The following is a 41,296-nucleotide window of genomic DNA, read 5'->3' as shown; positions in this document are numbered from 1 at the left end:
ACGTGAAGATGGTCGTGACCCTGATCAACCCGGTCGCGATGGACGAAGGTCTGCGCTTCGCGATTCGTGAAGGTGGCCGTACCGTCGGCGCCGGCGTGGTTGCCAAGATCATCAAGTAAGTGCCTGCGATCCGGCGACGCCTCGTCGCCGGATCAGCACGTAAGCAACGCAAAGGGTCGGCGCAAGCCGGCCTTTTTGTTTAGCGGAAATGTGCGCGTGCAATGCAATTCGCAGGGTAGAGCGCTTGCGCCAGTAAAAACAGCTCGCTATAATGCGCGGCTCGGTGTCCCTGGGTAGGGCGCAGAGTTACAGCGAAAAGAACGGCAGGACGCCGCTCGTGTTCGCCAGACCGGGAAGGTCGCGTTGCATGGAGCACTCAACAACTCACGTGTTGTTGACGGTGCTCTGGTTGCGCACTATACTTTTCCGTCTGGGCAGACCGGTTTACCGGCCTGCCTCAGTTTTTGGGCGGAGGAAATGCCCTCGCTGGCAGGACGCACGGCGATTTCATCTACGCAGGAATATCGGGGCAGGTATCCCAGAGGCCTTGCCCGTCGCTCTTTTAACGAAGGAAGCTTCCGTCATGTCGGAACAAAAGATCCGGATTCGGTTGAAGGCGTTCGATCATCGATTGATCGACCGTTCGGCCAGCGAGATCGTCGAAACGGCTAAGCGGACCGGCGCGCAAGTGCGTGGCCCGATCCCGTTGCCGACCAAGATCGAACGTTACACCATCCTCGTATCCCCGCATGCCGACAAGGATGCGCGTGACCAATACGAAACCCGCACGCACAAGCGTGTGCTCGATATCGTCGACCCGAACGACAAGACCGTGGACGCGCTGATGAAGCTCGAGCTCGCGGCTGGCGTCGACGTCCAGATCAAGCTGACCTGAGGACTACGACCATGACGAAGAAATATTCGTTGGGCTTCGTAGGCCGCAAGGCTGGTATGAGCCGCGTCTTTACTGAAGACGGCCGCTCGGTACCGGTCACGCTGATCGAAGCAACTCCAAACCGCATCGCGCAGATCAAGACCGTCGAAGCTGACGGCTACAGCGCAGTGCAGATTACCGTTGGTGCCCGTCGCGCCGCACTGGTCAACAAGCCGGCTGCTGGTCACTTCGCCAAGGCGAAGGTGGAAGCGGGTCGCGGCCTGTGGGAATTCCGCGTTGAAGATGCGCAGCTCGGCGATTTCGCCGTTGGCGGCGAAATCAAGGCGGACATCTTCGAGGTCGGCCAGAAGGTCGACGTCCAGGGCGTCACCAAGGGTAAGGGTTTCCAGGGCACCATCAAGCGCTACAACTTCCGTATGGGCGATGCAACTCACGGTAACTCGCTGTCGCATCGCGCGCCGGGTTCGTTGGGTCAGCGCCAGACCCCGGGTCGTGTTTTCCCGGGTAAGAAGATGTCGGGCCACATGGGCGCCGTGCAGCAAAGCACGCAGAACCTGGAAGTGGTCAAGGTCGACGTCGAGCGTGGTCTGATTGCTATCCGCGGCGCCGTGCCTGGCGCAGCTGGTGGCGACGTGATCGTCCGTCCGGCGAGCAAGGCATAAGGAGAGATGACGATGGAACTCGTTATCACGGGTAGTAACAACAAGGTCTCGGTCTCCGATGCCGTGTTCGGTCGCGAATTCAGCGAAGATCTGGTTCACCAGGTCGTCGTCGCTTATCGCAATGCCGGTCGCGCTGGTACCAAGGCTCAGAAGACGCGTTCGGAAGTTGCGGGCACGACCAAGAAGTCGAAGAAGCAGAAGGGCGGCGGTGCGCGTCATGGCGCGCTGACGGCTCCGATCTTCGTCGGTGGCGGCGTGACCTTTGCGGCCAAGCCGCGCAGCTTCGAACAGAAAGTCAACCGCAAGATGTACCGTGCGGCCATCTGCGCGATCTTCTCTGAGCTTAACCGCCAGGGTCGCTTGATGATCGTCGAAGCGTTCGACGTCGAAGCAACCAAGACCCAGGGTTTGATCGAGAAGCTGAAGGGACTGGATGTGGGCAAGCGCCCGCTGATCGTCACCGAAGAAGCCTCCGAGCACCTGTACCTGTCCGCTCGCAATCTGCCGTATGTGCAGGTGCGTGATGTGCAGGGTCTGGATCCGGTCGCTCTGGTCGGGGCCGATACGGTCGTGATCACCGCCGATGCGGTCAAGAAGATCGAGGAGTGGCTGGCATGAGCAGCAACGAAAAAATCTTCAGCGTGCTGCGTGCTCCGCGAGTCTCTGAAAAGACCGCGCGCCTGCAGGAAATCTCCAACCAGTATGTCTTCGAAGTTTCGAACGAAGCCACCAAAGCCGATGTAAAGGCCGCGGTTGAGCAGCTGTTCGACGTCAAGGTCAAAGCTGTCAACGTGGTCAACGTCAAGGGCAAGAGCAAGTCCTTCCGTAACCGTGCTGGTAGCCGCGGCAATTGGCGCAAGGCGTACGTCCGCCTGGTTGATGGTCAGTCCATCGACGTAACGGCTAAGGCCTGAGGTCCATCCCATGCCATTGATGAAGTTCAAACCCACCTCTCCCGGCCGTCGTTCCGCCGTGCGTGTGGTTACTCCCGATCTGCACAAGGGCGCACCGCACGCGGCGCTGCTCGATTCGCAGAGCAAGTCCGGTGGTCGTAACCACCATGGCCGCATCACCGTGCGTCACGTCGGTGGTGGTCATAAGCAGCACTACCGCATCATCGACTTCAAGCGCAACAAGGAAGGCATTCCGGCGCGTGTGGAGCGGATCGAATACGATCCGAACCGTACCGCTCATATCGCCCTGCTGTGCTATGTCGACGGCGAGCGTCGCTACATCATTGCCCCCAAGGGCTTGAAGGCTGGCGATCAGGTCATTGCCGGCGCCAACGCACCGATCAAGACCGGTAACACGCTGCCGCTGCGCAATATCCCGGTCGGTACGACGGTTCACGGTATCGAGCTGAAGCCGGGTAAGGGCGCTCAGATCGCACGTGCTGCCGGTGCTGCCGTCCAGCTGGTCGCTCGCGAAGGCATCTATGCCACGCTGCGTCTGCGCTCGGGTGAAATGCGCAAGGTGCCGGTCGAGTGCCGCGCCACCATCGGTGAAGTCGGTAACGACGAGCACAACCTCGAGAAGCTGGGCAAGGCTGGCGCCAAGCGCTGGCGCGGTGTTCGTCCGACCGTTCGCGGTGCGGCCATGAACCCGGTTGACCATCCGCACGGTGGTGGTGAAGCGAAGGCTGGTCAGGGTAATCCGCATCCGGTCACCCCGTGGGGTGTTCCGACCAAGGGTTACAAGACGCGCAAGAACAAGCGCACCCAGCAATTCATCGTCCGCGATCGTAGGGGCTAATCGACCATGGCACGTTCACTTAAGAAAGGCCCGTTCGTCGATCACCACCTTGTAAAGAAGGTGGAGTCCGCTGCGGGTAGCAAGAAGCCGATCAAGACCTGGTCGCGCCGTTCGATGATCCTGCCGGAAATGGTAGGCATCACCATCGCCGTGCATAACGGTAAGAACCACATTCCGGTGCTCGTCAACGAGAATATGGTCGGCCACAAGCTCGGCGAATTTGCCGTCACCCGGACCTTCAAGGGTCACGGTGGCGACAAGAAGTCGAGCAGGTAAGGAGAGATGACGATGGAAGCGAAAGCAATCCTGCGCACCGCGCGCATCTCCCCGCAGAAGGCCCGCCTGGTCGCTGATCAGGTGCGTGGACTGTCCGCCGAACGTGCGGTCAATCTGCTGAAGTTCTCGGACAAGAAGGCTGCACACCTGATCAAAAAGGTAGTGGAGTCGGCTATTGCCAATGCCGAGAACAATCAGGGCGCGGATGTCGACGAGCTGAAGGTCAAGACCATCATGGTTGATGAAGGTCCCTCCCTGAAGCGTTTCATGGCGCGGGCGAAAGGCCGCGGTACCCGCATCCTCAAGCGCACCAGTCACATCACTGTGATTGTTGGCGCCGCCAAGTAAGCGGAAAGGAAAAGACCATGGGTCATAAAGTTCATCCGACTGGAATCCGTCTTGGCATCGCCAAGGACTGGAATTCCAAGTGGTACGCAAACAAGGCCGACTTCGCCGGTTATCTGGCCGCCGACCTGAAAGTGCGTGAAATGCTGCGCAAGAAGCTCGCGCAGGCAGGTATCAGCAAGATCTTGATCGAGCGCCCTGCCAAAACCGCCCGCGTGACGATCCACACTGCCCGTCCGGGCGTGGTGATCGGCAAGCGTGGTGAGGACATCGAAAAGCTGCGTAAGGAAGTGAGCGCGATGATGGGTGTTCCTGCCCACATCAACGTCACCGAAGTGCGCAAGCCGGAGCTGGATGCGCAGCTGGTCGCCGAGTCGATCGCGCAGCAGCTTGAGCGTCGCATCATGTTCCGCCGTGCAATGAAGCGCTCGGTCGGTAACGCGATGCGCCTGGGTGCCCTGGGCATCAAGGTCAACGTGGCTGGCCGCCTCAACGGTGCAGAAATCGCCCGTTCGGAGTGGTACCGCGAAGGCCGCGTGCCGCTGCACACGCTACGTGCCGACATTGATTACGGTTTTGCCGAGGCGTCCACGACGTACGGCATCATCGGTATCAAGGTCTGGATCTATAAGGGTGAGGTCTTTGACTTCTCCCAGGTTGGCCAGGAGAAGCAGGACGACAGCCCGCGCAACGATCGTAACGATCGCGGCGACCGTGGTGACCGTCCTTCGCGCCCGGCTCGTGAAGCGAGGTAACGGCAATGTTGCAACCCAAGCGAACCAAATATCGCAAGATGCACAAGGGCCGTAACGACGGCCTGGCATGGAGCGGAAACGCCGTCAGCTTCGGCGAGTACGGCCTCAAGGCAACCGCGCACGGTCAGCTGACCGCGCGTCAGATTGAAGCAGCACGTCGTACGATCAGCCGCCACGTCAAAAAGGGCGGCAAGATGTGGATTCGTGTGTTCCCCGACAAGCCGATCACCAAGAAGCCGATCGAAGTCCGCATGGGCTCCGGTAAGGGCAACGTGGAGTACTGGGTCGCGCAGATTCAGCCGGGTCGCATGATCTATGAAATCGAAGGTATTCCCGAAGATGTCGCACGTGAGGCATTCCGCCTTGCCGCCGCGAAGCTGTCGGTGACTACCACTTTCGTGACCCGGACGGTGCGCTGATGGACATCAAACAACTCCGCGAGAAGTCGGCTGACGAACTGAAGGCCCACCTGACCGATTTGCGTAAGGAGCAGTTCTCGCTCCGTATGCAGCAGGTCACCGGCCAGCTGCCGAAGACCCACGATACCCGCCGGGTACGCCGCGAGATTGCTCGCGTCAAGTACCTGCTCGGCAGCACCAAGTAAGGACGGCCGCGATGAGCGATAACAACGAAAAGCAAGCGCTGCGCACGGTCGAAGGCCGTGTCGTCAGCAACAAGATGGACAAGACGGTCACCGTGTTGGTGGAGCGCCAGGTCAAGCATGCTCTGTACGGCAAGTACATCAAGCGCTCGACCAAGCTGCACGCACATGACGCCGACAATGCCTGTAATGAAGGCGACGTCGTGCGTGTGACCGAGATTGCTCCAATGTCCAAGACCAAGAACTGGCGGGTGGTTGAAATCGTCACCCGTTCGGCCGGCTAAGGGAGATCTGAATCATGATCCAGATGCAGAGCTACCTCGATGTGGCCGACAATTCGGGTGCCAAGGAAGTGATGTGCATCAAGGTGCTGGGCGGCTCGAAGCGCCGCTACGCACACATTGGTGACATCATCAAGGTGACCGTCAAGGACGCCATTCCGCGTGGCAAGGTCAAGAAAGGCGAAGTCTACGACGCCGTTGTGGTGCGTACCCGTAAGGGTGTGCGCCGTCCCGACGGTTCGCTGATTCGCTTCGATGGCAACGCCGCTGTGCTGTTGAACAATAAGCAGGAGCCGATCGGGACCCGCATCTTCGGGCCGGTGACGCGCGAGCTGCGTTCCGAGAAGTTCATGAAGATCGTCTCGCTCGCTCCCGAAGTGCTGTGAGCGGAGGACATATACATGGCTAACCGTATCAAGAAGGGCGACCAGGTCGTCATCAACACCGGCAAGGACAAGGGTAAGCAGGGTGAAGTTGTGCGTGTGGATGGCGATCGCGTGATCGTCTCCAATGCCAACATCATCAAGCGCCACACCAAGCCGAATCCGCAGGCGGGTGTCGCCGGCGGCGTGGTCGAGCGTGAAGCGTCGATCCATATCTCCAACGTCAATATCGTCAACCCGGCAACGGGCAAGGGCGAGCGCGTTGGCTTCAAGGTGCTGGAGGATGGACGCAAATTGCGTGTGTTCCGCTCCAGCGGTGAGGCGCTCGACGCCTGAGGAATGCGATCATGAACACTCGTCTCGAAAAGTTTTACAAGGAAAACGTGGTGCCGGCCCTGATGAAGGAGTTCGGCTACACCAATCCGATGCAGGTGCCGAGGCTGGTCAAGGTCACGCTCAACATGGGCGTGGGCGAGGCGGCAACCAACAAGAAGATTCTGGAAAATGCAGTCGGCGACATGTCCAAGATCTCCGGTCAAAAGCCGGTGGTCACCAAGTCGCGCGTTTCGGTCGCATCGTTCAAGATCCGCGACGGTTGGCCGATCGGCTGCAAGACCACGTTGCGTCGCGCCAAGATGTACGAGTTCCTGGATCGTCTGATCAACATCTCGCTGCCGCGCGTGCGCGACTTCCGTGGTGTCTCCGGTCGTTCCTTTGACGGTCGTGGCAATTTCAACATGGGTGTGAAGGAACAGATCATCTTCCCGGAAATCGATTTCGACGCTGTCGATGCGATTCGCGGTATGGATATCGCCATCACCACCACAGCCAAGACGGATGCGGAAGCGAAGGCGCTGCTGGCAGCGTTCAAGTTCCCGTTCCGTAACTGACCGTAGAGGACATCCGAAATGGCAAAGACCTCCATGATCCACCGCGACATCAAGCGTGCAAAGTTGGCGAAGAAATTTGCCGGCAAGCGTGATGCGCTGAAGAAGATCCTCTCCAGTCAGGATGCGTCCTACGAAGAGAAGATCGATGCCTCGACCAAGTTGCAGAAGCTGCCGCGCGATTCGTCGCCGAGCCGCCACCGCAACCGTTGCGAACTTTCCGGTCGTCCGCGCGGTGTCTACCGCAAGTTCGGTCTGGGTCGCAACATGCTGCGCAAGGCCACGATGAACGGCGACGTTCCGGGTCTGCGTAAGGCAAGCTGGTAACAGCTTTCCGGCCGTTCGCGGCCGGTTTGAACAGGATTGTTCTGTTCAACAAGGGAGTCCGACGCAAGTCGGGCTCTTTTGTCGTATACTTCCGCTTCTGTCTTGCCTGTACAGGCTTGGCAGGGCGTAAAGGGTCCTGGCCCATCCCCAGGAAAACACAAGATTTTCGCGAAAGCGGATATCGGTGCACTCAAAGGTACTCATATGAGCATGACTGATCCCATCGCCGACCTGCTGGTACGCATCAAGAATGCGGCCGCGGTTGGTAAGCAGACGGTGAAATTGCCGTCGTCCAAGATCAAGGTTGCGATCGCCCAAGTCCTGAAGGACGAGGGTTACATCACCGACCTGCGCGTGACAGCGACCGAGAACAACAAGTCGGAGCTGGAAATCGTGCTGAAGTATTTCGAAGGCCGTCCGGTCATCGAGACCCTGAAGCGTTTCTCGCGCTCGGGTCTGCGCCAGTACCGCGGCAAGACAGAACTGCCCAAGGTCCTGGGTGGACTGGGCGTCGCCATCATCTCCACGTCGAAAGGCATCATGACCGATGCGCAGGCTCGCGAAGCCGGCGTTGGTGGTGAAGTCCTGTGCTTCGTGGCCTAAGGGAAGGAATCGAACATGTCCCGTGTAGCCAAGAAGCCTGTGTCCCTTCCGAAGGGTGTTGAGCTCAACGTCCAGCCCGAGCTGGTCAGCGTCAAGGGCCCGAAAGGCACCCTGACCCTGCCGAAGCCGGTTGGCGTCGAAATCGCCATCGATGGCGATGTTGCAACTCTGTCGGCCAACGATCCGTCGCAGCTGGCCATCACCGGCACCGTGCGCGCCATCCTGGCCAATATGGTCAAGGGTGTGTCCGACGGCTTCGAGCGCAAGCTTGAGCTGGTCGGCGTCGGTTACCGCGCCGCCATGCAGGGCAAGGATCTGAGCCTGGCGCTCGGTTTCTCGCACCCGCTGGTGTTCGTGGCGCCGGAAGGCATCACGCTGTCGACCCCGACCCAGACCGAAATTCTGGTCCAGGGCGCCGACAAGCAGCGCGTCGGCGAAGTCGCCGCCAAGATTCGCGGTTTCCGTCCGCCGGAGCCCTACAAGGGCAAGGGTGTGAAGTACGCCGGTGAAGTCATCATTCGCAAGGAAGCCAAGAAGGCGTAAGGCAGGTCCCTCTGCTAGGAGCCCGGCCATCCATGGCCGGACTTTTCAATGCAAAAGCCTGTTTTCCTTCAGCTTCCGTAGGATAAATATCATGAGCATCAACAAGAACATCGCCCGTCTGCGTCGCGCCAAGTCCACCCGTTCGCACATCCGTGAGCTGGGCGTTGCCCGCTTGTCGGTGCTGCGCACCGGCCAGCATCTGTATGCGCAGGTCTTCACTGCCGACGGCTCCAAGGTGATCGCTGCTGCGAACACGCTGCAGGCCGACGTCAAGGAAGGTCTGAAGAACGGCAAGAACAGCGATGCTGCTGTCAAGGTCGGCAAGCTGATCGCCGAGCGCGCCAAGGCTGCGGGTATCGAGAAGGTCGCATTCGATCGCTCGGGCTACCGCTACCACGGCCGTATCAAGGCGCTGGCTGACGCAGCTCGCGAAGGCGGCTTGAAGTTCTAAGCACTGCAGCGAATGTGGCCAGCGGCCACATTCGCGTTACCGCCGGCAGGGAGATGCCGGACCGTCCCGTTCTTTTGTAACGGTGCCGGGAACACAGTTCCATTCCACAACCATAAGCGGCCCCGAGCCGTACATACTCAATCAATCAAGGAATCAAGATGGCAGAAGAACGTGCACCGCGGGGTCGTGATCGCGACCGTAACCGCGAAGAGAAAGTCGACGATGGCATGATCGAAAAGCTGGTCGCGGTCAATCGCGTCAGCAAGACGGTCAAGGGCGGTCGCCAGTTCACCTTCACCGCGTTGACCGTGGTCGGCGATGGTCTGGGCAAGGTTGGTTTCGGTTACGGCAAGGCGCGCGAAGTGCCGGTTGCCATCCAGAAGTCGATGGAGCAGGCGCGCAAGAATCTGGCGACTGTCGATCTGAACAACGGCACCTTGTGGCACGCCGTCAAGTCCGGTCATGGCGCAGCTCGCGTTTACATGCAGCCTGCTTCGGAAGGTACCGGCGTCATCGCTGGCGGCGCCATGCGCGCTGTGCTGGAAGCGGTTGGCGTTAAGAACGTGCTGGCCAAGGCGGTCGGTTCGCGTAATCCGATCAACCTGGTGCGTGCAACGCTGAAGGGTCTGTCGGAAGTGCAGTCGCCGGCGCGTGTTGCGGCCAAGCGCGGCAAGAAGGTGGAGGAGCTCAACCATGGCTAAGGACACTGGCAAGACTGTGAAGGTGCGCCTGGTGCGCGGCCTGCGTGGTACCCAGTCGCGTCACCGCCTGTCGGTGCATGCGTTGGGACTGAATAAGATCAACGATGTGCGTGAACTCAAGGACAGCCCGCAGGTGCGTGGCCTGATTAATACGGTTCACTACCTCGTCAAGGTTGAGGACTAATCCCATGACTATGCATCTCAATGACCTCAAGCCCGCTGACGGCGCCCGTACCGAGCGCACGCGCGTCGGTCGTGGCATCGGCTCCGGCCTTGGCAAGACCTGTGGCCGCGGCCACAAGGGCTCGTTCGCTCGCAAGGGTGGCGGCAAGATCAAGGCGGGCTTCGAAGGCGGCCAGACCCCGATGCAGCGTCGTCTGCCGAAGATCGGTTTCCGCTCCAAGATGGCGCGTGACAGCGCTGAAGTGTTGTCCTACCAGCTGGATAAGCTGGAAGCCGGTGAGATCGACTTTGCAGCGTTGCGTGCGGCCAATCTGGTCCCGAGCCGCGCCAAGAAGGCGAAGATCGTGCTGAAGGGCGAGCTGAGCAAGAAGTTCGTGCTGAAGGGTGTCGCTGCGACTGCAGGCGCCAAGGCAGCAATCGAAGCTGCCGGCGGCAGCGTAGAGGAGTAATCGGCAGATGGCGCAGGCTGGCATTGGTAACCTCGGTGGCGGGCTTGGCAAGTTCACGGAACTTCGCCAGCGGCTGTTGTTCGTCCTCGGGGCATTGATCGTCTATCGCATCGGCTGCTACGTGCCGGTGCCTGGCGTGAATCCCGATGCCATGCTTTCGTTGATGCAGGCGCAGGGTGGCGGCATCGTGGACATGTTCAACATGTTCTCGGGCGGCGCCCTGCACCGTTTCAGTATTTTTGCGTTGAACGTGATGCCGTACATTTCGGCATCGATCGTGATCCAGTTGGCCACGCACATCTTTCCCGCGCTCAAGGCGATGCAGAAAGAAGGCGAATCCGGCCGACGCAAGATCACCCAGTATTCGCGCATCGGTGCGGTGCTTTTGGCAGTGGTGCAGGGCGGCAGTATCGCGCTGGCACTGCAGAATCAGACCGCGCCGGGTGGCGCTCCGGTGGTGTACGCTCCGGGCATGGGCTTTGTGCTGACTGCAGTGATTGCACTGACCGCCGGCACCATCTTCTTGATGTGGGTTGGCGAGCAGGTCACCGAGCGCGGCATCGGTAACGGTGTGTCGCTGATCATCTTCGCCGGTATTGTCGCAGGGCTTCCGTCGGGCGCAATCCAGACTGTCGAAGCATTCCGCGAGGGCAATCTGAGCTTCATCTCGTTGCTGCTGATCGTCCTCACCATCCTGGCGTTTACGCTGTTTGTGGTGTTTGTCGAACGCGGACAGCGGCGTATCACGGTCAATTACGCGCGTCGCCAAGGCGGCCGCAATGCCTACATGAATCAGACCTCGTTCCTGCCGTTGAAGCTCAACATGGCAGGCGTGATTCCGCCGATCTTCGCGTCCAGCATCCTGGCATTCCCGGCGACGTTGTCGATGTGGTCCGGTCAGGCAGCATCGGGCAGTGGCGTGGGTTCGTGGCTGCAGAAGATCGCCAACGCGCTTGGACCTGGTGAGCCAGTGCATATGCTGGTGTTCGCCGCGCTGATCATCGGCTTCGCGTTCTTCTATACCGCGCTTGTGTTCAACTCGCAGGAAACTGCCGATAACCTCAAGAAGTCCGGTGCATTGATTCCGGGTATTCGTCCGGGCAAGGCCACCGCGGATTATGTGGACGGCGTGCTGACGCGTTTGACTGCGGCTGGTTCGTTGTACCTGGTGATCGTCTGCCTGCTGCCGGAAATCATGCGCACGCAGCTCGGCACCTCCTTCCACTTCGGTGGTACATCGCTGTTGATTGCGGTGGTGGTAGTGATGGATTTTATTGCGCAGATCCAGGCGCACCTGATGTCGCACCAGTATGAGAGTTTGCTGAAGAAAGCCAACCTCAAGGGCGGCTCGCGCGGCGGTCTGGCGCGCGGTTAAGTGGTACACTAGAACTTCATTACGTGAAGACGGCCTGGTTCCCGGGCCACGATCTTCCGATCAGAAGGGCGGCTCGCGCGACGTCTCGCGCGCGGGTGTGACGAGGTGGTCCTGTGCGGGAGTAGTACAGGCGATTCGGAGAAGTTTTCTGGATCAACATCGTCCGGCGCCGGAGCGAGGGCACACTCCCCACGCCGGGTCCATGGAACTTTCTGGTTCCACGGGCTTCAAAGCAATCCGAGGCCTTGCTACAATTCCGAGTTCACTTTTGATCCATCCTGCCGGATGGCGCCTGGGCGCTGTCGGGCCATCACTCAGTTGGAGAATCGCGTCATGGCGCGTATTGCAGGCGTCAACCTGCCAGCCCAGAAGCACGTCTGGGTCGGGTTGCAAAGCATCTACGGCATCGGCCGTACCCGTTCGAAGAAGCTCTGCGAATCCGCAGGCGTTACCTCGACCACGAAGATTCGTGATCTGTCCGAACCCGAAATCGAGCGTTTGCGCGCCGAAGTCGGCAAGTATGTCGTCGAAGGCGACCTGCGCCGTGAAATCGGTATCGCGATCAAGCGACTGATGGATCTGGGCTGCTACCGCGGTCTGCGTCATCGTCGTGGTCTCCCGCTGCGTGGTCAGCGTACCCGTACCAACGCCCGCACCCGTAAGGGTCCGCGCAAGGCGATCAGGAAGTAAGGGATAGATCATGGCAAAGCCAGCAGAAAAGAAAACGAAGAAGAAGATCAAGCGCGTCATCACTGATGGCGTCGCCCACGTCCACGCTTCGTTCAACAACACCATCATCACCATCACCGATCGCCAGGGCAATGCACTGTCGTGGGCTACGTCCGGCGGCGCCGGGTTCCGTGGTTCGCGTAAGTCGACCCCGTTCGCTGCTCAGGTTGCCGCCGAAAAGGCTGGCCGCGCTGCGCTCGATTACGGCGTGAAGTCGCTGGAAGTGCGTATCAAGGGTCCGGGTCCGGGCCGTGAGTCGGCCGTGCGTTCGTTGAACAACGTGGGCTACAAGATCACCAACATCATCGACGTGACGCCAATCCCGCACAACGGGTGCCGTCCGCCGAAGAAGCGTCGCGTCTAAGGGAGCGATAAGAAATGGCTCGTTATATCGGTCCTACCTGTAAGCTCGCCCGCCGCGAAGGCGCCGACCTTTCCCTCAAGAGCCCGGCGCGTGCGCTGGACTCCAAGTGCAAGCTTGAGCAAAAGCCCGGCCAACACGGCGCGGCTCGCAAAGGCAAGCTCTCCGACTACGCTACCCAGCTGCGTGAAAAGCAGAAGGTCAAGCGCATCTACGGTTTGCTGGAACGTCAGTTCCGCAACTACTACAAGAAGGCCTCGACCAAGAAGGGCAACACCGGCGAGAACCTGCTGCAGTTGTTGGAAACCCGTCTGGACAACGTCTGCTATCGCATGGGCTTTGCCGTCACCCGTCCGGCCGCGCGCCAGCTGGTGTCGCACCGCGGCGTGCTGGTCAATGGCAAGTCTGTGAATCTGGCTTCGTACCAGATCAAGGCTGGCGATGCGATCACGTTGTCGGAAAAAGCACAGAAGCAGCTCCGCGTGCAGGAAGCCCTGACCGTGGCTGAGCAGCACGACATGACGCCGTCGTGGGTCGAAGTCGATTCGAAGAAGTTCAGCGGCGTGTTCAAGGCTGTTCCGGATCGTGCCGACCTGCCTTCGGATATCAACGAAGCGCTGATCGTCGAGTTGTATTCGAAGTAATTCACATTGGAGAGCCTCCGGCACCGCCGGAGGTTCGCAGGAGACCCCGCAACATGACGGTTACCGCCAACCAGGTTCTGCGCCCCCGTGGTCCGCAGATCGAACGTCTTACCGACAATCGCGCAAAGGTCGTGATCGAGCCCTTGGAGCGCGGTTACGGGCACACGCTGGGCAATGCCCTGCGTCGTGTGCTGTTGTCGTCGATCCCGGGTTTTGCGATCACCGAGGTCGAGATCGATGGCGTGCTGCACGAGTACACCACGGTCGAAGGGCTGCAGGAAGACGTGCTTGACGTCCTGCTCAACCTGAAAGACGTGGCGATTCGTATGCACAGTGGCGATAGCGCCACGCTGTCGCTGTCCAAGCAGGGTCCGGGTACGGTCACTGCGGCCGACATCAGGACCGATCACAACGTCGAGATCGTCAACGGCGACCATGTGATCTGCCACCTGACCAAGGACACGGCGCTTAACATGCGCCTGAAGATCGAGCGTGGCTTCGGCTATCAGCCGGCTGCCGCACGTCGTCGTCCGGACGAAGAGACCCGTACCATCGGTCGTCTGATGCTGGATGCGTCGTTCTCGCCGGTGCGTCGCGTTGCCTATGCCGTGGAAGCTGCGCGTGTGGAACAGCGCACCGACCTCGACAAGTTGGTGATCGATATCGAAACCAACGGCACCATCGATGCCGAGGAAGCCGTGCGCACCGCCGCCGACATCCTCAGCGATCAGCTGTCGGTGTTCGGCGATTTCACCCACCGCGATCGCGGTGCGGCCAAGCCGGCTGCCAGCGGCGTGGATCCGGTGCTGCTGCGCCCGATCGACGACCTCGAGCTGACCGTGCGTTCGGCCAACTGCCTGAAGGCCGAGAGCATCTACTACATCGGCGATCTGATCCAGAAGACCGAAGTGGAACTGCTCAAGACCCCGAATCTGGGCAAGAAGTCGCTCACCGAAATCAAGGAAGTGCTGGCACAGCGCGGCCTTGCACTGGGCATGAAGCTGGAGAACTGGCCGCCGGCCGGTGTCGCCCAGCACGGCATGCTTGGTTAATGTGTCAAGGCATGGGCGTCTTCGGGCGCCCATGTTTGTTTTTTCCACATCGACGGGCCAAAGCCCGCGGTGACATCCGGTCAAAGGACGGCCGGCTCGGACCAACCGCAGTCCATTCAACAGCGCCAGGATGGCGACAACGTCTCTCAAGCAGTCTCAACATTCTTAGGAAATCACACTCATGCGTCACCAGAAATCCGGTCGTAAGTTCAACCGTACCAGCGCGCACCGCGAAGCCATGTTCCGCAATATGGCCGCTTCGTTGTTCAAGCACGAGCTGATCAAGACCACCTTGCCGAAGGCCAAGGAACTGCGTCGCGTCGCCGAGCCGCTGATCACCATCGGCAAGGTCGATGGCGTTGCCAATCGTCGTCTGGCGTTCGCTCGCCTGCGCGACAAGGAAGCAGTGGGCAAGCTGTTCGTCGAGCTGGGCCCGCGTTACGCGACCCGTCCCGGCGGCTACCTGCGTATCCTGAAGGCCGGCTTCCGTGCCGGTGACAATGCCCCGATGGCGTATGTCGAACTGGTCGACCGTCCGGTCGTCGCCGAGGAAGTGGCCGAGTAATCGGATCGCTCTTCGCAAAGATTCTTCAAAAAGCCCGGCTAGCGCCGGGCTTTTTTATTGGTGCGTCGAACGTGATTGCATTGGTGGCAGGGATGCGTAGGGCTACGCAATGACGGCAGCTCGCAGTCGCCAGATGCCGGGTCGGTGCTGCTTTGTTGCTGGATGCGATCACGGGCGGGTGTTGTCTTGATGCTGTCAGGCAGATACGCGCTGTGTGCTTGGCGCCATCCGAGCCGGCAGACGCAGGCTTGCGTGGTCATGGCGGCGGCGATGGCAGATAATCGATGACTCGATCCTAGGCAAGCGGTAACGATGAATCCATTTCGTTGGGGTTTCCGGGCACAGTTTCTGCTGGGCTTTCTTGCATGCGCAGGATTGCTTGCCTATGCGATCTACGTGCAGCTGCATCTTGGGCTTGAACCGTGCCCGCTGTGCATTTTCCAGCGCATCGCATTTGCGGCACTGGCGGTGTTTTTCCTGTTGGGTGCGTTGCATGGGCCACGCGCTGCGGGCACGCGCAAGCTCTATGGTGTGCTGAGTTTCATCGCTGCCGGCGTGGGCATGGGTATCGCGGCGCGGCATGTCTGGGTGCAGGTCCGGCCCAAGGACATGATGTCGTCGTGCGGGCCGCCGCTGAGCTTTTTGAGCGAGACGATGGGGCCGTTCGAAGTGTTCCGCACCGTGCTGACCGGCACCGGCGATTGCGGCAATATCGATTGGCGCTTTCTGGGCCTGAGCATGCCGATGTGGAGCATGCTGTGGTTCGTGGGCTTGGCGCTTTGGGCGCTGTATGCCGGGTTCAAGCAGCGTGGTCCACGTAAATTGTTCTGATCGTTCCGTTCCGGCAATGGCCGGCGCCCGAGATTTCTGGAGTTCACGATGTCCGCTTCCCTTCATCCGTCCGTCAACGAGGCAGACCACTGGTCGCCGCAGAGTTGGCGCCAGCGTCCGGCGCTGCAGATGCCGACCTACCCGGACGCAGCTGCGTTGGAGCACACCTTGGACGAGTTGCGGCAGCTGCCGCCGCTGGTGACCTCGTGGGAAATCTTTGCGCTCAAGCGCCAGCTGGCCGAGGCCCAGGAAGGCAAGCGTTTTCTTCTGCAAGGTGGCGATTGCGCGGAGAATTTCAGCGATTGCGAATCGGGCACGATCTCCAACCGCTTGAAAGTGCTGCTGCAAATGAGCCTGGTGCTGGTGCACGGCCTGCACCTACCGGTGGTGCGCGTAGGACGCTTTGCCGGGCAGTATGCCAAGCCGCGTTCGGCCGACACCGAAACCCGCGATGGGGTGACCTTGCCGAGTTATCGCGGCGATGTGATCAATGCGCCGGCGTTTACCGAAGCGGCGCGCATACCGGATCCGCGCCGCATGATCACCGCGCATTCGCGCTCGGCGATGACGATGAATTTTGTGCGGGCCTTAATTGACGGTGGCTTTGCCGACCTGCACCACCCCGAATACTGGAATCTGGATTGGGTGGGCTATTCGCCGCTGGCGGCGGACTACCAAAAGATGGTGTCCTCAATCGGCGATGCAGTGCGCTTCATGGAAACCTTGTCCGGGGCGGAGGTGTACAACCTCAATCGCATCGATTTCTACACCTCGCACGAGGCGCTGTTGCTGCCGTACGAGGAAGGCTTGACCCGTCAGGTGCCGCGCCAGTGGGGCTGGTTTAACCTGAGTACGCATTACCCGTGGATCGGCATGCGCACCGCTGCGCTGGATGGCGCGCATGTTGAGTATCTGCGTGGCGTGCGCAATCCGATCGCGATCAAGGTCGGGCCGTCGGTACAGCCGGACCAGTTGCTGCGTCTGATCGATGTGCTCAATCCGGAAGACGAACCCGGCCGCTTGAGTTTCATCCACCGCATGGGCGCGGCGCAGATCGCCGAAAAGTTGCCGCCGCTGCTGGATGCGGTCAAGCGCGATGGGCGGCGTGTGCTGTGGGTCTGCGATGCGATGCATGGCAATACCGAAAGTACCGGAAATGGCTACAAAACAAGGCGTTTCGACAATATCCGCAGCGAGGTGGAGTTGTCGTTCGATCTGCACGCGGCGGCCGGGACGCGGCTGGGCGGCGTGCATCTGGAGTTGACCGGCGAAGACGTCACCGAATGCACCGGCGGCGCGCGCGAGTTGACCGAGCGCGATCTGGAGCGCGCCTATCGTTCCAGCGTGGATCCGCGCTTGAACTATGAGCAGTCGCTGGAAATTGCGATGGCGATCGTGCGCAAGCAACAACAGGTGGTGGCGCAACCGCTGGGCGCGTGATTTCAATGTGCGTATGACGTGATGCTCATGCCGCTTGCGGCATGATCCTGCAGCCACCCCTCTTCCCCCCACAGGAGGAACGGTTTGACTGCCGATTGGAACGTCATCCGCGAATACGCAATCCCGCTTGGTGCCTCGCTATTGGCGGGCATCGTCGTCTGGTCGTTGATGCTGTGGCTGTTTCGCCGCATGCAGGGCCGCGACTATCGCCGCGCACGCATCATCCGCGTGGTCACCCTGCCGGCTGCCTTCATCCTGCCGTTGCTGTTTCTGGGCATCGCGACCGAGGCGACGCCGCTATCGGGCAAGGGCCTGGCAGCGGTGCAGCATCTGTTGCATGTCGGCATCGTTGGCTGCGTGACCTGGTTGCTGGTACGCGCGGTCGCCGCCGGCGAGATGGCGATTCTGCGCAGCAACCCGATCGAGGTGTCCGACAACCTCACCGCACGGCGTATCCAGACCCAGACCCGTGTGCTGAGCCGGGTGGTGATGGGTGCGGTGATCCTGCTCGGTATCTCGGTGGTGTTGCTCACGTTTCCGCAAGTGCGCCAGATCGGCAAGACACTGCTGGCCTCGGCCGGCATCATCGGGCTGGTCGCCGGTATCGCGGCCAAGCCGGTGTTCGGCAACTTGATCGCCGGTCTGCAGATCGCGTTGACGCAGCCGATCCGGCTGGACGATGTGGTGATTGTGGAAGGCGAGTGGGGCCGCATCGAGGAGATCGGCAGCTCGTATGTAGTGGTGCGGATCTGGGACGAGCGGCGCATGGTGGTGCCGTTGACCTGGTGGATCGAGCACCCGTTCCAGAACTGGACACGCAGCAGCGCCGATCTGCTCGGTACCGCGTTCCTGTGGCTGGATTACCGCACCCCGATCGCGGCGGTGCGCGCGGAGTTGGAGCGCATCTGCAAAAGCGAGCCGCTCTGGGATGGGCGCGTATGCGTGACCCAGGTGACGGAAACCAGCGAGAGCACGATCCAGGTGCGTCTGCTGGTGAGCGCACGTAATTCGGGCGATGCGTTCGATCTGCGCTGCATCGCGCGTGAGCGCATGATCGACTTCCTCACCCGTGAGCACGCTTACGCGCTGCCCAGGATCCGCGCCGAGATCGCGGCGCAGGAAAAGCCGCCGGTGCATGCAGCCGAGCCGATCGCCCAGGAGAGCGTGCGCTCGCCCGGTGCAGAAGACGGCGAGCCTGCGACTACGGTTTAGGCACAGGCACCGGCACGGCCGTGGACGCAGCGGCCGGTGCGCTCGGCGCATAGCTGGGCGCAAAGCGCGCCTTGCTGCGTTGCTCGAAGGCGTAGGCCAGTTCGATCAAGCGCGGCTCGCTCCAGGCGCTGCCCATGAACAGCAGGCCGAGCGGCAGGCCCTGGGTCTGCCCCATCGGCACGCTCAGGCTGGGATAACCGGCCACCGCGGCGGCACCGTAACCGGCGCCGGGAAAGGTATCGCCCTTGACCAGATCGGTGACCCAGGCGGCGCCGGTGGTCGGTACGATCAGCGCGTCCAGGCGATGGGCCTTCAGTGCGGCGTCGATGCCTTCGGGCCCGGCCAGCCGTTTGGCGGTGGCGCGCGCAGTGAGATACGCGGGGTCTTCCAGGCCAGGTGCCGCCTGCGCCTGCTCGAACAGCTCCTGCGCGAAGTAGGGCATCTCGCGCTGCGCATACGTGCGATTGAAGGCGATCAGCTGTTCCAGGCTCGACACCGGTGCGGCGTGGCTGCGCAGATAGGCATTCAACCCCGCTTTGAATTCGACCAATAACACTGTCTGCTCAGCGGCATCCCACTTGCCGTCGGTGGCCAGGCTGGTTTCGATGAGCGTGGCACCCGCTGCACGCAGGCTCTGCACGGCGCGATCCAGTGCTGCGGCAATGGCGGGATCTTCGCGCAGCGGGTTGCGCAACAGGCCCAGACGCGCGCCACGCAGGCCATCGGGTTTGAGGTGCGCGAGATAGTCCGGTGTTGAAGACGGCGCATCGCGTGTGGCCGGATCCTGCGGATCGGGTGCGGCGATCGCCTGCAGCAACGCGGCAGCATCGGCAACGCTGCGCGTCATCGGGCCGGCGGTGTCCTGGCTGGTCGAGATCGGGATGATGCCGTCGCGGCTGATCAGGCCCACGGTCGGTTTGAGTCCGACCAATCCATTTACCGAGGCCGGGCAGGTGATGCTGCCATCGGTTTCGGTGCCGATGCCGACGGTGGCCAGGCTGGCGGCGATCGCAGCGCCCGTGCCGGCACTGGAGCCGCAGGGATTGCGATCCAGCGCGTACGGATTGCGGGTCAGCCCACCACGTGCGCTCCAGCCGGAGCTGGACTTGGTAGACCGGAAGTTGGCCCATTCGCTCAAATTCGTTTTGCCCAGGATCACCGCTCCGGCCGCGCGCAGGCGCTGCACCAGAAACGCATCGCGGCTGGGCTTGAAATCGGCCAGGGCCAGCGAGCCGGCGCTGTTGACCATCGGCACCGCATCGATGTTGTCCTTGAGCAACACAGGAATGCCATGTAACGGGCCGCGCACGCGACCGGCGCGGCGTTCGGCGTCCAATGCGCGTGCGTCCGCTTCGGCCTGCGGATTGAGTTCGATCACCGAGTTGAGTGTGGGGCCGGCACGATCGAGCGTGGCGATGCGCTGCAGGTATGCGCGCGTCAGTGCCAGGCTGCTGGTCTTGCCGGAAGCCATCCGCGCCTGCAGGCCGGCGATGTCGGCATCGGTCAGATCCAGTTGCTCGGTGGTCGGTACGTTTGCATCGACCTGTGTCAGGCCGTCAACGGGCGCAGGGCCATCGGCATGCGCACAGCCGCACAGCGCAAGCAATAGCGCAAAGGACAAGGTGGTGGATCGCATTGACGGTCTCCCCGGAGGACTGTTCGCAGGCTAACGGCGCTGCGTCGGGGTGACAACGTGTAGGGCGTGCCCGCAGACGGGCAGGGTGCGTCAGCGACGCCGGCGCTTGAGCAGATCGCGTGCCAGCACGCCGACCACGATCAGATTGATTGCCAGTACGCCCCAGGCGGTCCAGCCGGGATGGCGGACGATGGCGTAGATATCGAATGGCAGATAGATGGCCGCCGACAGGCAGCCCAATAGCGAGGCCCATGCCTTGGCACGCCACAACCCCCAGGCTTCCACCACATGCAGCAGGCCGTAGGCCAGCATGGCGGCAGCGGCCAGATGGACAGCGTCGGGACTGATGGTCTTGAGCAACGACGGCAGTGCGCCGTGGTCGGGATCCAGACTAAAACGGCGGATCAGGGTACTGACCGCGTTTTGCAGCGGGAGCGGGCCCAGAATTTCCAGGCCCGTCGCCGCCAACAGCGCAAGCGTCCCTTTGACCGCCTCTAGCAAGGCGATCACATGCAGCCCCGGATGCGCACGCGGATCCGGGCTGTAGGGTTTGTTGCTCACGACCGTGGGCTAACCAGCAACTCAGCCCGAACGGCCGGAGCGCTTACGATCGCTTTCGGTCAGGCCCTTCTTGCGCAGGCGGATTTCCTTCGGGGTGACTTCAACCAGCTCGTCGTCCTCGATGAAGTCCAGTGCCTGCTCTAGCGTGTACTTGATCGCCGGGGTCAGCTTGATCGCATCGTCCTTGCCCGAGGCGCGCATGTTGGTCAGCGGCTTGGTCTTGATCGCATTGACGGTCAGATCGTTGTCCTTGGAGTGGATACCGACCAGCTGACCTTCGTACACGTTGTCGCCTTCGGCAGCGAACAGACGGCCACGCTCTTCCAACGGCCCCAGCGCATAGGCCGGGGTGGCGCCTGCAGCGTTGGCAATCATCACGCCGTTCTGGCGCTTGGCGATCGCGCCCTGTTCCTTCGGACCGTAATGGTCGAACACGTGGAACAGCAGGCCCGAGCCCTGGGTCAGGGTGCGGAACTCGTTCTGGAAGCCGATCAGACCACGGGCCGGGATCATGTAATCCAGACGCACACGACCCTTGCCGTCCGACTCCATGTTCTTCAGCTGGCCCTTGCGGCTGCCCAGCTTTTCCATCACGCCGCCCTGGTGCTGCTCTTCGATATCGACCACAAGCTGTTCGATCGGCTCCATCTGCTTGCCGTCGATCTCCTTGATGATCACTTCCGGACGCGACACGGCCAGCTCGTAGCCTTCACGACGCATGTTTTCGATCAGCACCGACAGATGCAGTTCGCCACGGCCGGAGACCAGGAACTTGTCGGCGTCGGAACCTTCCTCGACCTTCAATGCCACGTTGTGCACCTTCTCGCGGTCCAGACGGTCGCGCAGCTGGCGGCTGGTCAGGAACTTGCCGCCGGACAGGTCCTTGTTGCCGGCGAACGGCGAGTTGTTGACCTGGAAGGTCATCGAGATGGTCGGCTCGTCCACGGTGAGCGGCGGCAGGCCTTCCGGCGCGTCGAGCGCGCACACGGTGTCTGAAATGGTCAGCTCGGACACGCCGGAGATGGCCACGATGTCGCCGGCCTCGGCGGTGTCCTGCTCGATGCGCTCAAGGCCCAGGAAGCCTAGTACCTGCAGCACCTTGCCCTGACGCTTCTTGCCTTCGCGGTCGATCACGCTGACCGGCATGTTCTTCTTCAACACGCCGCGCTGGATGCGGCCGATGCCGATCACGCCGACGAAGTTGTTGTAATCGAGCTGGCTGATGCGCATCTGGAACGGGCCGTCCGGATCCACGTCCGGTGCCGACACGTGCTGCATGATCGCTTCGTACAGCGGGGTCATGTCGCCGTCGCGCACGCTCGAATCCAGGCTGGCGTAGCCGTTCAATGCAGAGGTGTAGACGATCGGGAAGTCCAGCTGCTCGTCGGTTGCGCCGAGCTTGTCGAACAGGTCGAACACCTGGTCGATCACCCAGTCCGGGCGCGCGCCGGGACGGTCGATCTTGTTGACCACCACGATCGGCTTGAAGCCCATCGCAAAGGCCTTCTGGGTCACGAAGCGCGTTTGCGGCATCGGGCCATCCATCGCGTCGACCAGGATCAGCACCGAGTCCACCATCGACAGCACGCGCTCGACTTCGCCACCGAAGTCGGCGTGTCCTGGGGTGTCGACGATGTTGATGCGGTTGCCGTTCCAGGTGATGGCCGTGTTCTTGGCCAGGATCGTGATGCCACGTTCCTTTTCCTGATCGTTGCTGTCCATCACGCGCTCAGCCAACACGGTGCGTTCGGACAGGGTGCCGGACTGCTTCAGCAGGCAGTCGACGAGGGTGGTCTTGCCGTGGTCGACGTGCGCGACGATGGCGATATTGCGGAGTTTTTCGATGGACATGCGGAAAGGGCCCCTGTCTGGCGCCAGTCTTGAGAAGGTAAGCCCGACATTATAGCGGTTTCGTTGCCGTGCCGTTGCGCCCGGCCGTCAGAAGGTTCAAAACGCCCATTCAGCTTGCTGTGCACCCCCGACCATGGTCGTACGCCTGCACGGCCGGCTGCGCGCCGGGGTGTATTCTAATGGGCTGTCATACACCCTGAAACCTGCAAGGATTTCCATGTCCCTGATTGCCCATTTCGACACCACCCGCGGCCCGATCGTGGTTGAGCTGTTCGCCGACAAGGCCCCGCTGACCGTTGCCAACTTCGTCAACCTGGTCCAGCGCGGCTTCTATGACGGCCTGAGCTTCCACCGCGTCATCGCCGACTTCATGATCCAGGGCGGCTGCCCGGAAGGCTCCGGCCGCGGCGGCCCGGGCTATCGTTTCGAAGATGAAGCCAACAACGGCGTCGGTCACGACCGCGGCGTGCTGTCCATGGCCAATGCCGGCCCCAACACCAACGGCAGCCAGTTCTTCATCACCCATGTCGCCACCAACTGGCTGGACGGCAAGCACACCGTGTTCGGCAAGGTCACCCAGGGCCTGGACGTGGTCGATGCGGTCGCCCAGGGCGATGTGATCAACAAGGTGACGATCGAAGGCGATACCGACGCCGTGCTGGCCGCCAAGGCCGACCGCGTCGCGGAGTGGAACAAGATCCTCGCCGCCTGATGTCTTTCCCCGAACGGCCGCCAAGTGCGGCCGTTCGCTTGTCACTGCGCGCCGCCAGGCCTTGCGCTACGCCAGCGTGCACCTCCACCCACGTTTTTTAGCAGAGGAAACTCCCCATGAAAGCACCTGTTCGTGTTGCCGTGACCGGCGCTGCCGGCCAGATCGGCTATGCCCTGCTGTTCCGCATCGCCTCCGGCGAAATGCTGGGCAAGGATCAGCCGGTGATCCTGCAATTGCTGGAACTGTCCAATGAAAAGGCCCAGGCCGCGCTCAAGGGCGTGATCATGGAGCTGGAAGACTGCGCATTCCCGCTGCTGGCCGGCGTGGTCGGCACCGACGACGCCGAAGTGGCGTTCAAGGACATCGACGTTGCGCTGCTGGTTGGCGCGCGTCCGCGCGGCCCGGGCATGGAGCGCAAGGACCTGCTGCTGGAAAATGCCAAGATCTTCACCGCGCAGGGCGCTGCCCTGAACAAGGTCGCCAAGCGTGACGTCAAGGTGCTGGTGGTCGGTAACCCGGCCAACACCAATGCCTACATCGCGATGAAGTCGGCGCCGGATCTGAACCCGAAGAACTTCACCGCCATGCTGCGTCTGGACCACAACCGCGCGCTGAGCCAGCTGTCGCAAAAGCTCGGCAAGCCGGTCGGCGGTATCGAGAAGTTGGTGGTGTGGGGCAACCACAGCCCGACCATGTACCCGGACTACCGTTTCGCCACTTCCGATGGCGCCTCCATCGGCGATGCGATCAACGACCAGGAATGGAACGCGTCCACCTTCATCCCGACCGTGGGCAAGCGCGGCGCGGCGATCATCGAAGCGCGCGGCCTGTCTTCGGCTGCGTCGGCCGCCAATGCCGCCATCGATCACGTGCGTGATTGGGTGCTGGGCAGCGACGGCAAGTGGGTGACCATGGGCGTGCCGTCCGACGGCTCCTACGGCATTCCCGAAGGCGTGATCTTCGGCTTCCCGGTGATCACCGCCAATGGCGAGTACACCCTGGTCAAGGATCTGCCGATCGACGACTTCAGCCAGAAGTACATCGACAAGACCCTGGCCGAGCTGGAAGAAGAGCGCAGCGGCGTGTCGCATCTGCTGGGCTGATTTTTGCTTTAGGTTGTAACGAAAACGCCGGGCAGTGCCCGGCGTTTTTTATGCTTCGTGTAGCTGATGCGTTGCGTTGTGGCGCCAGAAATCAATCACGCACGTCGATGTGGGACTCTCTGTGCGGTAGGTGCTGCCGCCGCACTCTGATCAACTCGCGCGATGCGCTCGGCTTACGCCAGACCTTCGGCCTTCAATGCGGCCTGCACATCGGCATCGGCCAGCATGCGCTGCAAGAACGCATCCAGTGCATTCAAGCCACTCAAATCCACGCCGACCTTCTGCGCCCACAACAAGGTCACGAACAGATACGCATCGGCACCGGTATGGGTGTCGCTGGCCAGCCAGGTACGATCCTGCAGGTGCGTGTTGGCACGTTCGTACAAGGTGCGCAACTTGCTGCGTGCGTCGTCGTGGCTGCGCGCAAGCAGTGCCTCGTCCTGCAGATACGCAGTGCTGCCGAAGATCGGCTTGAACGTCGGATGCACATCGGCATTGGCGAAGGCGATCCAGCGATTGATCTCGGCGCGGCTGCGCGCAGTGCCGTCGCCGGACAGACCGGTAAGCGGTGCAATGTCGGCGATGTAGTTGAGGATGGCCGCGTTCTGATTCAACGCCCAATCGTCGACCACCAACAGCGGAACCGCGCCGGCCGGATTCAGGCGCAGATACTCGGGAGACTTCATCGTGGCGGCATCGACAACGGTGAGCTCGAACGGCAGGCCCGACCAGCGCAACACGATGTGATCTGCCAGCGAGCACGCGCCGGGCTTGGTGTACAGCTTCATAGGAATTCCACGCGAGAACGAAGGCGCAAGCTTAGCGGCAACGCATGCGCGCGTGCGTGGAAAGCGTCAGGATGCAGTGCGTGGACGCAGCTTCTGCACGCGATAGAACGTGTGGTCGCCGATGGTGGCAACCTGATACGCATTGCGCCAGCTGGGGCTCGCAATCGCGCTGGCGGCAAAGTGGCTCGCGCCTGGCACGATCTCTTTGCGTTGGCCCACCGGTAACGCCCAGTTGCGCTCTGCGGCCAATGCCACACCTAACGCCTTGTTCCAGGCATCGTCATTCTTGAGCTGAGTTCCCGGTGACACGATGGTCGGCGCGAACTGCTTGCGCGCGGTGACCACCTGACACATCGAATCGCCCCACAGACCACTGTCCAGACGACGCAACGCGACTTCTGCAACGGCTTGTTGGCCACGTACGGTCTGGTCGCGTGCTTCCAGGTATACGGTGGTACTCAAACACAACGAATCTGCAGCCGGCTGCGGCAATAATTGCGACAGCCAAAGTATCCAAGCCAGTTTCATAGAACTCCTTGCTCCGTATGGGCCGATCCGCAGGCCATCCAAAGTGGATGCACCAGTGCGAAGGGCTTGGCGTCATGGGGAGGCGACCTGCCAAGGGCCGCCAAGTCTCCGGCGAAAGACACATCTGCCGAAGGTGCCCACCAAATGCGGTGGGTCAAAAAGTTGGCGCAAGGTAGGCGGCGATCACATAATCCCTGCTGAATGGGCAGGGTTGACGCGCGTGATTGCCTGCTGTGTCTAGTGCTTCGCTGGATGAAAGCTTTGCGATGCAACAACGAGATGCGTCGCATCCATGTAGCGACTGCACATATTGAAGTTTAGAGCTGCGCGATACGCATGCAGTGTTTGGCAATTGCACACTGTGATTGTCTTGCGCTGCATGCACGGATGTTGCGTATGCCGCACCAAATATGTTCTGTGCTACACGCCATCATCACTCACTACTATGCCTAGGCGCCGATTTCAGGCGCATCGACTATGTATCGAGATGCACATGTGGGTGTGCTTAACGCAATGGTCCGCACATGGCTTGCGTTGATAGCTTCGCGCAGGTGTATCAGTGTCGGCAGCGGACGACGATGTTTTGTTAGCCGCTCTAAGTCGCTACAGTTTTGACCGCATCGTGCGTAATGAATGAAGCGCTTCAATTCAATGTGGCACAGAAGATTTTTTGTGCATGTACTGCATGCAGTGCGATTGCTGGTGCGCATCATTGCAATCAGCGAAGAACGTCAGGTGCAATCGCTAAAGCTCTTGCTGCGTTATCGAGATGATTATACGTGGCGCGAAGGCAGCGCTTCTGCGACAGATCTGCGTTTTCCAGATATCACAAAGGCGCTGCCGGCCCAGGCGATCAACACGCACAGCACACCGCAAATCATCGGACCCAATGCCATTGCCCACGCCAGATGCGCGTTGTGACCAGAGCGATAGTCGGATGCGCCAAGTAGCAATCCGATCAATGCACTGCCTGCTGCCAATGCAAGTTGGGCGGTGGCGGTGAGTGCGGCGAATCCGCGCGCCTGCTGTGCTGGGCCGTGGCGCGAGGCGAGTTCTGCATGCCGTGCCCAGACCCATTGCCCGGCACTGCCCGCCGCCAGACCCATGCCGAAGGCCAGGCTGGCATCCAGCATGGTGTGGCGAGAGACAGCCATGGCGAACGCCAGCCCAAGTGCGGCCAACGCCGCTCCGCTGACGCCTAGTCGGCGCATTGCCACAGTCGGCCAGCGGGCAGCTAAGGGCTGCACGAAGACGCTGCCAAGCGCATAGGCAATCAACACCGCGCTACCCCATCCCGCCGAGCCGATACGCGACTGCGCCAGATACGGCGCCAATTTGGTAAATGTCGGCAGTGCCAACGCCAGTGCTGCGATGACGGCCAACGGCAGTAACTGATCGCGCTGCCATCGTGGCGCAGATGGCGGTGTTGCAGCGCCTGCAAGCACGTGTACGTGGCGCTGCAGCGTCTGCCGTAACCACCACGCCGATAGCAGTGCGATGCTGCCGGACAGCGCGACGATCATCAGTGCAGTCGATGCGGCGGTGTTAGTGCCGTCTTTCAGTAGCAGGCCGATCGCTGCGCTGACCAACAACGCGGCCAGCCCACTCCCGATCAGACGCAGCGCACTGACGCCGCGCTCGCCATGCCAAGGCCAGTGGGCCAATCCCAACAAGGTGTTCTGTGCCACGTCGCCGATTGCATATGCGGCGCGAAATGGCAGGCTGAGCAGCAGGACGCTGATCAAGCGGATATCGGGCGGAAATGCCGGCGTTACAAAGACCAACGACAAGGCGACAGCTGCCAGCCCAATGCCGCGGCATTGCGACCGCCCAGCCCACGCCAGGCTGGCGCCGGCACTCCAGCGCTTCGCTGCGAACACGCCCATCACTGCGCTCACGACCAGGCCGCCAGCGACCGAGACGCCAGCCGCAATCGCGCCCAGTCCGACGTATTCGGTCAACGCAAAAATCAGCAGTAATTCTGCGGTGTACCAGAGCAGGCTTTTGCCGAAATGCGCCGCAGCGTAGGCCAGCAACGCTGCGGGCGGGAGTGTAGGAGGCGGCGATGCAGTCCGGATCGATGGCATGCCGGTTTTATAGCCGAGCCGCGCGACAGAAAAAAGAATGTACCGAGCATGCTCCGACCAGCGGCGTACCCGGTGGTGTCGCGCCATTGATGGCAGCGTCGACGCCGGTGCCGATCTGTCTCAATCTAAGAGCGGCTAACAAAGCGACTGCGCTCACCGCCACGCGGGTGCGGCCGGTGCTCGGCATCTGCATGTACCACTCGTACACTGCAGTTCTTAGCGCGCCATCCACGTCCACCTGACAACTGCTCGCTACGTTTTGTTAGCCGCTTTAAGGCGCCCGCGCGTGCACTTGCGCAAGGGTCTGCCGAGCAGACCGGCGGTTGCCTTAAAGACCGCCGATATCAGCATCGAAGTGAAACCAATGCGGCTCTCTTGCAGATGCACACACCCGCTCTGGCGTCGTAATGAAGAACGGCTGTAGCTTCTACGACATCGCGTGCAAGCGCGTTACAAGGTTGCTGCCAACCGGCACGCCTGATTGATCGCACGCTTGGCATCCAGTTCGGCGGCAACATCCGCACCGCCGATCAGATGCGGTTGTTGTCCGTTTGCCTGCAGCGCGGCCAGCAGCTCGCGACGCGGTTCCTGCCCGGCGCAGACCACCACCGTGCCGACATCGAGCAGTTGCTCGGTACCTTCCACGCGGATCCGCAGACCAGCATCGTCAACGCCCAGATACTCCACGCCGCCGAGCATCTTGACGCCCTTGGCCTTGAGCGTGGCGCGGTGGATCCAGCCGGTGGTCTTGCCCAGACGTGCGCCGGGTTTGCCGGGGCTGCGCTGCAGCAGCCAGACCTGACGGGCAGGGCGCTCGGGTTGCGGTTTGGCCAACGCGCCGCGTGTTTCGAAGCTGGGGTCCACGCCCCATTCGGCCATCCAGCGTGCCGGATCCAGCGATGGCGAGACGCCTTCGTGCACCAGAAATTCGCCGACATCGAAACCGATTCCGCCGGCGCCGATGATGGCGACCTTGTCGGCCGCTACATGGCGGCCCAGCACTATGTCTAGGTAATTGACCACCATCGGATGATCGGCACCGGGGAAGTCCACCTTGCGCGGCTCGATGCCGGTGGCCAGCACGATCTCGTCGAAGTTTTTCAGGTCAGCCGCCTGCACGCGTGTCTGCAACCGCAGCGCTACGCCGGTGGCTTCGATACGGTGACCGAAATAGCGCAGCGTCTCGTTGAATTCTTCCTTGCCCGGGATGCGCTTGGCGACATTGAATTGCCCGCCGATTTCATTGCTTGCATCGAACAAGGTCACCTGGTGGCCACGCTCGGCCGCCACCGTTGCGCAGGCCAATCCGGCAGGGCCTGCACCGACCACCGCGATGCGCTTTGGCGTGGTGGTCGGTGTGTAGATCAGCTCGGTTTCGTGCACTGCGCGTGGGTTGACCAGGCAGCTGGCCAGCTTGTTGTCGAACACATGATCCAGGCAGGCCTGGTTGCACGCGATGCACGTATTGATCGTGTGCGACTGGCCGGCGCTGGCTTTGTTGGCCCATTGCGGGTCGGCCAACAGTGGACGCGCCAGCGACACCATGTCGGCTGCGCCGTCGGCCAGGATGCGCTCGGCCACTTCGGGCATGTTGATGCGGTTGGTTGCCACCACCGGAATGCGCAGGTGCGGCTTGAGCTTGGCGGTCACCCCGGCAAACGCCGCGCGCGGCACCGAGGTGGCGATGGTCGGGATGCGCGCCTCGTGCCAGCCAATGCCGGAATTGATGATGGTGGCGCCAGCCGCCTCGATCGCCTGCGCCTGCGCCAGGATCTCCTGCCACTGGTTGCCGTCATCGACCAGATCCACCAGCGATAGCCGATAGATGATGATGAAGTCCGGCCCGCAGGCCTCGCGGATGCGCCGAACGATCTCCACCGCAAAGCGCATGCGCTTGATCGCATCGCCGCCCCAGGCATCGCTGCGCTGGTTGGTGCGCGCGGCGGTGAATTCGTTGATCAGATAGCCTTCCGACCCCATCACTTCCACGCCGTCGTAACCGGCCTCGCGCGCCAGCCGCGCCGCGCGCGCATAGGCGGCGATCTGCCGATCTACCGCACGTGCCGACAACGCGCGCGGGGTGAACGGGTTGATCGGCGCCTTGAGCCCGGACGGCGCCACCGACAACGGGTGATAGGCGTAGCGCCCGGCGTGCAGCAGCTGCAGGCAGATCTTGGCGCCGTGTGCGTGCACTGCACGGGTGACCTGACGATGCGGGCGCACTTCCCACGGCCACGACAGCTTGCCGCCGAACGGCTTGAGCCAGCCCACCACATTCGGCGAAAACCCACCGGTGACGATCAGCCCGACCCCGCCGGCCGCGCGCTCGGCGAAATACGCCGCCAATTTGGGGAAATCGCGCGCACGGTCTTCAAGACCGGTGTGCATCGAGCCCATCAGAACGCGATTGCGCAATTGCGTGAAACCCAGATCGAGCGGGGTGAACAGGTGCGGGTAGGGCGAGTCAGGCAGGCCGGTGGCGGGCGACATGATATGGATACGCTGGCGTACGGAGTGCGCACGATGCAGGCAAACGGGCGTGTCGGCAAGTCTTGACGCACGCGGCCGGTGCTGGGGGCAGTCTGCAGGAGGGGGCGGGACCCGCAAGCCCGCGCAAACGCAGCGGGCAAACTCAACCAGCGACGCCGATCACCAGCCCGCCAACACCAACTTGCCGATCGTGCTGCCGCTTTCCAGCCGCCGATGCGCCTCGCGCAACTGCTGCGCATTGATCGGCGACAGCGTCTCGGTCTGTGTGGTGCGCAGTTCGCCGGCATCGATCAGGCTGGCGGCACGATTGAGGATGCGGTGCTGCTCGACCATGTCTTCTGTTGCATAACGGGCGCGCGTGAACATCAGTTCCCAGTGGATGCCGATGCACTTGGATTTGTACGGGTCGCCAATCGACAGCGGGCCGCGCGGCTCCACGATCAAGCCCACGTGTCCTTGGGGTGCCAGGATCTCGCCCAACTGCTGCCAGTAGCGGTCGGTGTCGGCCAGATTGAGCGCCGCATCCACACTCTGCAGGCCTAGCGCCTGCAATTGCGGGTGCAACGGTTGGTGGTGATCGATCACATGCTGCGCGCCCATTTGGCGTACCCATTCAATCGTCTCCGGCCGCGATGCAGTGGCGATGACCGTGAAGCCGGCATGCCGCGCCAGCTGGATCGCAATGGAGCCCACGCCACCGGCACCCCCGATGATCAATAAGTGCTTGCCGCGATTGCGTGCGCCGTCGAAGGCGAACGGCATGCGCTGGAACAACAACTCCCACGCGGTCAGCGTGGTCAGCGGCAACGCAGCCGCCTCGGCGAAGCTGAGCGAGGTCGGCTTGCAGCCGGCGATGCGCGCATCGACCAACTGGTACTGCGCGTTGCTGCCCGGCCTTCCGATATCTCCTGCGTAATAGACCTCGTCGCCCACCACGAATGCAGTGACCTCCGGGCCGACCGCTTCGACCACGCCGGCGGCGTCGTAACCGAGAATTTTCGGCGCATCCAGCGTTTGCGGCTTGTGCGCACGCACCTTGGCGTCGACCGGATTCACCGAGATCGCCTCCACACGCACTAATAAGTCATACCCGGACGGCGCCGCAGGCGTCGGAAGCTCCATGTCAAGCAGCGACTCGGGATCGTCGATTGGAAGATGGCGAGTGATGGCGATGGCTTTCATCGAGGCGCTCTGTGTGGGGGAGTTCAGGGTGCGTTGTGACGCCGTTGGCCCGCAACCACCAAGCCCACAATTCAGCTCGGACTAGGGCTCGCATTCACCAATGTGGTCGCGGAGTCATGCCGCCTGTCCCCCGGGAGGAGAGCGCAAGCGTATTCAACTGGCTTAATTGGGCTGCCGTTCATGCGGGGCAATTGTGCTAACTGGGCGCCCGGTCCTTTCCTTCATGAAGCTGTATACGTAGTATTGAGTGGGATCGCCGTCTCTGTTGATTGCTTTCACATGTTATATGTCCGTTAACGCGATCTTCACTGAAGCCGGCTTAATCTGCGCCCCGATGGCTCTGGATGTGACGAGCATCTTTACCAAGAACAATGCCTCTATCGGTTTATCTCCCAAAGAAGGAGCTGTATACATGAACAAGAAAATTCTCACTGCCGCGTTGCTTGGCGGCCTGGCGTTTGCCCAGGCTGCTTCCGCGCAGGAATTCGATGACCGTTGGTACCTGACCGGTAGCGCTGGCTTCAACTTCCAGGACAGCGATCGTCTGACCAATGATGCTCCGTTCGTGACCCTGGGTCTGGGCAAGTTTGTCAGCCCGAACTGGTCGATCGACGGCGAGCTGAACTATCAGAACCCGAATTTCGATGCCAACCAGGACCAGAACTGGAGCCAGTACGGCATCTCGTTCGACCTGCGTCGCCACTTCATCGCTGAAGGCCGCGGCTGGAACCCCTACCTCCTGTTCGGCCTGGGCTACCAGCGTTCGGAAGAAGAGTTCGACGCAACCCCGAACCCGGTTTCGCCGGGCCAGCAGAAAGACGGCAACTTTGCCGCCAAGGCTGGTGTCGGTCTGCAGACCACCTTCGACAAGCGCGTTGCCGTGCGTGCCGAGTTGGCCTACCGCGCTGACTTCAACGACCAGAGCGTTGCTGCTCCGCAGGAAGACTGGTTCGGCGACGTGCTGGCTTCGGTCGGCGTCGTGATCCCGTTGGGACCGGCTCCGTCGACCGCTCCGCCGCCGGCTCCGGCTCCGGTTGCTCCGAGCTGCGCAGACCTGGATGACGACGGTGACGGCGTCAACAACTGCGACGACAAGTGCCCGGCTTCGCAGCCTGGCCAGACCATCGGTCCGGACGGTTGCCCGGTTCCTGTGTCGATCGACCTGAAGGGCGTGAACTTCGACTTCAACAAGTCGACCCTGCGTCCGGACGCACAGTCCATCCTGAGCGAAGCGACCGAGATCCTGAAGCGTTACCCCGACCTGAAGGTCGAGGTTGCCGGTCACACCGACTCGAAGGGTACCGACGCGTACAACCAGAAGCTGTCTGAGCGTCGTGCGACCACCGTGTACGACTACCTGACCAAGAACGGCGTTGATGCGTCGCGTCTGGTCGGCCCGATCGGCTACGGCGAGAGCCGTCCGATTGCTCCGAACGCCAACCCGGATGGTTCCGACAATCCGGAAGGCCGTGCGAAGAACCGTCGTACCGAGCTGAACGTCCAGAACTAATTGGATAGCTAGCTGTTACATACAAAACCCGGCCTTGTGCCGGGTTTTGTCTTTGTAGGACCAGGAAAAGTGCGTCGAGTCGCCGCCAAACCTGTCTGTGTTGCCATCCAGGCACGGTTCCGGTTGAAACAGCGTTCATCGCTGCCTACACTCGCCGCGTCAACACCAAACTCATAATTGGAAGAACCCGATGCTGCGTACCGCCACGGCAGGTTTGCTCTGTCTCGCTTTGATTCCTGCCGCTTACGCCGCCCCGAACTGCGCCGGCAGCACGGTGTCCCAGCCGCTGCCGTTGCCTGCCACGGTGATTGCGCCGGCGGCCGCCGAGTTCTACACCCGTAGCGTCCAGCTGGGCATGCCCACCGGCGTGTTGGCCCAGCCCTACACCAGCGAGCAATCGGTGGACCGCGTGCTGCTGCGGTTGCGCGTGGAAGGCTGCCAGGACCTGGCCAAGGTGATTCCGCCCGGCGGCACCGTCAATTCGAACGATCCGGCCGCCTACAAGGCCACCACTGCGTTCGACAACACACCGTGGCGTTTTGACATGAGCCAGAACGGCAAGCGCATGACCGCCGAAGAATTCGATGCCTGGATGAAGGCGCGCGGTGTGCGTGTGGTCAAGGCGCGTCCGGTGGCTGCGCCGGCTCCGGCCGCTGCGGCAACTGCAACGCCTGCGGCCGACGCCAAGTCGGTCGAAAACAAGTAAGCGGCACGGTCGGGACGGCATGACCCGGCGGCCTCCGCCGGCAACGTCCCGGCAACGCAAGCGTGGTCCTGCCGGTGCTTCGCGCGCCTCCGCTACGGCCACCGCGACTACCGCACCGCGCCACGGGCTGGCGCGCGTGCTGTCCAAATTGGGCGTGTGTTCGCGTACCGAAGCGGCACGCTGGATCGCCGAAGGGCGGGTCAGCGTGGCTGCGCGTGTGGTCCACGACCCTGAATATCCGATCCGCGCCGATCAGCAGTCGAGCATCACCGTCGACGGGCAGCCGTTGGCCGGGCCGGCGCGCTGCTATCTGATGCTCAACAAGCCGCGCGGCGTGGTCACGACCGTGCGCGACGAGCAGGGCAGGGACACGGTGTATCGCTGCTTCGATGGTGCCGGATTGCCGTGGATCGCGCCGGTCGGGCGATTGGACAAGGCCAGCGAAGGGCTGCTGCTCTTCAGTAACGACCCGCAATGGGCGGCGGCGGTGACCGACCCTGCGACCGGGCCGGACAAGACCTATCACGTGCAGATCGATTGCCGCCCGAGTGCCGAGCAACTGGCACAGTTGCAGGCCGGTGTGGTCGATCCCGATCCTGAGAGCGATGGTGCGTTGCTGCGCGCCAAGCACGTTGGCGTGCTGCGCGAAGGCGAGCGCAACGCGTGGCTGGAGATCGTGCTGGACGAGGGCCGCAATCGGCAGATCCGCCGCTTGTTGGCGGCGCTGGAGATCGGGGTGCTGCGTCTAGTGCGGGTGGCGATCGGTGCGCTGGCGATGGGCGAGTTGGGCAAAGGCGCGTGGCGCATGCTCAGCGCCGAGGAAGTCAGGGCGCTGACGGCGGCTCCCGCCAGCGCGCCAGGCGCGCGCTGAGCAAGGCGCTGACGACTTCAAAAGCACGTGCGTCGCCGGCGCCGTTGGCATCGTGACGGCGACCTTTGGCGTGATTGCAGCTGGCACAGGCCAGGGCGAGATTACGCGCCGCATTCGGATCGTCACCGACCATCGCGCACAGCGCGGCCGCCGCGCGACGGCCGAACCAGGCCTGCGGGATTACGTGTTCCAGCGTGGTGTGGCCGAGCGGTTCGCCATCGGCGCGCAGCTGCAAGCGCCGACGGCAATGCAGGCAGCGGGTTTCCCAACTGCCGTCCAGTAAATGCGCCTGGGCATCGGTGTGCGCCGCCAGCAACAGCCGTTGGCGCAGCACCGTGCGCATCAGTCTTTGATGACGTCGAGTTCGCGGCCGATCTTGATGAATGCTGCGATCGCCTGATCCAGCTGCGCGCGGGTGTGCGCGGCGCTGATCTGGGTGCGGATGCGCGCCTGGCCCTTGGGCACCACCGGGAAGAAGAAGCCGATGGCGTAGATGCCTTCTTCCAGCAGGCGCTCGGCGAATTTCTGCGCCAGCGGTGCGTCGTAGAGCATCACCGGGCTGATCGGATGCACGCCAGGTTTGACGTCGAAGCCAGCGGCGGTCATGCGCTCGCGGAAGTAACGCGTGTTTTCGACCAACTGCGTGCGCAGCTCGCCGGCGGCATCCAGCATGTCGAACGCCTTGATGCCGGCAGCCACCACGTGCGGCGGCAGTGAATTGGAAAAAAGATAAGGACGCGAGCGCTGGCGCAGCAGTTCGATGACTTCACGCTTGGCGGTGGTGAAGCCGCCCAGTGCGCCGCCCATCGCCTTGCCCAGCGTGCCGGTGAAGATATCGATCTGGTCCAGCACGCCCTTGACCTCGGCCGAGCCGCGGCCGCTCGCACCGAGAAAGCCGGTGGCATGGCATTCGTCGATATGCACCAGCGCGTTGTATTTGCGGGCGAGGGCGGTGATCTCGTCCAGCGGGGCGATGAAGCCGTCCATCGAGAACACGCCGTCGCTGGTGATCAACTTGGTCTTGCAGCCGGCCGCATCGGCGGCCTGCAGCTGCGCTTCCAGATCGGCCATGTCGCAGTTGGCATAGCGGAAGCGCTTGGCCTTGCACAGGCGCACGCCGTCGATGATCGAGGCGTGGTTGAGCGCGTCGGAGATGATGGCATCGTGCTCGCCGAGCAGCGGTTCGAACAGGCCGCCGTTGGCATCGAAACAGGCGGCATAGAGGATGGTGTCCTCGGTGCCGAAGAAGTCGGCGATGGTGCGCTCGAGTTGCTTATGCAGATCCTGGGTGCCGCAGATGAAGCGCACCGAGGCCATGCCGAAGCCGTGCGTGTCCAGCGCGTCCTTGGCGGCCTGGATGATGTCCGGGTGATCGGCCAGGCCCAGATAGTTGTTGGCGCAGAAGTTGAGCACACTGCGGCCGTCGGCGAGGGTGATCTGCGCCGCCTGCGGGCCGGTGATGATGCGCTCGGACTTGAACAGGCCCTGGGCCTGGATCGCCTCCAGTTCGGCGGCGTAATGGGCGGTCAGCGCGGCGGGAGCGTTGGTCATGGCGATCGCAGTGGAAAGAAAGAAGCACGATTTTAACGATCACGGCGGCATACCACTACGTCATGCAAAATCGGTATAAGCGCAGGCGTGTATGTCATTTCACCGCCCGCGTAGCGCTGCGCAGCATGGCATGCTTGCTGTTCAGCTGCGCCCAACCGGCCAGGAGATTGCTGTGACCCACCCCCGCTACCGCTTCGTGTCGATCCTGTTGTGCAGCTTGCTGGCCCTGGCCGGCCCGGCTGGCGCGCGCGACATCGGTCTGCTCAATGTGAGCTACGACCCCACCCGCGAGTTCTACCGCGACTACAACAGCGCGTTCGCCGCGCATTGGAAACAGCAACATCCGCAGGACACGGTGACGGTGGAAACCTCGCACGGCGGCTCCGGCAAGCAGGCGCGCGCGGTGATCGACGGCATCGAGGCCGATGTGGTCACGTTGGCGCTGGCCTACGACGTGGACGCGATCGCCGAGAAGGCCAAGCTGATCGACAGCGATTGGGAAAAACGCCTGCCCGACAACAGCGCGCCGTATACCTCGACGATCGTGTTTCTGGTGCGCAAGGGCAACCCGAAGAACATCCAGGACTGGCCGGACCTGCTGCGCTCCGGCGTGGCGGTGGTGACCCCCAACCCCAAGACCTCTGGTGGCGCGCGCTGGAACTACCTGGCTGCCTGGGCCTACGCCGACCATATCTTCAAGGGCGACCGCGAGCGCATCGTGCGCTACATGCAGGCGCTGTTCCGCAATGTACCGGTGCTGGACACCGGTGCGCGCGGCGCCACCACCACGTTCGTGCAGCGTGGGATCGGCGATGTGCTGCTGGCCTGGGAAAACGAAGCGCTGCTGGCGCGCGATGAACTGGGCAAGGACAAGTTCGAGATCGTGGTGCCGAAGTTGTCGATCCTGGCCGAGCCGTCGGTGGCCTTGGTCGACAAGAACGTCGACAAACACGGCACGCGCGATGTGGCCGAGGCCTACCTGAAGTATCTATACGCGCCGGAAGGCCAGAAACTGGCGGCCAAGCATTTCTATCGCCCGCGTCACCCGGAATTTGCCGACCCGGCCGATCTGGCGCGTTTCCCGGACATCAAGCTGGTGACCATCCAGGAAGCGTTCGGGTCGTGGGACAAGGCGCACCAGGAACACTTCGCCGACGGTGGTGTGTTCGATCAGATCCAGGCAAAAAAGTAGGCAATGCAGATGTCGGTTGCTCCCCATCCAGCGCCGTCATCGCGCCGACGCGTGATGCCGGGGTTGGGCTTGAGTCTTGGAATTACGCTGACCTGGCTGGGATTGATTGTGTTGATCCCGCTGCTGGGCATCTTCATCAAAACCAGCGGATTGGGTTGGGATGGTCTGTGGCGGGTGTGGAGCGAGCCACGGGTGTTGTCGGCGTTGCGGGTGAGCTTCGGTACGGCGTTCGTGGCCGGCGCCTTCAACGCACTCATGGGCACCTGGGTGGCGTGGGTGTTCGTGCGCTACAACTTCCCGGGCAAGCGCTTTTTCGACGCGGTGATCGATCTGCCATTCGCGTTGCCAACCGCAGTTGCAGGTATCGCGCTGACTGCGTTGTATGGCGGCAACGGCTGGGTTGGGCGCTGGCTGGAGGCGATCGGTATCAAGGTCGCCTATACGCAGTTGGGGATCGTGCTGGCGCTGGTGTTTGTCGGCCTGCCGTTCGTGGTGCGGGTGGTGCAGCCGGTGCTCGCCGAGAGCGAGCGCGAACTGGAAGCGGCCGCCGCCACGCTGGGCGCCTCGCGTTGGCAGACGGTCTGGCGGGTGGTGCTGCCGGGACTGTGGCCAGCGGTCCTGACCGGGTTTGCGCTAGCCTTCGCGCGCGGCGTGGGTGAGTACGGTTCGGTGATCTTCATCGCCGGCAATCTGCCCAATTCCACCGAGATCGCGCCGCTGCTGATCACCATCCGGCTGGAAGAATTCGATTATGCCGGCGCCACCGCGATTGCGGCGGCAATGCTGCTGCTGTCGTTCGTGATCCTGCTGGTGGTCAATACGCTGCAGGCACGCCTGCTGCGCTATCAACGGAGGCCCGCATGAACGATGCTGTTTCGTCGCTGCCCTCCATGCTGCAGAACCGCACAATGACCGAACAGGCGCGCCGCATCACCGACTCGGCCACCAACGAGCCACGTTGGGTGCAGTGGTTGATGATCCTGGGCGCATTGCTGTTCCTGCTGGCGTTTTTGCTGCTGCCGTTGGTGCTGGTGTTTGCCGAGGCGCTGCGGGGCGGTTGGGAAACTTTCTTGCGCGCGGTGGTCGACCCGGATGCGTTGTCGGCGATCAAGCTGACCTTGATCGTGACTGCGATCGTGCTGCCGCTGAATTTGGTGTTCGGGGTGGCAGCGGCGTGGGCGGTCAGCAAGCATCGCTTTCCCGGCAAGCGCTTGCTGATCAGCCTGATCGACCTGCCGTTTTCGGTGTCGCCGGTGGTGGCGGGTTTGATCTTCGTGCTGATCTTCGGCCGCAGCGGTTGGGCGTGGCCGTTGATCGACGAAGGTTGGCAGGTGCAGCTGCCGTTTTTTGGCGAGATGCTGATTCAGCTGCCGCGCATCGTGTTCGCGCTGCCGGGCATCGTACTGGCGACGACCTTTGTCACGTTTCCGTTTATCGCGCGCGAGCTGATGCCGCTGATGGAGCAGCAAGGCAGCGATGAAGAACTGGCGGCATTGAGCCTGGGCGCGAGCGGCTGGCAGATGTTCTGGCGGGTGACCTTGCCCAATATTCGTTGGGGCCTGATGTACGGCGTGCTGTTGTGCGCGGCGCGCGCGATGGGCGAGTTCGGTGCGGTGTCGGTGGTGTCCGGGCATATCCGCGGGCGCACCAACACGCTGCCGTTGCATGTGGAAATTCTCTACAACGAATACGCCTACAGCGCCGCGTTTGCGTGTGCCTCGCTGCTTGCATTGACCGCGCTGCTGACGCTGGCGCTGAAGACGTATCTGGAATGGCGGCATGGTGATTCGCTCGCCGCCAACCACCGACATTGAGGTGAACATGGGCATCCGCATCCACCGCCTGCGCAAGCAGTTCGACACGTTCACTGCGCTGGACGACATCACGTTGGACGTGCGCCAGGGTGAGTTGCTGGCACTGCTGGGGCCGTCGGGCTCAGGTAAGACCACGTTGTTGCGCATCATGGCCGGGCTGGAGCATGCCGATGGCGGGCAGGTGCTGTTCGGCGACGAAGATGCCACGCGCATGAGCGTGCAGTCGCGCCGGGTCGGCTTCGTGTTCCAGCACTACGCGCTGTTCAAGCATATGGACGTGTTCGAGAACATCGCCTTCGGCTTGCGGGTGCGGCGCGGTAACGAGCGTTGGGCTGAAGCGCGTATCCGCGCACGCGTTGAAGAATTGCTGGCGCTGGTGCAGTTGCATGGCCTGGAGCAGCGCTATCCCACCCAGCTGTCCGGTGGTCAGCGTCAGCGTGTGGCACTGGCGCGTGCGTTGGCGATCGAGCCGCGTGTGCTGCTGCTGGACGAGCCATTCGGCGCGCTGGATGCGCAGGTGCGCCGCGACCTGCGCCGCTGGCTGCGCGAGCTGCACGAACGTACCGGTCTGACCACGGTGTTCGTGACCCACGATCAGGAAGAAGCGCTGGAACTGGCCGACCGGGTGGCGATCCTCAACCGCGGCCGCATCGAGCAGCTCGATACCCCGGCGATGATCTACGACAAGCCGGCATCGCCGTTCGTGTATTCGTTCGTGGGCGCGGTGAACCGCATTCCTGGTGTGCTGGCGGAAGGTCGGATCCAGGTGGCCGGGCATGCATTGCCGGCGGCCAATGCCGCGTTGGCTGCTGGCCCGGTCGAGGTGTATGTGCGACCGGAAGATCTGGTGCCCGATGACGCCGGTTGGCCGGCGACGGTGGCCTGGTCGCAGCGCAGCGGGGCGCGTCTGCGTCTGCGCGCAACGCTGGAGCCGGCAGGCAACGAGGTGGAAGTGGAACTGCCGGCCTCGGCGGGGAGTTTTCAGCCAGGGCAGCAGCTAAGGCTGGCGGCGCGGCATTACGGGGTGTTTCCGGTGTGATTCAACGCCGGCTGGGCCGGTATTGAATGGGGATTTGGGAGTAGGGATTCGGGATTCGCAGAGCGGGGTCCGCCTTTGCTTTGGCATTACGAATCCCCAATCCCCAATCCCCAATCTCAAGATCCTGCGCATTCAGTCGATGAGATGGGCATCCTGATCAGGACCATCGGTGGTTAAGGCCTGTGTGCTGGTTCAAAAGCGCACGACGTTGATGTTGCGCTGCAATGACAGTTGGACTAATAAAGTCATTGCAGCCTCGCTTCGCGTCATCCGACCGCCCATCGTCCCAGGAGATGCTCCATGAAGCCGTCCCCACTCGCGTGTTGTCTGTCGTTGTTGTTGCTCGGTGTCGTGCCGTTGGCGCATGCGCAGGATGAAGAAGCGCCAGCGTCGCCCTTCAGTGGCACGTTTGCGGTCACCAGCGATTATCTGTTCCGTGGTATCTCGCAGACCAATGAAGAGCCCGCCTTCCAGGCCGGACTCACGTACACGACGCCGTTCGGCGTGTACATCGGCACCTGGACCTCCAATGTCGATTACGGTGCGGGCGATCCGGATTGGGAAGTGGATGGCTTTGTCGGCTACAACACCGATCTGGGCACGAACTGGAATTTCGATGTGATGGTCAACCGCTACCAGTACCTGGGAGCCGGCGCGTCCAACTACGCCGAACTGATCACCAAGACCACGTTTTTGAAGACCTATAGCTTGACCGTTGCCTATACCAACGATCTGTATGGGTCGAAGACCGACGGCTATTACTACGCGCTCGATGCCAACTGGACGTTGCCGTACGACTTCACGTTCGACGCGCACGCCGGGCACAGCGTTTACACCTCGGCGCTCAGTCAGGTGGATCACGATTACAACGACTTCGGGGTGAATGTCGGCAAGGCGTTCGGTCCGCTGGGTTTGAGCGTGGGCTATTACGACACCAGCGAAGCGGCCGAATTCGGCTTCGGTCGGCAGAATTCGCAGAACCATCTGGTGGCGACTGCGACGGTCACCTGGCCTTGATGGCGATCGACTAAACGGCGGCTCTGACAACTTGGCCGTGTAGTTGTGAGGCGGGAAGAGTTGATGCTCCGAGTCTTCGGTCTTTACATCAGCCTCTGCATCTAGACGACGCCAGAACTCTAGATATCGGTTGTTTTGTGTTGGAGTGATTGCATCGTGCGGATGGATCACTTGTAGAGCGGTTGATCTGGGGCTTGGGTGCAGGGCCCTTGCCCGCCCACCGTCGCAGGACACGCCGCAAGTACGTCCGTGTAGCAACTGTGTTGATCAGGGCCTCAACCCGCGACCTTTGAGCGGTTTCCTTCAGGCGCGTTCATCGGTAGGTGCCGGCCGCTGGCCGGCACGCTTTTTTGCG

Annotated in this window: 50 protein-coding genes, 1 other RNA gene and 1 pseudogene; 42 read left to right on the top strand and 10 right to left on the bottom strand. The window is 62.1% G+C overall.

Annotation, left to right across the window (positions count from 1 at the left end):
* The 31 genes and pseudogenes from ABS769_RS16615 to ABS769_RS16465 form a co-directional block, all read left to right on the top strand.
* Positions 1 to 119: pseudogene (locus ABS769_RS16615) on the top strand (hypothetical protein); the annotation flags it as partial.
* Between the two features lie 464 nt (positions 120 to 583).
* Positions 584 to 895 (top strand): 30S ribosomal protein S10, encoded by a 312-nt coding sequence (rpsJ, locus tag ABS769_RS16610; RefSeq protein ID WP_003486723.1) that lies wholly within the window; start codon positions 584 to 586, stop codon positions 893 to 895.
* An 11-nt stretch (positions 896 to 906) separates the two neighbouring features.
* Positions 907 to 1,557 (top strand): 50S ribosomal protein L3, encoded by a 651-nt coding sequence (rplC, locus tag ABS769_RS16605; RefSeq protein WP_006450633.1) that lies wholly within the window; start codon positions 907 to 909, stop codon positions 1,555 to 1,557.
* Between the two features lie 12 nt (positions 1,558 to 1,569).
* Positions 1,570 to 2,175 carry a 50S ribosomal protein L4 gene (gene rplD, locus ABS769_RS16600; protein WP_023902821.1) on the top strand — a complete coding sequence of 202 codons (606 nt, stop codon included), beginning with the start codon at positions 1,570 to 1,572 and terminating at the stop codon, positions 2,173 to 2,175.
* On the top strand, positions 2,172 to 2,471 hold the full coding sequence (gene rplW, locus ABS769_RS16595) for a 50S ribosomal protein L23 (protein WP_002811694.1): 300 nt from the start codon (positions 2,172 to 2,174) through the stop codon (positions 2,469 to 2,471). Before rplD ends, rplW begins: the two co-directional genes overlap by 4 nt.
* Before the next feature lie 10 nt (positions 2,472 to 2,481).
* Positions 2,482 to 3,309 carry a 50S ribosomal protein L2 gene (gene rplB / locus ABS769_RS16590; protein WP_003486715.1) on the top strand — a complete coding sequence of 276 codons (828 nt, stop codon included), beginning with the start codon at positions 2,482 to 2,484 and terminating at the stop codon, positions 3,307 to 3,309.
* Positions 3,310 to 3,315: 6 nt separating this feature from the next.
* Positions 3,316 to 3,585: a 30S ribosomal protein S19 gene (gene rpsS, locus ABS769_RS16585; RefSeq protein WP_317062471.1), complete on the top strand. Its 270-nt coding sequence runs from the start codon at positions 3,316 to 3,318 to the stop codon at positions 3,583 to 3,585.
* A 12-nt stretch (positions 3,586 to 3,597) separates the two neighbouring features.
* Positions 3,598 to 3,933 (top strand): 50S ribosomal protein L22, encoded by a 336-nt coding sequence (gene rplV / locus ABS769_RS16580; protein ID WP_002811686.1) that lies wholly within the window; start codon positions 3,598 to 3,600, stop codon positions 3,931 to 3,933.
* A gap of 17 nt (positions 3,934 to 3,950) precedes the next feature.
* Positions 3,951 to 4,685: a 30S ribosomal protein S3 gene (rpsC, locus tag ABS769_RS16575; RefSeq protein WP_006450636.1), complete on the top strand. Its 735-nt coding sequence runs from the start codon at positions 3,951 to 3,953 to the stop codon at positions 4,683 to 4,685.
* A 5-nt stretch (positions 4,686 to 4,690) separates the two neighbouring features.
* Entirely contained in the window at positions 4,691 to 5,104 is a 414-nt protein-coding gene (gene rplP / locus ABS769_RS16570) for a 50S ribosomal protein L16 (protein ID WP_006450637.1), read from the top strand.
* Complete coding sequence (rpmC, locus tag ABS769_RS16565) at positions 5,104 to 5,289, top strand: 50S ribosomal protein L29 (protein ID WP_006450638.1); 186 nt, start codon at positions 5,104 to 5,106, stop codon at positions 5,287 to 5,289. Before rplP ends, rpmC begins: the two co-directional genes overlap by 1 nt.
* An 11-nt stretch (positions 5,290 to 5,300) precedes the next feature.
* Positions 5,301 to 5,570: a 30S ribosomal protein S17 gene (gene rpsQ / locus ABS769_RS16560; RefSeq protein ID WP_005993374.1), complete on the top strand. Its 270-nt coding sequence runs from the start codon at positions 5,301 to 5,303 to the stop codon at positions 5,568 to 5,570.
* 14 nt (positions 5,571 to 5,584) lie between these two features.
* Positions 5,585 to 5,953 (top strand): 50S ribosomal protein L14, encoded by a 369-nt coding sequence (gene rplN / locus ABS769_RS16555; protein WP_003486699.1) that lies wholly within the window; start codon positions 5,585 to 5,587, stop codon positions 5,951 to 5,953.
* A gap of 15 nt (positions 5,954 to 5,968) precedes the next feature.
* Positions 5,969 to 6,286, top strand: a complete 318-nt coding sequence (rplX, locus tag ABS769_RS16550; RefSeq protein ID WP_006450639.1) for a 50S ribosomal protein L24 — start codon at positions 5,969 to 5,971, stop codon at positions 6,284 to 6,286.
* A gap of 11 nt (positions 6,287 to 6,297) precedes the next feature.
* On the top strand, positions 6,298 to 6,840 hold the full coding sequence (gene rplE, locus ABS769_RS16545; protein WP_006450640.1) for a 50S ribosomal protein L5: 543 nt from the start codon (positions 6,298 to 6,300) through the stop codon (positions 6,838 to 6,840).
* 18 nt (positions 6,841 to 6,858) lie between these two features.
* Positions 6,859 to 7,164, top strand: a complete 306-nt coding sequence (rpsN, locus tag ABS769_RS16540) for a 30S ribosomal protein S14 (RefSeq protein ID WP_005917137.1) — start codon at positions 6,859 to 6,861, stop codon at positions 7,162 to 7,164.
* 204 nt (positions 7,165 to 7,368) lie between these two features.
* Positions 7,369 to 7,767, top strand: a complete 399-nt coding sequence (gene rpsH, locus ABS769_RS16535; RefSeq protein WP_006450641.1) for a 30S ribosomal protein S8 — start codon at positions 7,369 to 7,371, stop codon at positions 7,765 to 7,767.
* 15 nt (positions 7,768 to 7,782) lie between these two features.
* Complete coding sequence (gene rplF, locus ABS769_RS16530) at positions 7,783 to 8,310, top strand: 50S ribosomal protein L6 (protein WP_006450642.1); 528 nt, start codon at positions 7,783 to 7,785, stop codon at positions 8,308 to 8,310.
* 91 nt (positions 8,311 to 8,401) lie between these two features.
* Positions 8,402 to 8,761 (top strand): 50S ribosomal protein L18, encoded by a 360-nt coding sequence (gene rplR, locus ABS769_RS16525; protein ID WP_006450644.1) that lies wholly within the window; start codon positions 8,402 to 8,404, stop codon positions 8,759 to 8,761.
* Positions 8,762 to 8,919: 158 nt separating this feature from the next.
* Positions 8,920 to 9,462 (top strand): 30S ribosomal protein S5, encoded by a 543-nt coding sequence (gene rpsE, locus ABS769_RS16520; RefSeq protein WP_003486682.1) that lies wholly within the window; start codon positions 8,920 to 8,922, stop codon positions 9,460 to 9,462.
* Positions 9,455 to 9,646 (top strand): 50S ribosomal protein L30, encoded by a 192-nt coding sequence (gene rpmD / locus ABS769_RS16515; protein ID WP_006450646.1) that lies wholly within the window; start codon positions 9,455 to 9,457, stop codon positions 9,644 to 9,646. Before rpsE ends, rpmD begins: the two co-directional genes overlap by 8 nt.
* Positions 9,647 to 9,650: 4 nt before the next feature.
* On the top strand, positions 9,651 to 10,094 hold the full coding sequence (rplO, locus tag ABS769_RS16510; protein WP_012439114.1) for a 50S ribosomal protein L15: 444 nt from the start codon (positions 9,651 to 9,653) through the stop codon (positions 10,092 to 10,094).
* A 7-nt stretch (positions 10,095 to 10,101) separates the two neighbouring features.
* Positions 10,102 to 11,469, top strand: coding sequence for a preprotein translocase subunit SecY (gene secY / locus ABS769_RS16505; protein ID WP_317062470.1), 1,368 nt, complete (start codon positions 10,102 to 10,104; stop codon positions 11,467 to 11,469).
* A gap of 333 nt (positions 11,470 to 11,802) precedes the next feature.
* Entirely contained in the window at positions 11,803 to 12,159 is a 357-nt protein-coding gene (gene rpsM / locus ABS769_RS16500; RefSeq protein WP_003486672.1) for a 30S ribosomal protein S13, read from the top strand.
* A gap of 10 nt (positions 12,160 to 12,169) precedes the next feature.
* Positions 12,170 to 12,562: a 30S ribosomal protein S11 gene (gene rpsK, locus ABS769_RS16495; protein ID WP_002811645.1), complete on the top strand. Its 393-nt coding sequence runs from the start codon at positions 12,170 to 12,172 to the stop codon at positions 12,560 to 12,562.
* Positions 12,563 to 12,576: 14 nt separating this feature from the next.
* On the top strand, positions 12,577 to 13,203 hold the full coding sequence (gene rpsD / locus ABS769_RS16490) for a 30S ribosomal protein S4 (RefSeq protein ID WP_002811641.1): 627 nt from the start codon (positions 12,577 to 12,579) through the stop codon (positions 13,201 to 13,203).
* 53 nt (positions 13,204 to 13,256) lie between these two features.
* The gene (locus ABS769_RS16485) at positions 13,257 to 14,255 is read left to right on the top strand and encodes a DNA-directed RNA polymerase subunit alpha (RefSeq protein ID WP_023902826.1); all 999 of its coding nucleotides are present in this window, start codon (positions 13,257 to 13,259) and stop codon (positions 14,253 to 14,255) included.
* A 181-nt stretch (positions 14,256 to 14,436) separates the two neighbouring features.
* Positions 14,437 to 14,820, top strand: a complete 384-nt coding sequence (gene rplQ, locus ABS769_RS16480; RefSeq protein ID WP_003486665.1) for a 50S ribosomal protein L17 — start codon at positions 14,437 to 14,439, stop codon at positions 14,818 to 14,820.
* A gap of 312 nt (positions 14,821 to 15,132) precedes the next feature.
* Positions 15,133 to 15,651, top strand: a complete 519-nt coding sequence (locus tag ABS769_RS16475; protein WP_023902828.1) for a disulfide bond formation protein B — start codon at positions 15,133 to 15,135, stop codon at positions 15,649 to 15,651.
* A gap of 48 nt (positions 15,652 to 15,699) precedes the next feature.
* Positions 15,700 to 17,091, top strand: coding sequence for a class II 3-deoxy-7-phosphoheptulonate synthase (locus tag ABS769_RS16470; protein WP_023902829.1), 1,392 nt, complete (start codon positions 15,700 to 15,702; stop codon positions 17,089 to 17,091).
* An 84-nt stretch (positions 17,092 to 17,175) separates the two neighbouring features.
* Complete coding sequence (locus ABS769_RS16465; protein WP_074056773.1) at positions 17,176 to 18,303, top strand: mechanosensitive ion channel family protein; 1,128 nt, start codon at positions 17,176 to 17,178, stop codon at positions 18,301 to 18,303.
* On the opposite strand, the gene ABS769_RS16460 is transcribed toward ABS769_RS16465, so the two are convergent.
* From ABS769_RS16460 to typA, 3 genes are all read right to left on the bottom strand, one after another.
* A complete protein-coding gene (locus ABS769_RS16460) occupies positions 18,293 to 19,924 on the bottom strand; it encodes an amidase (protein WP_317062475.1) in 1,632 nt (543 codons plus the stop codon). The two genes, ABS769_RS16465 and ABS769_RS16460, sit on opposite strands and share 11 nt — an antisense overlap.
* 105 nt (positions 19,925 to 20,029) lie before the next feature.
* On the bottom strand, positions 20,030 to 20,449 hold the full coding sequence (locus ABS769_RS16455; protein ID WP_183086881.1) for a DUF2127 domain-containing protein: 420 nt from the start codon (positions 20,447 to 20,449) through the stop codon (positions 20,030 to 20,032).
* A gap of 72 nt (positions 20,450 to 20,521) precedes the next feature.
* Positions 20,522 to 22,351, bottom strand: coding sequence for a translational GTPase TypA (gene typA / locus ABS769_RS16450; protein ID WP_006450655.1), 1,830 nt, complete (start codon positions 22,349 to 22,351; stop codon positions 20,522 to 20,524).
* 217 nt (positions 22,352 to 22,568) lie between these two features.
* On the opposite strand from typA, the gene ABS769_RS16445 reads away from it, so the two are divergent.
* Together ABS769_RS16445 and ABS769_RS16440 are read left to right on the top strand one after the other, a co-directional pair.
* Positions 22,569 to 23,063: a peptidylprolyl isomerase gene (locus tag ABS769_RS16445; protein ID WP_006450656.1), complete on the top strand. Its 495-nt coding sequence runs from the start codon at positions 22,569 to 22,571 to the stop codon at positions 23,061 to 23,063.
* Positions 23,064 to 23,179: 116 nt separating this feature from the next.
* Positions 23,180 to 24,166: a malate dehydrogenase gene (locus ABS769_RS16440; RefSeq protein WP_006450657.1), complete on the top strand. Its 987-nt coding sequence runs from the start codon at positions 23,180 to 23,182 to the stop codon at positions 24,164 to 24,166.
* A gap of 173 nt (positions 24,167 to 24,339) precedes the next feature.
* On the opposite strand, the gene ABS769_RS16435 is transcribed toward ABS769_RS16440, so the two are convergent.
* The 3 genes from ABS769_RS16435 to ABS769_RS16425 all read right to left on the bottom strand — a co-directional run bounded on the left by ABS769_RS16435 (position 24,340) and on the right by ABS769_RS16425 (position 27,569).
* Entirely contained in the window at positions 24,340 to 24,954 is a 615-nt protein-coding gene (locus ABS769_RS16435; protein ID WP_317062469.1) for a glutathione S-transferase family protein, read from the bottom strand.
* Between the two features lie 66 nt (positions 24,955 to 25,020).
* Positions 25,021 to 25,482, bottom strand: a complete 462-nt coding sequence (locus tag ABS769_RS16430) for a cell wall hydrolase (protein WP_316694014.1) — start codon at positions 25,480 to 25,482, stop codon at positions 25,021 to 25,023.
* Positions 25,483 to 26,255: 773 nt separating this feature from the next.
* The gene (locus ABS769_RS16425; RefSeq protein ID WP_317062468.1) at positions 26,256 to 27,569 is read right to left on the bottom strand and encodes an MFS transporter; all 1,314 of its coding nucleotides are present in this window, start codon (positions 27,567 to 27,569) and stop codon (positions 26,256 to 26,258) included.
* A 191-nt stretch (positions 27,570 to 27,760) separates the two neighbouring features.
* On the opposite strand from ABS769_RS16425, the gene ABS769_RS16420 reads away from it, so the two are divergent.
* A non-coding RNA gene (locus tag ABS769_RS16420) (sX9 sRNA) lies at positions 27,761 to 27,837 on the top strand.
* A gap of 182 nt (positions 27,838 to 28,019) precedes the next feature.
* Here ABS769_RS16420 and ABS769_RS16415 read toward each other — a convergent pair.
* Together ABS769_RS16415 and ABS769_RS16410 are read right to left on the bottom strand one after the other, a co-directional pair.
* Positions 28,020 to 30,059, bottom strand: a complete 2,040-nt coding sequence (locus ABS769_RS16415; RefSeq protein ID WP_317062467.1) for an NADPH-dependent 2,4-dienoyl-CoA reductase — start codon at positions 30,057 to 30,059, stop codon at positions 28,020 to 28,022.
* Positions 30,060 to 30,218: 159 nt separating this feature from the next.
* Entirely contained in the window at positions 30,219 to 31,241 is a 1,023-nt protein-coding gene (locus tag ABS769_RS16410; protein ID WP_317062466.1) for a zinc-binding alcohol dehydrogenase family protein, read from the bottom strand.
* A gap of 412 nt (positions 31,242 to 31,653) precedes the next feature.
* Here ABS769_RS16410 and ABS769_RS16405 point away from each other — a divergent pair, with 412 nt between their 5' ends.
* The 3 genes from ABS769_RS16405 to ABS769_RS16395 all read left to right on the top strand — a co-directional run bounded on the left by ABS769_RS16405 (position 31,654) and on the right by ABS769_RS16395 (position 34,328).
* Entirely contained in the window at positions 31,654 to 32,751 is a 1,098-nt protein-coding gene (locus ABS769_RS16405; RefSeq protein ID WP_023902839.1) for an OmpA family protein, read from the top strand.
* 190 nt (positions 32,752 to 32,941) lie between these two features.
* On the top strand, positions 32,942 to 33,457 hold the full coding sequence (locus ABS769_RS16400) for a hypothetical protein (RefSeq protein WP_023902840.1): 516 nt from the start codon (positions 32,942 to 32,944) through the stop codon (positions 33,455 to 33,457).
* Between the two features lie 19 nt (positions 33,458 to 33,476).
* On the top strand, positions 33,477 to 34,328 hold the full coding sequence (locus ABS769_RS16395) for a pseudouridine synthase (RefSeq protein WP_317062465.1): 852 nt from the start codon (positions 33,477 to 33,479) through the stop codon (positions 34,326 to 34,328).
* On the opposite strand, the gene ABS769_RS16390 is transcribed toward ABS769_RS16395, so the two are convergent.
* Together ABS769_RS16390 and kbl are read right to left on the bottom strand one after the other, a co-directional pair.
* Entirely contained in the window at positions 34,282 to 34,671 is a 390-nt protein-coding gene (locus tag ABS769_RS16390; RefSeq protein WP_317062464.1) for an HNH endonuclease, read from the bottom strand. The genes ABS769_RS16395 and ABS769_RS16390 overlap by 47 nt on opposite strands.
* On the bottom strand, positions 34,671 to 35,879 hold the full coding sequence (gene kbl, locus ABS769_RS16385; RefSeq protein ID WP_317062463.1) for a glycine C-acetyltransferase: 1,209 nt from the start codon (positions 35,877 to 35,879) through the stop codon (positions 34,671 to 34,673). Before kbl ends, ABS769_RS16390 begins: the two co-directional genes overlap by 1 nt.
* A 91-nt stretch (positions 35,880 to 35,970) precedes the next feature.
* On the opposite strand from kbl, the gene ABS769_RS16380 reads away from it, so the two are divergent.
* The 5 genes from ABS769_RS16380 (at position 35,971) to ABS769_RS16360 (ending at position 40,941) form a co-directional block, all read left to right on the top strand.
* Positions 35,971 to 37,071: a sulfate ABC transporter substrate-binding protein gene (locus ABS769_RS16380; RefSeq protein WP_317062462.1), complete on the top strand. Its 1,101-nt coding sequence runs from the start codon at positions 35,971 to 35,973 to the stop codon at positions 37,069 to 37,071.
* Between the two features lie 3 nt (positions 37,072 to 37,074).
* Positions 37,075 to 37,935, top strand: coding sequence for a sulfate ABC transporter permease subunit CysT (gene cysT, locus ABS769_RS16375; RefSeq protein WP_043888978.1), 861 nt, complete (start codon positions 37,075 to 37,077; stop codon positions 37,933 to 37,935).
* Entirely contained in the window at positions 37,932 to 38,885 is a 954-nt protein-coding gene (cysW, locus tag ABS769_RS16370) for a sulfate ABC transporter permease subunit CysW (protein WP_023902845.1), read from the top strand. The genes cysT and cysW overlap by 4 nt, the downstream gene beginning before the upstream one ends.
* A gap of 7 nt (positions 38,886 to 38,892) precedes the next feature.
* Positions 38,893 to 39,924: a sulfate/molybdate ABC transporter ATP-binding protein gene (locus ABS769_RS16365; RefSeq protein ID WP_023902846.1), complete on the top strand. Its 1,032-nt coding sequence runs from the start codon at positions 38,893 to 38,895 to the stop codon at positions 39,922 to 39,924.
* A gap of 300 nt (positions 39,925 to 40,224) precedes the next feature.
* Positions 40,225 to 40,941, top strand: a complete 717-nt coding sequence (locus ABS769_RS16360) for a TorF family putative porin (RefSeq protein WP_317062460.1) — start codon at positions 40,225 to 40,227, stop codon at positions 40,939 to 40,941.
* Positions 40,942 to 41,296: the final 355 nt, after the last annotated feature.

Origin of the sequence: Xanthomonas hortorum, assembly GCF_040279205.1 — a bacterium.
Classification (GTDB): domain Bacteria; phylum Pseudomonadota; class Gammaproteobacteria; order Xanthomonadales; family Xanthomonadaceae; genus Xanthomonas; species Xanthomonas hortorum_F.
This window is presented reverse-complemented; position numbering and strand designations above follow the sequence as displayed.

Bases quoted from the DNA above. Each gene is read 5' to 3' on its own strand.
- rpsJ (WP_003486723.1), top strand. From the start codon at position 584: ATGTCGGAACAAAAGATCCGGATTCGGTTGAAGGCGTTCGATCATCGA.
- rplC (WP_006450633.1), top strand. From the start codon at position 907: ATGACGAAGAAATATTCGTTGGGCTTCGTAGGCCGCAAGGCTGGTATG.
- rplD (WP_023902821.1), top strand. From the start codon at position 1,570: ATGGAACTCGTTATCACGGGTAGTAACAACAAGGTCTCGGTCTCCGAT.
- rplW (WP_002811694.1), top strand. From the start codon at position 2,172: ATGAGCAGCAACGAAAAAATCTTCAGCGTGCTGCGTGCTCCGCGAGTC.
- rplB (WP_003486715.1), top strand. From the start codon at position 2,482: ATGCCATTGATGAAGTTCAAACCCACCTCTCCCGGCCGTCGTTCCGCC.
- rpsS (WP_317062471.1), top strand. From the start codon at position 3,316: ATGGCACGTTCACTTAAGAAAGGCCCGTTCGTCGATCACCACCTTGTA.
- rplV (WP_002811686.1), top strand. From the start codon at position 3,598: ATGGAAGCGAAAGCAATCCTGCGCACCGCGCGCATCTCCCCGCAGAAG.
- rpsC (WP_006450636.1), top strand. From the start codon at position 3,951: ATGGGTCATAAAGTTCATCCGACTGGAATCCGTCTTGGCATCGCCAAG.
- rplP (WP_006450637.1), top strand. From the start codon at position 4,691: ATGTTGCAACCCAAGCGAACCAAATATCGCAAGATGCACAAGGGCCGT.
- rpmC (WP_006450638.1), top strand. From the start codon at position 5,104: ATGGACATCAAACAACTCCGCGAGAAGTCGGCTGACGAACTGAAGGCC.
- rpsQ (WP_005993374.1), top strand. From the start codon at position 5,301: ATGAGCGATAACAACGAAAAGCAAGCGCTGCGCACGGTCGAAGGCCGT.
- rplN (WP_003486699.1), top strand. From the start codon at position 5,585: ATGATCCAGATGCAGAGCTACCTCGATGTGGCCGACAATTCGGGTGCC.
- rplX (WP_006450639.1), top strand. From the start codon at position 5,969: ATGGCTAACCGTATCAAGAAGGGCGACCAGGTCGTCATCAACACCGGC.
- rplE (WP_006450640.1), top strand. From the start codon at position 6,298: ATGAACACTCGTCTCGAAAAGTTTTACAAGGAAAACGTGGTGCCGGCC.
- rpsN (WP_005917137.1), top strand. From the start codon at position 6,859: ATGGCAAAGACCTCCATGATCCACCGCGACATCAAGCGTGCAAAGTTG.
- rpsH (WP_006450641.1), top strand. From the start codon at position 7,369: ATGAGCATGACTGATCCCATCGCCGACCTGCTGGTACGCATCAAGAAT.
- rplF (WP_006450642.1), top strand. From the start codon at position 7,783: ATGTCCCGTGTAGCCAAGAAGCCTGTGTCCCTTCCGAAGGGTGTTGAG.
- rplR (WP_006450644.1), top strand. From the start codon at position 8,402: ATGAGCATCAACAAGAACATCGCCCGTCTGCGTCGCGCCAAGTCCACC.
- rpsE (WP_003486682.1), top strand. From the start codon at position 8,920: ATGGCAGAAGAACGTGCACCGCGGGGTCGTGATCGCGACCGTAACCGC.
- rpmD (WP_006450646.1), top strand. From the start codon at position 9,455: ATGGCTAAGGACACTGGCAAGACTGTGAAGGTGCGCCTGGTGCGCGGC.
- rplO (WP_012439114.1), top strand. From the start codon at position 9,651: ATGACTATGCATCTCAATGACCTCAAGCCCGCTGACGGCGCCCGTACC.
- secY (WP_317062470.1), top strand. From the start codon at position 10,102: ATGGCGCAGGCTGGCATTGGTAACCTCGGTGGCGGGCTTGGCAAGTTC.
- rpsM (WP_003486672.1), top strand. From the start codon at position 11,803: ATGGCGCGTATTGCAGGCGTCAACCTGCCAGCCCAGAAGCACGTCTGG.
- rpsK (WP_002811645.1), top strand. From the start codon at position 12,170: ATGGCAAAGCCAGCAGAAAAGAAAACGAAGAAGAAGATCAAGCGCGTC.
- rpsD (WP_002811641.1), top strand. From the start codon at position 12,577: ATGGCTCGTTATATCGGTCCTACCTGTAAGCTCGCCCGCCGCGAAGGC.
- ABS769_RS16485 (WP_023902826.1), top strand. From the start codon at position 13,257: ATGACGGTTACCGCCAACCAGGTTCTGCGCCCCCGTGGTCCGCAGATC.
- rplQ (WP_003486665.1), top strand. From the start codon at position 14,437: ATGCGTCACCAGAAATCCGGTCGTAAGTTCAACCGTACCAGCGCGCAC.
- ABS769_RS16475 (WP_023902828.1), top strand. From the start codon at position 15,133: ATGAATCCATTTCGTTGGGGTTTCCGGGCACAGTTTCTGCTGGGCTTT.
- ABS769_RS16470 (WP_023902829.1), top strand. From the start codon at position 15,700: ATGTCCGCTTCCCTTCATCCGTCCGTCAACGAGGCAGACCACTGGTCG.
- typA (WP_006450655.1), bottom strand. From the start codon at position 22,351: ATGTCCATCGAAAAACTCCGCAATATCGCCATCGTCGCGCACGTCGAC.
- ABS769_RS16445 (WP_006450656.1), top strand. From the start codon at position 22,569: ATGTCCCTGATTGCCCATTTCGACACCACCCGCGGCCCGATCGTGGTT.
- ABS769_RS16440 (WP_006450657.1), top strand. From the start codon at position 23,180: ATGAAAGCACCTGTTCGTGTTGCCGTGACCGGCGCTGCCGGCCAGATC.
- ABS769_RS16435 (WP_317062469.1), bottom strand. From the start codon at position 24,954: ATGAAGCTGTACACCAAGCCCGGCGCGTGCTCGCTGGCAGATCACATC.
- ABS769_RS16430 (WP_316694014.1), bottom strand. From the start codon at position 25,482: ATGAAACTGGCTTGGATACTTTGGCTGTCGCAATTATTGCCGCAGCCG.
- ABS769_RS16425 (WP_317062468.1), bottom strand. From the start codon at position 27,569: ATGCCATCGATCCGGACTGCATCGCCGCCTCCTACACTCCCGCCCGCA.
- ABS769_RS16415 (WP_317062467.1), bottom strand. From the start codon at position 30,059: ATGTCGCCCGCCACCGGCCTGCCTGACTCGCCCTACCCGCACCTGTTC.
- ABS769_RS16410 (WP_317062466.1), bottom strand. From the start codon at position 31,241: ATGAAAGCCATCGCCATCACTCGCCATCTTCCAATCGACGATCCCGAG.
- ABS769_RS16405 (WP_023902839.1), top strand. From the start codon at position 31,654: ATGAACAAGAAAATTCTCACTGCCGCGTTGCTTGGCGGCCTGGCGTTT.
- ABS769_RS16400 (WP_023902840.1), top strand. From the start codon at position 32,942: ATGCTGCGTACCGCCACGGCAGGTTTGCTCTGTCTCGCTTTGATTCCT.
- ABS769_RS16395 (WP_317062465.1), top strand. From the start codon at position 33,477: ATGACCCGGCGGCCTCCGCCGGCAACGTCCCGGCAACGCAAGCGTGGT.
- ABS769_RS16390 (WP_317062464.1), bottom strand. From the start codon at position 34,671: ATGCGCACGGTGCTGCGCCAACGGCTGTTGCTGGCGGCGCACACCGAT.
- kbl (WP_317062463.1), bottom strand. From the start codon at position 35,879: ATGACCAACGCTCCCGCCGCGCTGACCGCCCATTACGCCGCCGAACTG.
- ABS769_RS16380 (WP_317062462.1), top strand. From the start codon at position 35,971: ATGTCATTTCACCGCCCGCGTAGCGCTGCGCAGCATGGCATGCTTGCT.
- cysT (WP_043888978.1), top strand. From the start codon at position 37,075: ATGCAGATGTCGGTTGCTCCCCATCCAGCGCCGTCATCGCGCCGACGC.
- cysW (WP_023902845.1), top strand. From the start codon at position 37,932: ATGAACGATGCTGTTTCGTCGCTGCCCTCCATGCTGCAGAACCGCACA.
- ABS769_RS16365 (WP_023902846.1), top strand. From the start codon at position 38,893: ATGGGCATCCGCATCCACCGCCTGCGCAAGCAGTTCGACACGTTCACT.
- ABS769_RS16360 (WP_317062460.1), top strand. From the start codon at position 40,225: ATGAAGCCGTCCCCACTCGCGTGTTGTCTGTCGTTGTTGTTGCTCGGT.